At 31.3% G+C, this 57,671-nt stretch carries 60 protein-coding genes and 1 tRNA gene (1 of these 61 running past the window's edge); 20 read left to right on the top strand and 41 right to left on the bottom strand.

All coding sequences use genetic code 11. The annotated features are described in order from the left end of the window. From ASC41_RS09640 to hemB, 8 genes are all read right to left on the bottom strand, one after another. Positions 1-420, bottom strand: partial view of a hypothetical protein gene (locus ASC41_RS09640; protein ID WP_055436437.1) — the 5' portion only. The gene continues 231 nt to the left of window position 1, outside the view; 420 of the gene's 651 nt are visible here — the first part of the coding sequence; the start codon lies at positions 418-420; its stop codon lies beyond the left edge, outside the window. 55 nt (positions 421-475) lie between these two features. After that, positions 476-1,189, bottom strand: a complete 714-nt coding sequence (locus ASC41_RS09635; protein ID WP_055436436.1) for a 3'-5' exonuclease — start codon at positions 1,187-1,189, stop codon at positions 476-478. Positions 1,190-1,240: 51 nt separating this feature from the next. Further along, positions 1,241-3,466, bottom strand: coding sequence for a S41 family peptidase (locus ASC41_RS09630; RefSeq protein WP_055436435.1), 2,226 nt, complete (start codon positions 3,464-3,466; stop codon positions 1,241-1,243). 81 nt (positions 3,467-3,547) lie between these two features. After that, entirely contained in the window at positions 3,548-4,693 is a 1,146-nt protein-coding gene (locus ASC41_RS09625; RefSeq protein ID WP_055436434.1) for a serine hydrolase domain-containing protein, read from the bottom strand. A gap of 53 nt (positions 4,694-4,746) precedes the next feature. Beyond that, positions 4,747-5,265 (bottom strand): DUF4442 domain-containing protein, encoded by a 519-nt coding sequence (locus ASC41_RS09620; RefSeq protein WP_055436433.1) that lies wholly within the window; start codon positions 5,263-5,265, stop codon positions 4,747-4,749. Further along, complete coding sequence (locus ASC41_RS09615) at positions 5,265-5,738, bottom strand: methylated-DNA--[protein]-cysteine S-methyltransferase (protein ID WP_055436432.1); 474 nt, start codon at positions 5,736-5,738, stop codon at positions 5,265-5,267. The genes ASC41_RS09620 and ASC41_RS09615 overlap by 1 nt, the downstream gene beginning before the upstream one ends. 2 nt (positions 5,739-5,740) lie before the next feature. Next, entirely contained in the window at positions 5,741-6,814 is a 1,074-nt protein-coding gene (locus ASC41_RS09610; RefSeq protein ID WP_055436431.1) for a CNNM domain-containing protein, read from the bottom strand. A gap of 29 nt (positions 6,815-6,843) precedes the next feature. After that, a complete protein-coding gene (hemB, locus tag ASC41_RS09605) occupies positions 6,844-7,833 on the bottom strand; it encodes a porphobilinogen synthase (RefSeq protein WP_055436430.1) in 990 nt (329 codons plus the stop codon). Between the two features lie 116 nt (positions 7,834-7,949). Between hemB and ASC41_RS09600 the strand changes: the two genes are divergently transcribed. Continuing rightward, on the top strand, positions 7,950-10,586 hold the full coding sequence (locus ASC41_RS09600; protein WP_241489648.1) for a DEAD/DEAH box helicase family protein: 2,637 nt from the start codon (positions 7,950-7,952) through the stop codon (positions 10,584-10,586). 4 nt (positions 10,587-10,590) lie between these two features. On the opposite strand, the gene ASC41_RS09595 is transcribed toward ASC41_RS09600, so the two are convergent. The 9 genes from ASC41_RS09595 to hemA form a co-directional block, all read right to left on the bottom strand. Beyond that, positions 10,591-10,980, bottom strand: coding sequence for a YchJ family protein (locus tag ASC41_RS09595; RefSeq protein ID WP_055436429.1), 390 nt, complete (start codon positions 10,978-10,980; stop codon positions 10,591-10,593). A gap of 70 nt (positions 10,981-11,050) precedes the next feature. Next, positions 11,051-11,953, bottom strand: coding sequence for an oxygen-dependent coproporphyrinogen oxidase (gene hemF / locus ASC41_RS09590; RefSeq protein WP_055436428.1), 903 nt, complete (start codon positions 11,951-11,953; stop codon positions 11,051-11,053). A gap of 2 nt (positions 11,954-11,955) precedes the next feature. Further along, complete coding sequence (locus tag ASC41_RS09585) at positions 11,956-12,303, bottom strand: 5-carboxymethyl-2-hydroxymuconate Delta-isomerase (RefSeq protein WP_055436427.1); 348 nt, start codon at positions 12,301-12,303, stop codon at positions 11,956-11,958. A 6-nt stretch (positions 12,304-12,309) separates the two neighbouring features. Beyond that, the gene (locus tag ASC41_RS09580) at positions 12,310-12,843 is read right to left on the bottom strand and encodes a GNAT family N-acetyltransferase (protein WP_055436426.1); all 534 of its coding nucleotides are present in this window, start codon (positions 12,841-12,843) and stop codon (positions 12,310-12,312) included. 22 nt (positions 12,844-12,865) lie between these two features. Beyond that, positions 12,866-13,639, bottom strand: a complete 774-nt coding sequence (locus ASC41_RS09575) for an EI24 domain-containing protein (protein WP_055436425.1) — start codon at positions 13,637-13,639, stop codon at positions 12,866-12,868. Between the two features lie 68 nt (positions 13,640-13,707). Further along, on the bottom strand, positions 13,708-14,736 hold the full coding sequence (gene hemE, locus ASC41_RS09570) for a uroporphyrinogen decarboxylase (RefSeq protein WP_055436424.1): 1,029 nt from the start codon (positions 14,734-14,736) through the stop codon (positions 13,708-13,710). 121 nt (positions 14,737-14,857) lie between these two features. Then, positions 14,858-14,944 (bottom strand) — tRNA-Ser (locus ASC41_RS16825). Positions 14,945-14,956: 12 nt separating this feature from the next. Continuing rightward, positions 14,957-16,540, bottom strand: a complete 1,584-nt coding sequence (gene hemC / locus ASC41_RS09565) for a hydroxymethylbilane synthase (RefSeq protein ID WP_055436423.1) — start codon at positions 16,538-16,540, stop codon at positions 14,957-14,959. Next, positions 16,533-17,792, bottom strand: a complete 1,260-nt coding sequence (gene hemA / locus ASC41_RS09560) for a glutamyl-tRNA reductase (RefSeq protein ID WP_055436422.1) — start codon at positions 17,790-17,792, stop codon at positions 16,533-16,535. Before hemA ends, hemC begins: the two co-directional genes overlap by 8 nt. 178 nt (positions 17,793-17,970) lie before the next feature. Between hemA and ASC41_RS09555 the strand changes: the two genes are divergently transcribed. Continuing rightward, entirely contained in the window at positions 17,971-18,873 is a 903-nt protein-coding gene (locus ASC41_RS09555; protein ID WP_055436421.1) for an AraC family transcriptional regulator, read from the top strand. 74 nt (positions 18,874-18,947) lie between these two features. On the opposite strand, the gene ASC41_RS17130 is transcribed toward ASC41_RS09555, so the two are convergent. Then, positions 18,948-19,379, bottom strand: coding sequence for a hypothetical protein (locus ASC41_RS17130; protein ID WP_241489647.1), 432 nt, complete (start codon positions 19,377-19,379; stop codon positions 18,948-18,950). After that, positions 19,349-22,420, bottom strand: a complete 3,072-nt coding sequence (locus ASC41_RS09550) for a TraB/GumN family protein (protein ID WP_241489646.1) — start codon at positions 22,418-22,420, stop codon at positions 19,349-19,351. Before ASC41_RS09550 ends, ASC41_RS17130 begins: the two co-directional genes overlap by 31 nt. A gap of 183 nt (positions 22,421-22,603) precedes the next feature. On the opposite strand from ASC41_RS09550, the gene hemH reads away from it, so the two are divergent. From hemH to ASC41_RS09525, 5 genes are all read left to right on the top strand, one after another. After that, positions 22,604-23,632, top strand: a complete 1,029-nt coding sequence (gene hemH, locus ASC41_RS09545; protein ID WP_055436420.1) for a ferrochelatase — start codon at positions 22,604-22,606, stop codon at positions 23,630-23,632. A 2-nt stretch (positions 23,633-23,634) separates the two neighbouring features. Beyond that, positions 23,635-24,183, top strand: a complete 549-nt coding sequence (locus ASC41_RS09540) for a CopD family protein (RefSeq protein ID WP_055436419.1) — start codon at positions 23,635-23,637, stop codon at positions 24,181-24,183. Between the two features lie 81 nt (positions 24,184-24,264). Continuing rightward, on the top strand, positions 24,265-24,627 hold the full coding sequence (locus ASC41_RS09535; protein WP_152971453.1) for a hypothetical protein: 363 nt from the start codon (positions 24,265-24,267) through the stop codon (positions 24,625-24,627). Next, positions 24,627-26,075: a sensor histidine kinase gene (locus ASC41_RS09530; protein ID WP_055436417.1), complete on the top strand. Its 1,449-nt coding sequence runs from the start codon at positions 24,627-24,629 to the stop codon at positions 26,073-26,075. The genes ASC41_RS09535 and ASC41_RS09530 overlap by 1 nt, the downstream gene beginning before the upstream one ends. A 45-nt stretch (positions 26,076-26,120) precedes the next feature. Further along, complete coding sequence (locus ASC41_RS09525; protein ID WP_055436416.1) at positions 26,121-26,903, top strand: enoyl-CoA hydratase/isomerase family protein; 783 nt, start codon at positions 26,121-26,123, stop codon at positions 26,901-26,903. Positions 26,904-26,987: 84 nt separating this feature from the next. Here ASC41_RS09525 and ASC41_RS09520 read toward each other — a convergent pair whose 3' ends face one another. Further along, positions 26,988-27,584 (bottom strand): hypothetical protein, encoded by a 597-nt coding sequence (locus tag ASC41_RS09520; RefSeq protein ID WP_055436415.1) that lies wholly within the window; start codon positions 27,582-27,584, stop codon positions 26,988-26,990. A 201-nt stretch (positions 27,585-27,785) separates the two neighbouring features. On the opposite strand from ASC41_RS09520, the gene ASC41_RS09515 reads away from it, so the two are divergent. After that, the gene (locus ASC41_RS09515; protein WP_055436414.1) at positions 27,786-28,658 is read left to right on the top strand and encodes an AraC family transcriptional regulator; all 873 of its coding nucleotides are present in this window, start codon (positions 27,786-27,788) and stop codon (positions 28,656-28,658) included. Between the two features lie 37 nt (positions 28,659-28,695). On the opposite strand, the gene ASC41_RS09510 is transcribed toward ASC41_RS09515, so the two are convergent. From ASC41_RS09510 to ASC41_RS09495, 4 genes are all read right to left on the bottom strand, one after another. After that, positions 28,696-29,352, bottom strand: a complete 657-nt coding sequence (locus tag ASC41_RS09510) for an HD domain-containing protein (protein ID WP_055436413.1) — start codon at positions 29,350-29,352, stop codon at positions 28,696-28,698. Position 29,353: 1 nt separating this feature from the next. Then, complete coding sequence (locus ASC41_RS09505; protein ID WP_055436412.1) at positions 29,354-30,340, bottom strand: acyl-ACP desaturase; 987 nt, start codon at positions 30,338-30,340, stop codon at positions 29,354-29,356. 4 nt (positions 30,341-30,344) lie between these two features. Beyond that, positions 30,345-31,082 carry a lysophospholipid acyltransferase family protein gene (locus ASC41_RS09500; RefSeq protein WP_055436411.1) on the bottom strand — a complete coding sequence of 246 codons (738 nt, stop codon included), beginning with the start codon at positions 31,080-31,082 and terminating at the stop codon, positions 30,345-30,347. Between the two features lie 115 nt (positions 31,083-31,197). After that, on the bottom strand, positions 31,198-31,608 hold the full coding sequence (locus ASC41_RS09495) for a BrxA/BrxB family bacilliredoxin (RefSeq protein ID WP_055436410.1): 411 nt from the start codon (positions 31,606-31,608) through the stop codon (positions 31,198-31,200). Positions 31,609-31,869: 261 nt separating this feature from the next. On the opposite strand from ASC41_RS09495, the gene ASC41_RS09490 reads away from it, so the two are divergent. The 3 genes from ASC41_RS09490 (at position 31,870) to ASC41_RS09480 (ending at position 34,868) form a co-directional block, all read left to right on the top strand. Continuing rightward, positions 31,870-32,664 carry a TerB family tellurite resistance protein gene (locus ASC41_RS09490; RefSeq protein ID WP_193786896.1) on the top strand — a complete coding sequence of 265 codons (795 nt, stop codon included), beginning with the start codon at positions 31,870-31,872 and terminating at the stop codon, positions 32,662-32,664. 236 nt (positions 32,665-32,900) lie between these two features. Continuing rightward, positions 32,901-33,443, top strand: a complete 543-nt coding sequence (locus tag ASC41_RS09485) for an RNA polymerase sigma factor (protein WP_055436408.1) — start codon at positions 32,901-32,903, stop codon at positions 33,441-33,443. 12 nt (positions 33,444-33,455) lie between these two features. Then, positions 33,456-34,868 (top strand): hypothetical protein, encoded by a 1,413-nt coding sequence (locus tag ASC41_RS09480; protein ID WP_055436407.1) that lies wholly within the window; start codon positions 33,456-33,458, stop codon positions 34,866-34,868. 81 nt (positions 34,869-34,949) lie between these two features. On the opposite strand, the gene ASC41_RS09475 is transcribed toward ASC41_RS09480, so the two are convergent. Further along, positions 34,950-35,690, bottom strand: a complete 741-nt coding sequence (locus tag ASC41_RS09475) for a lysophospholipid acyltransferase family protein (RefSeq protein WP_055436406.1) — start codon at positions 35,688-35,690, stop codon at positions 34,950-34,952. A 127-nt stretch (positions 35,691-35,817) separates the two neighbouring features. Here ASC41_RS09475 and trpS point away from each other — a divergent pair, with 127 nt between their 5' ends. Further along, positions 35,818-36,786, top strand: coding sequence for a tryptophan--tRNA ligase (gene trpS, locus ASC41_RS09470; RefSeq protein WP_055436405.1), 969 nt, complete (start codon positions 35,818-35,820; stop codon positions 36,784-36,786). 19 nt (positions 36,787-36,805) lie between these two features. On the opposite strand, the gene ASC41_RS09465 is transcribed toward trpS, so the two are convergent. Beyond that, complete coding sequence (locus tag ASC41_RS09465; RefSeq protein WP_055436404.1) at positions 36,806-37,756, bottom strand: NAD-dependent epimerase/dehydratase family protein; 951 nt, start codon at positions 37,754-37,756, stop codon at positions 36,806-36,808. A 156-nt stretch (positions 37,757-37,912) separates the two neighbouring features. On the opposite strand from ASC41_RS09465, the gene ASC41_RS09460 reads away from it, so the two are divergent. The 5 genes from ASC41_RS09460 (at position 37,913) to ASC41_RS09440 (ending at position 45,358) form a co-directional block, all read left to right on the top strand. Continuing rightward, a complete protein-coding gene (locus tag ASC41_RS09460) occupies positions 37,913-38,434 on the top strand; it encodes a hypothetical protein (RefSeq protein ID WP_055436403.1) in 522 nt (173 codons plus the stop codon). Beyond that, the gene (locus ASC41_RS09455) at positions 38,431-38,964 is read left to right on the top strand and encodes a nuclear transport factor 2 family protein (RefSeq protein WP_055436402.1); all 534 of its coding nucleotides are present in this window, start codon (positions 38,431-38,433) and stop codon (positions 38,962-38,964) included. Before ASC41_RS09460 ends, ASC41_RS09455 begins: the two co-directional genes overlap by 4 nt. A gap of 58 nt (positions 38,965-39,022) precedes the next feature. Then, positions 39,023-42,445: a T9SS type A sorting domain-containing protein gene (locus ASC41_RS09450; protein WP_055436401.1), complete on the top strand. Its 3,423-nt coding sequence runs from the start codon at positions 39,023-39,025 to the stop codon at positions 42,443-42,445. A gap of 128 nt (positions 42,446-42,573) precedes the next feature. Beyond that, positions 42,574-44,667, top strand: coding sequence for a M13 family metallopeptidase (locus ASC41_RS09445; protein WP_055436400.1), 2,094 nt, complete (start codon positions 42,574-42,576; stop codon positions 44,665-44,667). Positions 44,668-44,881: 214 nt separating this feature from the next. Further along, the gene (locus ASC41_RS09440) at positions 44,882-45,358 is read left to right on the top strand and encodes a CBS domain-containing protein (RefSeq protein WP_055436399.1); all 477 of its coding nucleotides are present in this window, start codon (positions 44,882-44,884) and stop codon (positions 45,356-45,358) included. Here ASC41_RS09440 and ASC41_RS09435 read toward each other — a convergent pair. The 4 genes from ASC41_RS09435 to ASC41_RS09420 form a co-directional block, all read right to left on the bottom strand. After that, positions 45,355-46,044, bottom strand: coding sequence for a hypothetical protein (locus ASC41_RS09435; protein ID WP_055436398.1), 690 nt, complete (start codon positions 46,042-46,044; stop codon positions 45,355-45,357). The two genes, ASC41_RS09440 and ASC41_RS09435, sit on opposite strands and share 4 nt — an antisense overlap. 67 nt (positions 46,045-46,111) lie before the next feature. Continuing rightward, positions 46,112-46,459 (bottom strand): hypothetical protein, encoded by a 348-nt coding sequence (locus ASC41_RS09430; protein ID WP_055436397.1) that lies wholly within the window; start codon positions 46,457-46,459, stop codon positions 46,112-46,114. Further along, positions 46,440-46,991, bottom strand: coding sequence for a GNAT family N-acetyltransferase (locus ASC41_RS09425; protein WP_055436396.1), 552 nt, complete (start codon positions 46,989-46,991; stop codon positions 46,440-46,442). The genes ASC41_RS09430 and ASC41_RS09425 overlap by 20 nt, the downstream gene beginning before the upstream one ends. Before the next feature lie 30 nt (positions 46,992-47,021). Continuing rightward, positions 47,022-47,690, bottom strand: coding sequence for a DUF6624 domain-containing protein (locus tag ASC41_RS09420; protein WP_055436395.1), 669 nt, complete (start codon positions 47,688-47,690; stop codon positions 47,022-47,024). Between the two features lie 182 nt (positions 47,691-47,872). Here ASC41_RS09420 and ASC41_RS09415 point away from each other — a divergent pair, with 182 nt between their 5' ends. Continuing rightward, positions 47,873-48,208, top strand: a complete 336-nt coding sequence (locus ASC41_RS09415) for a single-stranded DNA-binding protein (protein WP_055436394.1) — start codon at positions 47,873-47,875, stop codon at positions 48,206-48,208. A 124-nt stretch (positions 48,209-48,332) separates the two neighbouring features. Here the strand turns inward: ASC41_RS09415 and ASC41_RS09410 are convergent, their stop codons facing one another. The 9 genes from ASC41_RS09410 to ASC41_RS09380 all read right to left on the bottom strand — a co-directional run bounded on the left by ASC41_RS09410 (position 48,333) and on the right by ASC41_RS09380 (position 54,243). Further along, positions 48,333-49,433: a DUF748 domain-containing protein gene (locus ASC41_RS09410; RefSeq protein WP_055436393.1), complete on the bottom strand. Its 1,101-nt coding sequence runs from the start codon at positions 49,431-49,433 to the stop codon at positions 48,333-48,335. A 61-nt stretch (positions 49,434-49,494) separates the two neighbouring features. Next, positions 49,495-49,635, bottom strand: coding sequence for a hypothetical protein (locus ASC41_RS16980; RefSeq protein ID WP_169787558.1), 141 nt, complete (start codon positions 49,633-49,635; stop codon positions 49,495-49,497). 12 nt (positions 49,636-49,647) lie between these two features. Continuing rightward, complete coding sequence (locus ASC41_RS09405) at positions 49,648-49,860, bottom strand: hypothetical protein (protein ID WP_055436392.1); 213 nt, start codon at positions 49,858-49,860, stop codon at positions 49,648-49,650. A gap of 25 nt (positions 49,861-49,885) precedes the next feature. After that, positions 49,886-50,344 carry a ferritin-like domain-containing protein gene (locus ASC41_RS09400; protein ID WP_055436391.1) on the bottom strand — a complete coding sequence of 153 codons (459 nt, stop codon included), beginning with the start codon at positions 50,342-50,344 and terminating at the stop codon, positions 49,886-49,888. A 66-nt stretch (positions 50,345-50,410) separates the two neighbouring features. Beyond that, a complete protein-coding gene (locus ASC41_RS16820; RefSeq protein ID WP_116823882.1) occupies positions 50,411-50,563 on the bottom strand; it encodes a lmo0937 family membrane protein in 153 nt (50 codons plus the stop codon). Between the two features lie 38 nt (positions 50,564-50,601). Further along, positions 50,602-51,177, bottom strand: coding sequence for a hypothetical protein (locus ASC41_RS09395; protein WP_055436390.1), 576 nt, complete (start codon positions 51,175-51,177; stop codon positions 50,602-50,604). Between the two features lie 259 nt (positions 51,178-51,436). Continuing rightward, on the bottom strand, positions 51,437-53,221 hold the full coding sequence (locus ASC41_RS09390; RefSeq protein WP_055436389.1) for a CHASE3 domain-containing protein: 1,785 nt from the start codon (positions 53,219-53,221) through the stop codon (positions 51,437-51,439). 3 nt (positions 53,222-53,224) lie between these two features. Then, complete coding sequence (locus ASC41_RS09385) at positions 53,225-53,671, bottom strand: response regulator (RefSeq protein WP_055436388.1); 447 nt, start codon at positions 53,669-53,671, stop codon at positions 53,225-53,227. Positions 53,672-53,676: 5 nt separating this feature from the next. Next, positions 53,677-54,243 carry a helix-turn-helix domain-containing protein gene (locus tag ASC41_RS09380; protein ID WP_055436387.1) on the bottom strand — a complete coding sequence of 189 codons (567 nt, stop codon included), beginning with the start codon at positions 54,241-54,243 and terminating at the stop codon, positions 53,677-53,679. A 244-nt stretch (positions 54,244-54,487) separates the two neighbouring features. On the opposite strand from ASC41_RS09380, the gene ASC41_RS16620 reads away from it, so the two are divergent. Continuing rightward, positions 54,488-54,628, top strand: coding sequence for a DUF3095 family protein (locus ASC41_RS16620; protein ID WP_338034474.1), 141 nt, complete (start codon positions 54,488-54,490; stop codon positions 54,626-54,628). Here ASC41_RS16620 and ASC41_RS09375 read toward each other — a convergent pair. After that, positions 54,621-55,079 carry a DUF2383 domain-containing protein gene (locus ASC41_RS09375; RefSeq protein ID WP_055436386.1) on the bottom strand — a complete coding sequence of 153 codons (459 nt, stop codon included), beginning with the start codon at positions 55,077-55,079 and terminating at the stop codon, positions 54,621-54,623. The two genes, ASC41_RS16620 and ASC41_RS09375, sit on opposite strands and share 8 nt — an antisense overlap. A gap of 80 nt (positions 55,080-55,159) precedes the next feature. After that, the gene (locus ASC41_RS09370; protein WP_055436385.1) at positions 55,160-56,125 is read right to left on the bottom strand and encodes an endonuclease/exonuclease/phosphatase family protein; all 966 of its coding nucleotides are present in this window, start codon (positions 56,123-56,125) and stop codon (positions 55,160-55,162) included. Positions 56,126-56,335: 210 nt separating this feature from the next. Between ASC41_RS09370 and hflX the strand changes: the two genes are divergently transcribed. Continuing rightward, positions 56,336-57,565 (top strand): GTPase HflX, encoded by a 1,230-nt coding sequence (hflX, locus tag ASC41_RS09365; RefSeq protein ID WP_055436384.1) that lies wholly within the window; start codon positions 56,336-56,338, stop codon positions 57,563-57,565. The last annotated feature ends 106 nt before the right edge of the window (positions 57,566-57,671 follow it).

Here is a 57,671-nt window from a genome sequence, read left to right as displayed (position 1 = left end):
TTCTAATTCTTTTAAGCGTTCATTTTTTAGAGAATTAAGCAAGTCTTTATCTATAGACTTTCCTCTTTGTGTAAGAATTTTTTGAGCAAGAGTGTAATCAAAAACACTCCACTCGTCAGATTTTAGAAGAATTTCATAAAGCTCCTCATTTGTAAATTCAAATAAGTAATAGTCTTTGTTAACTTCGTTTATTAAGTTTTCAGCATCCTTTTCTAAAATATCTTCAGCCTTTTCAAAGTCAGATTGTTTTATTCTAATCTCAATTTGGTTATTTAAAGTACTTCCAGAAAAAGTAATATCTACAGGAGGTATATTATCATCAATAATAGATTCAATACTATTTTCTAAGAGTAAATCTCTTAATTCTATTGCTAATTCTAAAGTAGGAAACTTTCTAAATATCGAGTATTGTTCTTTCATTTGTATAACTATTTAAAAGTACTTCTATTTTTCTTAAAGCAAAATAGTATTCTTTTTACACATGTATAATCTCATCATTTTCTAGTATGCGTTCACCACGAAGTCTTAAGAAAATTTGAGCTACTGCAATGGTATCTTTTTCGCAGTAAACGACTATTCTGTAGATGTCGTTATCTTCATAATAAGTTTTATAAACTTCACTGCCATCAATATCGTCTTTTGGCGATGGGATGCCTAAAACGTTAGTTAGTAGTTTTAAAGAAGTATAGGTTTTGTAATCGCCAAACTTCCACAACTCTAAAGTATCGAGATGAGGTACTTCCCAAGGTTTTTTACCAAAGAGATTCAATTTATATGGTAATTCTATATTATGAATAATCATGCGCCTCGCTATGTATGGAAAATCGAATTCTTTACCATTATGTGCACACAATAAATGTTTAGCTTGGCTAAAATGAGAAATAATTAAGTTTTTAAAATCTCTTAAAAGTGTTGGTTCTTCGCCATGAAAAGAAGTTGTTCTAAACAAACGTGTTTCTCCTTGATTAGTAAAATACCCAACAGAAATACAAATTATCTTTCCAAATTCAGCCCAAATACCTGCACGATCGTAAAATTCCTCTGCTGAGAATTCTTCTTTTCTTTGGTAGCGCGATTTTGCTTCCCAAAGTTCTTGTTTGGTTTTATCGAGTTCATTAAAATGTTCCGTTTCAGGAACTGTTTCAATGTCAAGAAATAAGATGTTTTCTAGGTTGAGTTTAGATATCATAGGCTTGTAATCTTTAGACTGCGCTCGAGATAAACTCTTACAGAAATCTTATTAATTTTTAACTGATGGTTTTTTGCTTATGTTTAATGAGATAATTTCTATTGCTTTTTCCATCAACTCATCACGTTCTTGCTTTATACCTTCTATAGTTGGATTAATTTCTACATCTGGAACAATACCAACACGCTGCGTTTCTTTACCATCTGGATAATATACTCCAATTCCAGAAATTGAAGTTCTTAGTCCACCAGGAAGGTTTATTGATGATACGTTGCCATCCGCACCTGCTGTAGTACTGCCAACGATGGTAACATTATCGCCAACTTTGAAGCCCATAGTTGTATATTCTGCTTGACTTTGAGAAATCTCATTTACTAAAACTACAACTTTTCCTTTATATGTTTTGCCTTTTGAAGGAATAGATAATTGTTTTCCAAAAGAGAACTCACCAGGATAATTTACATTTCCGTTTGTAAATTTCACAAACGGAGTGGTTTTAGATGTGAAAAATTGGCCTAAAAGAAAAGGCATAAATGCCGAAGGATAATTTCTAATATCGACTATAATACCTTTAGTATCAATAAATTCTTTTCTTATAATTTTTACATCCTCTTCTTTTATGTTTTTAAGTGTAATGTAGCCAATGTTATTGTCTAGTTTTTTAAAACTCTTTTCATTGTCTTCATTTTTATACCATCTATAATATCCTTTAATATCGCTTTTATTGTAAAGGTTTAATGTCTTGTTGAGAGCATTTTTATTTCGTACTAGTTTTAAATCTACAGTATTATTAGTTGATTGTAGGATATCGAAACTTATATTACGTAATCGTGTTGGCTGATTTGATGCAGGATAAAAATCGTGTTTTTCTTTTACTAAGTCCTCAATAGATTTGTTGTTAATATGTGTAATAATATCTCCTAGTTCTAGACCACTAGGTGTATTTCCTTCTTCAAAAAAAGCATCAACTATCAATTTGTTTTCAACAAATTTTACATGAAAAGTAGGGAAGTAATCGCCTTTTTGTTCTATAATTTTATTATTTCCTCCCCAAAGATTTGCATGTGTATCTTTAATATCGCCTATCATTTGTAATGCAGCTAATTCATATTCTAATTCATCTTTAGCATTTATAAATTTAGGGATATATTCTTTTAAACAGGTATTCCAATCTTTGTCCATTAAGTGTTTGTATGGAAAGAAATAGTTTATCATATTCCAATACTTATACACAGAGAGCAGTCTAAAACCATCATCTGGATATTTCATATCTGAATATGATTTTTCATTCTTAAATCTAGGGTTTTTAACACCTTTCATCATACCAATGTAATAGTGTTTACCTTGATGTCTGTTTTTTTTAATGTATTCTAGTTTTTCTTTTAGACCTTGAGACAAATCATCTCTTTTTATCCAATCTAAATCTGGTTTTAAGAATGCATCTTCAGCAACTTCTTTACAAGATTTGCAACGTTTTACCTTTCCTAAGCTATCAATCCATGAGGCTAATATATTATCACGGTCTATATTGTTTTTAGCATTTTGAAATTTGGGAAGGATTCTAAATAATTCATAATCCCAGTTAAAATTTCCTTTGCCAACTTCAGGATGATAGTATTTTAGGAATCCCCAAACGCGACCTAAAAGATCTAAGTTTTTTATTTGATTATTATTTAAGGAGGAAATTGAGATATTAGAGCCATTATCAAATGTTTTGTCTTTTTGTGCAGTATCTAGTTTTTTTTCTGGTGCTTGAGCTAATGGTTTACCGTCGACTGTAATTTCCATGTTATCAACCCATATTTTTCCAGTCCCAACAATTATACCTCCAAAAACAATTTTTTCGGCGGCACTGTTATAATCTAGTTCAATTTCATATTTTGTCCACTCGTTTGTACCTTTTATTTGTTGTGATTGCATATTGTCGAATCCAATTTGAGGATCAACTCGTAACCACAAACCGGCAAAACCACCTTCTACATTTTCAGTTTTAAGATAACCAGAGAGTTTTATTTTTTTTCCATCAAAATCTGTAGGTATAGTATAAGCTAATGCTTTAAAGTCACTTTTCCCGTTTTGACTTTCTATAGAGCCAGAAATTTTTCCATTTTGTTTTATAGTCGTATCATAAGTTATTTTGTAATTGTCGCTTCCAAAAGACTTCCAGCCCTTCGCTGTTTCATTTTCTAGAATTTCAAAATCTAAGTTATGGTTGGTTTGTGCAAATACAGTGTTACATGCAAACACGATAGATAAAATTAAGATTAGTTTTTTCATGGTTGATTAGTTTTATTCAAAAGGATGAATAAAATTTAATGACTTCAATTAATAAGATGTTAAATAACAAAACATTAATATTTATTTATCCAACATCTTATAAGCCTCATCTATATAAAGTGAAATATCACTAGTGTAAGTACCAATGCCTGCATCTGGAGATTTCTGGTGACCTAAACGCACAATAATAACATTGTCTTCTGGTTGTACAATTACGTATTGACCAAGATGTCCACGCATCATTGCAAAGTCTTTACCGTTGTGTTTTTTAAGCCACCAACCGTAACCGTAAACAGGATCGAATTTTGGAGTTAAAGATTTGGCTACAAAAGCAGAGTCTAATATTTGCTTCCCATTCCATTTCCCGTTGTCTTTATATAGTTTTCCAAAACGAGCAAAATCTTTTGCATTACTAGCAATACAACAATAAGCCTTTACTAAATCGTGTTCCTCACTATCTACTTGCCAAAGCGTTTGGTTTTCGCTACCTAAAGGTTTCCAAAAGCTTTCTTCGAAATAATTGTATAATTTTTTACCTGTAGCTTTTTCAATAACCATAGCTAGCATTTGCGTGTCTCCACTTGCGTATTTAAAGGCTTTTCCTGGTTCGTCAACAACTTTTAACCCATTCATTACTTTGGCTAAATCATCATCAAAATAAGCACGTGTAGTAATAGATAAAGGCGAATAGTAAGCTTCATCCCAATTGGTTCCAGAGCTCATTGAAGATAAATCACCAACCGTCATTTTAGAGGCTAATCCATCGCAAAATTCTGGAAGAAAATCGCAAACTGGCTGATCTAAACTTTTAATATAACCATCCATAATGGCTTTTCCCATTAATCCAGAGACATAACTTTTAGCCATAGAAAACGAGTTGGATTTCGAGTTTTCGTTGTAACCATCGTAATAGTTCTCGAACCAAATACTATCATTTCTAATAATTACATAAGCTATTGTTCCCCAATCTTTATTTGCTGTTTGTAAAGTTGCAGTTTCTTTTGCTGCATTATAGTCTTTATGGTTTGGCCAAGGTTGAGGTGTTCCATTTTCTATAACTTGGTTGTCAAACTTTTTATAATCGTCTAAAAAAGCAGTGGTATAACCTTGCATGTAGATGGTGCGGACAGCCTTAATAAGGTAATCTGTATCTGTAATGTAAAGTGTTGCAATTAGTAAACCAAAAAGGACTACGATTACTTTTAGAAGCTTTTTTAGAAATTTCATTTATATAAATAGTTTAGAATTTTAAATATAATGAAATTATAACTGAAAGCTAATTATTTTGCGCGTCTTAGTGCTTGCTTTTTCTTGTAGTAGTTTTTTTCGGCCACATATAGTGTTTTTGAAAACGCTGCTACAACCTCTGCATCAGCATTTAGTAAATGCATTGTTTTTTCAAGATTAACTTCTTGTTCGGTTTTAAGCTTTTGCTTAAGTGTATCTATTTCTTCGGCAGAAAAAATAAATTCACCATGTATAGTGCCTTTTCCTGGGCGTTTATATTTTGCTGTAACCGCTTTGTCCCAAACCACATAATCGTTACCAAGAATTTGAATAAGTTGTATCATGTAAATTGGATCTGTAGCTGCTAGCATACTGCCACCAAACATAGAACCAGCGTAATTTCTATTTTTCCAATTTAGTTTTAGTCTGATTTTTACATAGTGTAAATCGTCACTCACATTAACAAGTTTTGCGGTAGTACGCCTGTACATTGGCGACCAATTAAAACCATATTTGTAAATGGTTGACGGTTTTACAAAACGTGTTAAAAAATCGGTTGCAATTTTATACATTAAAATAAAGATTGTTGTTTGTACGGACTCTCATGTTCAATGAGCCATTTTTTTCGATGTAAACCTCCTGCATATCCAGTTAAACTTCCGTCGCTACCAATTACTCTATGGCAAGGAATTACAATCCATAACGGATTTTTGCCATTAGCATTTGCTACAGCTCTAATTGCTTTTACGTCTCCTAATTGTTTTGAAAGCTGAAGGTAAGATGTAGTTTTGCCATGAGGAATAGTTTGTAGTGTGTTCCAAACACGGTTTTGAAAATCTGTACCTTTAGGATTAAGCTTTAAGCTGAATTGCTTACGCGATCCTTCAAAATATTGATTAAGCTGAAGTACGCAGTCTTCCAGAACTTCTGGAATAATGTCTGTAATTTTTTCTTCAGAATTTAAAACAGTTACCGATGCAATACCATCTAAATCGCCAGTTATCTTGGTGAAACCTAAAGGCGATTTGATAATGCATGTTTCCATTGTTACTCAGGACTATTTTCGTCTATAATACCAAGTTTTTTAGCACGTGCTTCCCAGCTTTTTCTTGCTAGACTTTGTAGATCGCTTACGTTATCGCTTTCGTCCATTATTTCCATACCTAAAAGTGTTTCTATAACATCTTCCATGGTTACAATACCGCTAACAGAACCATACTCGTCTACTACTAAAGCCATGTGGTTTCTAGTTTCTACAAGCTGCTCGAACAATGTTGGTATTGCTAAATTTCTGTCTACAATTATAATGTCTCTTTTTAGTTCTACTAATTTTTTAGAACCATTACCTAAAGCCATTTCTTTAAAGATTTCGTCTTTTAAAACTAGTCCTTTTATGTTGTCTTCGGTTTTAGAATATACTGGTATTCTAGAAAAACGAAGGTTCATATTTCTATTAAAAAAATCTTCTACGGTAGTATCTTCATTTTCAGATTTCATAACCGTTCTTGGTGTCATTACATTTTTAGCAAAAACTTCCTTAAAGGTTAAAAGGTTTTTAATAATTTTACTTTCGTTACCTTCAAAAACACCTTCTTCGTGTGCCATATCTGCCATAACTAGAAAACCTTCTCTACTTAATACACTGCCATGACCTTTACCACCAATTAATTTTGTAGTTAACTGCATTAACCATAATAAACCTGTCCATTTTAAAGGAAAAATTAAAATATTAAGGGCAGTAGTAGTAAAACCTGCTAAACTTTTCCAGTAAGTTGCACCAATAGTTTTTGGGATAATTTCTGAAGCTACTAATATTAAAATAGTCATTACTGCCGAAACGATAAATACACCATATCCATCTCCGCTTCCGTAAAGGCCTTCGGCTTCTTTACCTACCAAAATTGCACCAACGGTGTGGGCAATAGTGTTTAAAGTAAGGATAGCAATTAATGGTCTGTCTACGTCTTTTTTAAGTTCTTCTAAGTTTTCGGCAAAAGCTTTTCCTTCTTGTTTTTTTAAGTTAATAAATGTTGGAGTAACACTTAAAAGTACAGCTTCTAGAATAGAGCATAAAAAAGAAAAGAAAATAGATATAACGCCGTAAAATAATAATAATCCCATGAATTGATTTTGGTTTGTTTGTGGCTAATTTACGATATTAATTTTACTACATCTTTTGCGAAATAACTCGCAATTATATCTGCACCAGCACGTTTAATAGCAGTAATTTGTTCCATCATAACAGCATCGTGGTCTAACCAACCTTTTTCGGAAGCTGCTTTAAGCATAGAATATTCTCCAGAAACCTGATATACAGCAACAGGTACATCGACTTCATTTTTAATTTCGCGTACAATATCTAAATAACATAAACCTGGTTTTACCATAACAATATCTGCGCCTTCATCGATATCCATTTCGGTTTCGCGTAACGCTTCAAAACGATTTGCGTAATCCATTTGGTATGTTTTTTTATCTTTAGGAATATCTAAAGCATCTACAGGAGCAGAGTCTAAAGCATCGCGAAAAGGACCATAAAAAGCAGAAGCATATTTAGCTGAATAACTCATGATTCCTGTATCTGTATAACCTTCGTCTTCTAAAGCTTCACGAATAGATAAAATACGACCATCCATCATGTCGCTAGGTGCTAGAAAATCGGCTCCAGCTTCGGCATGAGAAAGACTCATTTCTGTTAATACATCAACACTCTCATCGTTAATTACTTTACCATCTTCTATAATACCATCGTGCCCGTAAACCGAGTATGGATCTAGTGCAACATCCGTCATCACTAGCATATCTGGACAAGCATTTTTAACCGTTTTAATAGCACGTTGCATTAATCCATCAGGATTTATAGCTTCGGTTCCTTTATTATCTTTTAAATTATCTGGTACTTTTACAAATAGTAATACAGATTTTAAACCTAGTTTCCAAAGCTCTTTAACTTCGGCTTGTAATAAATCTAAGCTGTAACGATAGTAATTTGGCATGGAAGCAATTTCTTCTTTTATACCTTTTCCTTCAACCACAAAAAGTGGGACTAAAAAATCGTTTGGAGATATTATAGTTTCTCTAACTAAACTTCTTATAGCTTCGTTAGTTCTTAATCTTCTATTTCTTTTTATTGGATACATAGTTTTATTACTTTTAACGAATACAAAGTTAATGATTATACCAATTAACAAGCGAAATGAAGCTTACATTATTTAAATTAATAGGCTTTATTTATTGGAATTAAACTATTTTATAATTGATTGAATCTTTAGATACATTAGAATTTATTTTTCCTTGGAGAAGTTATCAAGCAGAGTTATTGAAGCATTTTGATAGCCACATGGCAGATAATCATTTTCACGTTATTGCACCTCCAGGTTCAGGTAAGACAATTTTAGGAATTGAAATTCTTAGACGTTTAGGAAAAAAGACTTTAGTGCTTGCGCCAACGCTTACTATAAGAAACCAATGGAAAGATAGATTGCAGACGTTCTTTTCTGAAGGCGAAACATTTAGTAATTTCTCTTTTAATATTAAAGAACCAAGCGATGTTACTTTTTCTACCTATCAATCTCTTCATGCTTTTTATAAAACGTTCGAAGACAAGAACGATTACTTTACATTTTTTAAAAAACATGGAATTGAAACACTTGTGTTGGATGAAGCACACCATTTAAAAAATGCATGGTGGACGTGTTTAATGGACTTAAAAAACAATAGTTCGTTTTATATGGTTTCGCTAACAGCTACTCCTCCTTACGATAGTAGTAGAGCAGAAGTTTCTAAATATTTTACATTGTGTGGTGAAGTAGACGACGAAATTGCTGTTCCAGATTTAGTAAAGGAAGGCGATTTGTGTGCACATCAAGATTATGTGTATTTCTCGAAACCAGACGATTTAGAGATTAATTTTATAGTCGATTATAGACGTAAAATTGCAGATTTTAAGGATAATCTTTTACAGGATAGTGCCTTTATTAATTTTTTGCTTAATCATAGATTTTATAAAAACCCGAATTGGAATTTAGATGCCTTGTATGCCAATACTAAATACTTTTCGTCAATATTAATTGCTTTACATGCTTGTGGTTTTTCAATAGAAATAGAAAAATTAGAAATTCTTGGTTTTAATAAAGATGAAGCGATTAAGCTTCCTAAATTTGAGTTAGAATGGCTTCAGGTTTTACTTCAAAATATATTAGTTGACGATAGAGAAGAACTTTTTGAAGATGAAGCTTATTTAAAAACTTTAGAAAAACAATTACGGCTTTTAAATACTTTCGAGCGTAATAAAGTAGACTTTAGAGGTGATGATTTAATTTATAAATCGTTATCAAACAGTCCAAGTAAGCTTAAAAGTATTGTAAGTATTATTGATAGTGAAAGAACACATTTAAAAGAAAATTTAAGGTGTGTTATTCTTACAGATTATATAAGAAAAGAATTTTTAACCATAAAAGATAAAGACATTAGTGAGATAGATAAAATAGGTGTTATTTCTATCTTTCAATACGTTAGACATTATTGTGGTAATAAAGAAGAGCTTGCTGTACTTTCTGGGAGTATTATTATAATTCATAAATCTATTGTAAACGCATTGCTTACTATAGAAAGCGAAGACGACTTTTCTTTTAAACCATTAGAAATTGATGCTTCTTTTGTGCAAGTAACACCAAATACAATAGCTAAAAAAACCATTGTAAGTAGTATTACAAAACTGTTTGAAAACGGAACGATAAAAGTACTTGTTGGTACAAAATCTTTATTAGGTGAAGGTTGGGATGCGCCTTCTATTAATAGTTTAATTTTGGCTTCTTTTGTAGGTTCGTTTGTGTCCTCAAACCAAATGCGAGGCAGAGCCATTAGAACAGATGCAGATTCACCAAATAAAACAGGAAGCATTTGGCATTTGGCAAGTATAGATCCAACGCAAGATGATGGTGGAAGAGAGGTTGAAATATTAAAACGACGTTTTGAAGCTTTTGTTGGTGTAACCAATAATGAGATTCCGTTTATTTCTAATGGATTCGAACGTTTGTACTTTCCTAAAAATATTCAGCCAGATACTATTGAAGCCTTAAACACACATACTTTAGATCAAGCAAAGCAAAGAAGTAATGTTATTGCAAAATGGAAAAGTAGTATTGGTAGTGGAACAAAATTGACCAAACAAGTAAAACTTATTCATTATAAAAATGTGCCTTTTAAAAAGCAAAAACAGATTTACTATTTTGATATTTTACGCTTTTTTACTGTAGAACTACTTATTGGTTTTATGATATTCTATGTAGAATTTATAATTAAAAGTGCAGATATTGCTTTACATCAAGGTATTATCTATTTTTTATACTCGTTATTAATTGCGCTTTTAGGCGCATTTGGATACAAGTTTTACAAAGCGATTACGTTGTATTTGCGTTATGGTTTTTTATATAAAAAAATAAAAAAAATGGGATTAGCAATCCTAGATACTTTAGACGATTTAAAGTTGCTAACTACTAATAAAAATAATATTTCTGTAGATTCTTACGTCTTAAATAAAGGCGATGTGGTTTGTAATTTAGTTGGCGCAAATGCATTAGAAAACTCAATATTTTCTAAAGCGCTTACAGAACTTTTAGAGCCAATAGATTCGCCTCGCTATTTAATTATTAAAACAAATACGTTTAGAAAAAAGTTAGATGTGGAGAGTTTTTATCCTGTTCCAGATATTTTTGGAGATAAGAAAGAAAACGCTGTTTTGTTTCAGAAGCATTGGACCAACTATCTTGGAAAAAACAAGCTAGTCTATACTAGGCAATTTGATGGTAGAAAACTGCTTTTAAAAGCTAGGTTGTTTCATGTTTATAATGCTTTTAGTAAGATGACTAAAGAGGTTGTGGTTTGGAAGTGATTATTTAATCTTCAAAAAGCCCTAAATATTTCCAATTCTCATCCTCTCTCACAAAAGCAGACTTTTCATGAATAATAGCAACACTTCCATTTTCATAAAATGAAGCATCAAATGTTACCGTACCTTCTTCGTCTTTCTCTAAACCATTAGTAGTTTCAAGGACTTTAAGTTTTATCCATTCTACAGATTTTGCCCACTTTACAATGGCTTTTTTTTCGGACGTTGGTCTTGTAGAGCTATGATGTGTATGCATTAAATAATCGCCATTAGCTAGAACAAAAGCGCTATATCTTGAACGCATTAATTGTTGTGCTGTTTCTGTTTTTCCATTATTTAAATGAAATACTTCGCAGCATGCTTTGTAGGTTTTATTGTTTCCGCAGTAGCAATTCATTGTTCAATTATAATTACTATTTTTCATACTTATCAGTTTTTTTGAAACCAGACAGATCTTAATTTCTTATTTAAACCCAATCTACAGGATTCTGTAATACATCAATCAATCGTTCTTCTTCGCTTCCAGCTTCGGGATTGTGATCGTAAACCCATTGTACATGAGGTGGTAAACTCATTAAAATACTTTCTATTCTTCCGTTTGTTTTTAGTCCGAAAAGCGTGCCTTTATCATGCACTAAATTAAACTCTACATAACGACCACGACGAATTTCTTGCCAATCGCGTTGTGTTTTTGTGTATTCTAAATCTTTTCTTTTTTCGGCAATAGGAACATAGGCTTCAAGAAAACTATCTCCAACTTCGGTAACAAAGTCGTACCAATTTGGCATGCTCATGTCTTCTGAAGCTTTACAATAATCGAAAAATAAACCGCCAATACCACGTCCTTCGTTACGGTGTGCATTGTAAAAATACTCGTCGCAACGCGCTTTGTATTTAGGGTAAAATTCTGGATTGTGTTTGTCGCAAGCAGTTTTGCAGGTTTGGTGAAAATGTGTAGCATCTTCATCAAACAAATAATAAGGTGTTAAGTCTTGACCGCCGCCAAACCATTGGTCTACAATATTTCCTTCTTTATCATACATTTCGAAATAACGCCAATTTGCATGTACCGTTGGAACCATTGGGTTTTTAGGATGTAAAACAAGGCTTAATCCGCAGGCAAAAAAATCTGCATCTTCGACACCAAAATACTTTTGCATAGAGTCTGGTAGTTTTCCATGTACACCAGAAATATTAACGCCTCCTTTTTCAAAAACGTTTCCGTTTTCTATAACTCTTGTTCGTCCGCCACCACCTTCTGGTCGTTTCCAGATGTCTTCTCGAAAAGTCGCTTTTCCGTCAACTTTTTCTAGACCTGCTGTAATAGTGTCTTGTAATTGATGTATGTATTTGAAAAATTTGTCTTTCATTTTTATACCATTGATTTGTTACAATATGTTACCTTTTCAAAATCTCTTATATTAATTGCAATAAAAGGAATCTCAGGAAACATTAATTTTAATTCGGTTACTATACTCTTAGAAAGCTTCGCTTTTTGTTCGGTTGTTCTGCCTTCCATAATGTTTGCAAAAACATGAATAAAAGGTTCCTTTTTTCCGCCAACTAAATAGTTTTCTTTAAAAGGATTTAAGCGCACTTTAATATCTGCTTCATCAAATAATAAACTGTTATTTGCTGTGTTGTGTACTTTGGTTAAAACAGATTTTGCTTCAACATTATTTAATATATCTTCAGAGCAATCTATTACAAAATGTGGCATAATTGTTTATTTGTATAATTCATATAACTCCATGTCAAGAGGTTCTTCACCTATTGGAGTAAATTCTTTTAGCAACGTTTTTTGCCAAACAAAACCATTATTTAAAGCCACGTTTACACTTGGTAAATTGTCTTTGTGTGCAATTATTTGAAGTGTCTCTAAATTTAATGTGCTAAAACTATAATTAGACAATGCTTTTATAGCTTTAGATACAAGGCCTTGACCTTTAAAATTGTAATCTATACAGTATGCAAGTTCACCTTGTTTTTTAGACCAGTCTAATGCTTTTATGTAAATAATTGCTGCAAGTTTGTTATTTTGAGCTTGTTTTAAAGTGAATAGAAACTCTTCTTTTTTATTGAATTGCTTCACTTTAGTCTCAACAAATAACTGCGATAATGTTGGGTTCGAGTTTTCGTTTAAAGTGCCAGGGAAATAGCGTTTAAAACGATCGGAATTTGTTACCATAAAGTCACAAAGCTTCCAGGCATCTGTTTCTTTAATTGGGCTAATTTCGAAGTCGTCAAACTGTAGAATCATTATTTAATTTTACGCTAAGTATTTAAACTGCAGGTATTTTTTGTGCTGTTAGTAATTTGTTTTCGGCTTTAATAGCTTCTACTGTTTTAGTGGTTGCTGCTGTTACGGAAAGTGGTAATACTATAATAATTCCGATAAAAGGAATTAATAAAAATAGCATAAAAACAATACCGTTTCCTATTGCTAAACCTCTATTTTTTCTAACGAAATTAACACTTTCTTCATATTTAAAATGATGCTCTAAAGTGTAGTCCATATTACCAAACCCAGCATAAAAAGCTTGAACTAAGAATATAAGAATAGTACCTATAATACCAATAAGAGGAATAAAACTTAGTATAATTAAGGGAATGGTAAAAAGTATTTCTTTAAGAAGATTTCTAACGTTAATTCTAATACCTCTCCAAAGTTGCTCTTTAAAAGAGGTCGCTCTATGATTGTGTTTTGTAGCTCCAGTAAGATATAATTCAATTTTTTCTGACACTGGGCTCATAAAAGGAGCCGACAAAGCCATTACAATATGCTTATAAAGTATAAAACCTAAAAGAATAATAATTGCTCCACCTAAATAACTTGAAATAGAAGTAAAGGTTTCTATTCCTGTTTCCCAAGGCCATATTTTAGCTATAAATCTACCAATGTTATCTGATAAAGCATAAGCAGTAAAGCCAACAATTGTAGCCGTTATAATGCTAATAATGATTGGCACTAAAAAGTATTTCCAGAGTTTTAATTTCGAAATTAATGCAAATGTTCCTGTATAGGCTTTTATACCTTTTAAAATGTTTTTAATCATTAAATAGGTGTTTAATTAAACATGCTTAAAAGACGCAAAAACCAAGATTAAGTTACAAGTTGTATTAACTAATTAGCTTTATACTCTTTTACAGCATCTATAAATGCTTTAGCATTTTCTAACGGAATGTTAGGTAAAATACCATGACCTAAATTTACAATATATTTATCTTTACCAAACTCATTAATCATTTGGTGCACCATTTTTTTGATTTCTGCAGGAGGAGAAAATAAACGTGTAGGATCAAAATTACCTTGCAAAGTAATGTTACCGCCTGTTAAGTAACGTGCGTTTCTTGCAGAACATGTCCAGTCAACACCTAAAGCTGCAGCTCCAGATTTAGACATTTCATCTAAAGCAAACCAACATCCTTTTCCAAAAGCAATTACCGGTGTAATGTCTTTTAAAGCATCAATTATTTGTTGAATATATTTCCAAGAAAACTCTTGATAATCTACAGGAGAAAGCATTCCTCCCCAAGAATCGAATACTTGAACAGCATTAACACCTGCTTTTACTTTTTCTTTTAAGTAAGCAATTGTTGTATCTGTAATTTTTTGTAATAATTGGTGTGCAGCAACAGGATTTGTAAAACAAAATTCTTTTGCTTTGTCGAAGTTTTTAGAACCTTGACCTTGCACGCAATAACATAAAATAGTCCATGGAGAACCAGCAAAACCAATTAATGGAATATCATCGTTTAGTTTTTCTTTAGTCATTTTAATGGCTTCGTAAACGTAGCTTAAGCTTTCTTTTACGTCTGGCACAATAACATTATCGACATCTTTTTGAGTACGAACAGGATTAGGTAAATATGGACCAAAGTTTGGCTTCATTTGCACCTCGATATTCATTGCCTGAGGAATCACTAAAATATCACAGAATAAAATTGCAGCATCCATTCCGTATCTACGAATAGGTTGTACTGTAATTTCACTTGCTAATTCTGGAGTTTGACAACGTGTAAAGAAATCGTATTTAGCCTTTATTTCCATAAACTCTGGTAAATACCTTCCTGCTTGACGCATCATCCAAACTGGTGGACGATCTACAGTTTCTCCTTTTAATGCTCTTAAAAATAAATCGTTTTTTATCATTGCTAATTTTTAACTTTTCAGCTATTAACTTTTAGAGATTAGTCTATTTTACAAGTTTTAGCTGTGTCTTTTGTTATTAAATCATAACCAGATTAATAGTTGCGATTTATGTTGTTTCTTGCAGAGAGTAAGGGATTCGAACCCTTGGTGCCTTTGCAGGCACACTACCTTTCCAAGGTAGCACGATCGGCCACTCTGTCAACTCTCTTTTTAATTGTTATTATATATAATGTTCGTTAACCAGCTCAATTACGCTTTCTACGGTTGGAACTTTTGCAATTCTTATATCTTTAAAATGCTTGCTAGCTTCTTTTGCTGTAGATTCTCCAATGCAAAATGCAATTGTTTTATCTCCAACATTGTTTTCTTGTTTATAACTTTTAACTGTCGACGGACTGTAAAACATAATACCTTCTACAGAATCATCAACCTTAACGCTGTCTAATTTTGTTTGATAAGCTTCAACTTCTTTAACGTCTATATTGTTTTCTTTAAGAATAGTTGGCAAATCGTCTAATCTTAGATCGCTACAGAAATAAATAACTTCATTACCTTCCATAAACTCAACTAAATATTCTGCTAATTTTTTAGCATTATTTTCGCTATGTCTAACTTCTCCAATTCTTTTTTCTACCATGCGTTTTGTTCTACGGCCAACACAGTAAATGTTTTTAAATTGTAATTCTATAGCCGAAAAGTTAGTAAGTAGAGCTTCAACAGCATTTTTACTTGTGATAACTACGTTTTCAATTTCGTTTTTCAAGAATCTTGGTGCAATTCTATTCAAGTTTATTTTTACGAAATCACTACTTTTAGGAGTCACCTTTTCATGAAACAATAAGCGTTGATCTTCTGTAAAAGATTTAGTAGAATAGATGTTAGTTGGTTTGCTAGTTTCTTTCATAGCATCCATTAAACTCTTGCCACCTTTACCTATTACATAGTCTGCACACCACTGAGCAATATCTCTATGTTCTCCAAGTGTTTTTACGCGTTCTACGGTAATTTTTTTAGTTCCGTTAGGACTTAATAATATACCTTCAAAGAAAATTTCTTCGTCTTTTATATAACATAAAGCACCAATAGGAGCAGTACATCCACCTTCTAATCTGTTTAAAAACTCACGTTCTATTTGTGTACAGATTTCAGTCTCTTCATCATTAATTTCAGCTAAAATTGCTAATAATTCTTCGTCGTCTTCTAGAGCTGTTGTCATAATTGCACCTTGCCCAGGAGCAGGAACCATCCATTCTAAATTATCGGCAGTTTCTGGTCGTACATCTAAACGTCCAAGTCCAGCTGCAGCAAAAATTGCAGCATCCCAATGTTCTGTATTGTCTAGTTTTTCTAAACGTGTCGCTACATTACCACGAATATCTTCGACAGTATGCGTTGGGTAACGATTAAGCCATTGTGCTTTTCTACGTAAACTACTAGTCGCAATTACTGCTTCACGTCCACCTAAAAATTCTTCGGTACCTTTAAAAACTATAGTATCACGTACATTACCACGTTTCATAACGGCAGCTTGTACAATACCTTTGGGTAAAACGGTAGGTACATCTTTTAAAGAGTGTACAGCAATATCAATGTCTCCATTTAACATTGCAATGTCTAAAGTTCTTGTAAATATTCCAGTAATACCAAGCTCGTATAAAGGCTTATCTAAAACAATATCGCCTGTAGATTTTAAAGGAACAAGTACTGATTTGTGACCTAATTTTTCTAATTGTTGTCTTACAGCTCTGGCTTGATAAAGCGCTAACTCACTATCGCGAGTTCCAATTCTTATTATTCTAGACATTTTTTATTGGTTCTAACTGAAACACTTTTTGAATAAGTTCCAGGCTATCGTTTGTAGAAATTGCTTCGTCTTTTAAATGGTGAGCGAAGTGATTAGTTATTTTCTGAATAAGTTTATTGCTTATTAATTCGGCTTGTTCCTCATTAAAATTAGCAATTTTTTTGCGTTGTGTATCTAATTCGGCCTTTTTAAAATCTTGTAGTTTTATTTTTAAAGCCTTAATTGTAGGTGCAAATTTTCTAGTTTCTAACCAACTATTAAATTCAGTATTTACTTCTTGAATAATAGTTTCGGCTAAAGGAATATGTTGTTTTCTATTCTCTAATGTTTCATCTGTAATTTGCGATAAATCATCTAAATGTATAAGTTTAACGTTGCTTAATTCTTGGACGTTTTTGTTTACATTCTTCGGAATTGATAAATCTAAAATCAATAAATCTTTTTTAGATTGTATTATATGTTTGTCGATTGTAGGATTTTGAGCTCCGGTTGCAACAATTAAAATATCAGAAGTATTAATCTCTTCTTGAAGATTAGCGTAATCTTTTACAATTAAATTAAATTTACCTGCAATAGCTTCTGCTTTGTCTTTAGTTCTATTTATTAAAGTTATTTGCTCGTTTTTGGTATGTTTAACCAAGTTTTCGCAAGTATTTCTTCCTATTTTTCCTGTTCCGAAAAGTAAAATGTTTTTATTTGTAACGTTTTCAACATGTTTCATTATGTATTGTACAGAGGCAAAAGAGACAGAGGTTGCTCCAGAAGAAATATCAGTTTCTGTTTTTATACGTTTACTTGCTTGAATAACAGCGTTTACTAATCTTTCTATAAAATGATTAAGTAAATTGTGTTTTTTAGAAATTCTTGCTGCAGTTTTTAACTGACTTATTATTTCGAAATCACCAAGAATCTGGCTATCTAAACCAGAACCAACGCGAAACATATGCGAAATAGCATCTTTATTCTTGTATACATAAGCCACTTCTTGAAACTCTTCAACAGTTCCTTTTGTGTTTTCACAAAGCAGTTGGATAAGTTGAAAAGGATGTTCTGCAAAACCAAAAATTTCGGTTCTATTACAAGTAGAGGTTACTATCAAGCTCTCGATACCATTGGTCTTGGCTTGGTTTAATAAATTTAATTTAGCGTCTTCACTTAAACTAAAGTGACCACGAATTTCAGCATCAGCTTTTTTGTAGCTTAAGCCAATCGCGTAAAACGTTGTTCCTTTTGAAATGTGATATTGTTTCATAATCTTAACGATAGCAAAAATAATATCTGATAATGCGATAAAACAACGCTAAAAGAACTAATAGTGTCGCTTGTGGTTTTTTCGCGTTGTTTTTTACTTTAAAATGGCAAAAGTACTATATTTGCTAAAGCTACAAGCGTTCGTTGCTTTGTAGTTTAGAACAAATCTAAATAGAGTTATGCTAAATCCTGAAAATAAAATAGAGAAAAGTATCGCTAAAGGTTTTTTTTTAGAAACTCGTGCAGACGATGGTGTTTTTATTTTAACACATCAAAATGATACACAAGAGGTTAAGGTTATTGAACGTGAAATAGATAGTAGTTTTATACAGTTTCATTTTTGCATAAAAGGAGAGAGTCAATTTTTGTTTAATAAAGGTAGTTATACTTTAAATGTAGCTGAAGAGACCTCGCTACTATTATACAATCCGGAACGCGATTTGCCAATTCATTTAGAAGTTAAGCCAAATTCTTGGTTAGTTTCTGTATTAATATCTATTAAACAATTTCATGGTTTGTTTTCTCAAGAAGCAGATTATATTACTTTTTTAAGTGAAGATAATCGTGATAAAAAATATTATAAGGATGGTAAAATTTCACCATCTATGGCAATTGCATTAAATCAACTCATTAATTATAATTTAAACCATAGTGTTAAAAATATTTATTTTAAGGCAAAGGCTTACGAGGTTATGAGTTTGTACTTTAATAGAAGTGAAGATGCAGATATTGATCAATGCCCTTTTTTGGTAGATGAATCTAATGTGCTGAAAATTAGAAAAGCTAAGGATATTGTAATTTCGAGAATGGCTGAGCCACCAGGTTTACAAGAGTTAGCCGATGAAATAGGATTGACGCTTAAAAAGCTTAAAGAAGGTTTTAAGCAAATATATGGGGATTCTGTTTTTAGTTTTTTATTAGATTATAAAATGGAATTTGCTAGAAAATTATTAGAATCGGGAGCTCATAATGTTAATGAGGTTGGGTTAAAAGTAGGTTACAGTACTTCTAGCCATTTTATTGCTGCTTTTAAGAAAAAGTATGGAACAACACCTAAAAAATATGTGCAGTCTGTAGGTTAAGTTTTTTTTTGCTAAAAAGAAGATTAGAAAACAGTGATTGTTCTTTAGGTTGTGTTTTGAAGGCTTCCAAATCATTACCTTCCACTAATGCGTTTTCGTGTTTTGTATTTTACTAAGTCTAAAATTTCCTCAATAACTTCATCTTCTTTTTTGTTTTCTTCCATGTAATTGCCGCTATATCCAGATTGGAAGTAAACGTTGGTAACTAATTCCTTTTGTTTTTCGTGATTTAAAAATGCTGCATAGTAAAGCTTTTTAGAATCACCATATTCGTTTTTAGTATCCAGCTTAAAAAAATACATTACTCCTTTTTTATCATCATCTGTTTTAAACGTTTTTTCTGCTAAAAAAGAAATAGAATCTCTGCCAATTTCAATATTTGCGGTGCTAAACAAGTATGACTTTGCATATTTAAGTTGAGAGATTTCTTGAGTTAAATAAGGTTTTTTTAGATTTAAAGCATAGAGTTTATTAACTAATAACGCTTGGTTCTTATAGTCGTCCAAGGTTTTGTTTTTAGTTTTTCAGGGATGTTTTCATTTGCTTTTTCTAACAAGGCATAATAAGTGGTAAGTGCTTCGGCATTTTCGCTATCTATTAATTTCTCGAAAAAACTTTCGGCTATAGATTCTTTTCTAAATGGGAAAATTAACTTCACATAACTGTATAGGGAGCTGTTTCTAGAATGGTATCCAGAATTTTTGCTTAAGCCTCGTTTAATTTCAATTTTACCATCATTAATAATAGTCTTTTTGTGTTTTTTGTAATCTTTAGATTTTATAATACTACTGTCTTTTAACCTTGCTAATAAATTATATACAGGTTTTTTGTATTCTTGAACGTTTGTGTATTCTAAAAGCTCAGGAAACAGGTCTTTTTTAAGCTCTAAAGAGTCTTTGTAAGTATAGAAAAGTGACTGAACATCATACTGTTCTAGCGGTAAATCTTTTTGCATTAAAGTCAAGACGTCTTCATGCGTTTTTTTGTCTTTTTTGTTTAAAAGAGCCTTTAAAATAGTGGTTTGAATTCTAGGATTAGAATAAGAGTCTACATACAAATTCTTTAAAAAAGGAATTACCTTGTTGTCTTCTAGTTCTATAAGTTCGTTAATTAAGTTAGTTTTTATGTTTTCTTTATTTTCTGGGAATTCAAAATTTTTAACCAAATCCATAATGGTATTGGTATGCGATTTATTAAATTTTAATAGATTGTAGGTGTTCATTACAATGCTGTCGTCTTTTTTAAGAGCTTCAAAAAAACGTTGAGTTTTATCTTTAAAAACAGTTTCTCCCATAATGGTATCTATGGGTTTAAATGTTTCGTAGAAATTTTTAATAAAAAGGGAAGGTTCATTTATAGAATCGTTTAAAGATTTGATAGTAAATAATACTCCTTTTTTAACAATATGCTTAACTCTTATTGCTTTAGCGCTAAGAGAATCTGTTAATGTGTAACTATAAGTATAGGTATTATTCTTGTATGTTCTTTTCTTATTATTAATTCTAAAAATTTTAGTACCGTCACTTTTGTATTTTGGTAGTCTAGAGTCGTCTAATTCCTGCCACAAACTATCAATGTTGGTATACATTTGAAAATCGTGAAATTTCGTTCTAATAACAGAAATTTGCTCGTTAGCTTTAGAATAGTAGTTTGTTTGTTTTGTTACTGCTTCGTAATCTTTTGGTTTTTGTCTGTTATTACGATTGTAGTTTAATATTACAGGTTTTGTATTTGTTGTTACAGAAAAATGAAGAGCGGTGTCTATTGTAGTTTCAAAACCATCATACTTGGTTTTGTTGAATTTAAAAGAATTAAAATAGGCAGAAGCTTTACTTTTTTTGAAACCAGAATAGCCTAATAAATAATAACTGCCATCTTTTACAATAGTTTTTAGGTAGATTTTTCTATTTGAAACCGAATCGAATTTTGCAACAGCTTCATAGCTTTTGTACGTTCCGTTGTTAAATTTACCAGAAATACTATCTTCAATTTTTAAGTCTTTAAAAAAACTATTAGTTATGTATTTTGCTTCAAACTCGTCTTCTTCAATATAGTAGGTGTCTTGATTTACAGATTCTTTTAAAAAATAATAATCATCGCCAATATTAGCTTGAATTAGTTTATTACCAGCATTTTTAAGATTGTCTTGCGTGTTAAATTCTGGTAAAAGCACTTCGTATTTACGATATGGAGATTTAAAAGTTTCCATGTTTTTAGATGGTGTTTTAAAACTAATAGAATTAAAGATTTCTTTTTCGTAATCTAAAACATAGTTTTTAGGGCCTCCAAATTTTATAATAACAAGTTCTAATGGTGTTTTGTAGATATGGTATTTTTGATAATCACCTTTTTTAGTCTTGTTTAAAACACTTAATCCTGGAAAAGGAGTCGTTATTTTTTCTTTAGAAATAATATCTCCTGGAATATCTTCGAACAAAAAGTTCTCCAAACGGTCTAAGGTAATTTCTTCTTCATTGGGTAAATAATCGAATAAATTAAAACGACTTACAGTTAAAAAAGCACCATTAGTCATATCTGGTGAGATTGAAAATTTTTGACCATTGTAGAAAAATTCTTTTAAATCGCTAAAGCTTTTCAGGGTTATAAAACCATCGGTAGTAGCAGCTTCTTTTAAAATAGGAGATGCAATAAAATTTTCTATAGACTGTTTTTTAGTTTGTCCGTTTTGTGTCTGTTCACTTAGTAATGCTTTTACGGTATAGCCTTTGTTTCTAAGTGTTTTAAGCATGCCGCGATCGCCAGGTAAGTGCGCTGCGCCAACACCAGCAAATACAGATTGTTTTTGGATAACACTATCTAGAACTTTTACCATATTATCGTTTCTAATGTATAGCATGTTCTCTCTAAAATAGGGCGTATTAGAAGCTTCTCCAATGGAATCTAAAAGGGCTAAATTACGTTCGCGATAAGTGTTTTCTTGTAGTAAATGTGGGCTTTCCTTTTCATAAATTTCGGTTAACCAAGGATCTAATTTTTTCTTATAAGCATTTGTGCTTGCCTTGCTTGTTAAGTATTCGGCTTCGTCTAAATTCTCAAGACTAATAATAGTTTTGTTTTTCTTTTTTCCCGCTTGATAAATAAACATATCTAGGTAGGTCTCTTCTTCAAAATTATCTGAACGGGAACTTTTTCTATATAAATAACCGTTTAACATACGGTTATCTTGGCGTATGGCACTTCTAATTAATAATTCGTTTGGATGTTTTAGGCTAAATGTTGAAGAGTAAAATCCACTTCTGTAATTACCATTTGAGTTTTGAGGAGATAAAATTGCATTTTCATAACTATGGTCTAACCAAGTCGAAGGATCACTTTCAAGTGCAATAGCTTCACTATTAGAAAGTGCATCAAAAAATACGTCATCTAATCTAAAAGCGACTTTTTTACTAACGTGCATTGTGCCGTAGATGTAAGACGGTTTTTGTAAGCCATTACCAGAAATTTCCCAAAGTAAGCTTTGCTCGTGCTCTTGAGAAAAGCCTAAAAAACAAAAAAAAGTAGCATAAATAAAAAGACGCTTGTGCATAGACGAGAATAAAATGAACTATAAATATATTTATTTAACTTAAAATATAAGTAAAATATAGAATTTTAACGTGTTTATAACATAAGGAGCTTTTTAATCTTTCGTTTGGTATCTTATAGTATTGTATTTTTGTAAAAAAGAAAAAGCAGATTTCCGTCTACGCGGAAATAAAAAAAAGAAAGAATGAAAGGAGCATTACTTGTAAATTTAGGGTCACCAGAAAGCCCAGAGCCTAAAGATGTAAAAAAATATTTAGGAGAATTTTTAATGGACGAGCGTGTAATAGACGTTCCTCTTTGGGCAAGGACTTTACTTGTAAAAGGAATTATTTTAAATACACGACCAAAAGCATCTGCCGCAGCTTATAAAAAAATATGGTGGGAAGATGGTTCTCCGTTAATTGTACTTTCTGAACAATTACAAGAAAAAGTACAAGAACAGGTCGATTTTCCGGTAGCTTTAGCAATGCGTTATGGTAGTATGACCATTAAAAAAGGGCTACAAGAATTAGTAGATAAAGGTTGTGATGAGGTGTTTTTAATACCATTGTATCCTCAATTTGCTATGGCAACAACAGAAACTATTTTGGTTCTAGCCGAAGAAGTAAGACAAGAATTTTTTCCGAATTTAAAAATAGACTCACTTCCTGCTTTTTATAACAATCCAGAATATATTACTGTTTTGGCTAATAGTATAATAGATGACTTAAAAGGTAAGGAATATGAGCATTTATTATTTTCATATCACGGTGTTCCAGAGCGTCACATTCGTAAAAGCGACATTACAAAATCACATTGTAAAATAGACGGTTCTTGTTGTGCAACGCCAAGTAAAGCGCACGAATTTTGTTATAGACATCAATGTTTAGAAGTTACACGTTTGGTAGCTGAGAAGTTAAATTTAAACGAAGACGCATATTCTACATCATTTCAATCTCGATTAGGTTTCGATCCATGGTTGCAGCCATATACTGATAGAACGATTGAACGCTTAGGTAAAAAAGGAATAAAAACAATGGCAATAGCAACTCCAGCTTTTGTTAGCGATTGTTTGGAGACCTTAGAAGAAATAGCAATGGAAGGTGAAGAAATTTTTCACGAAGTGGGTGGAAAAGAATTTTCAACAATCTCATGTTTAAATACTAATAAAGAGTGGGTTTCATTACTAGCAAAATGGATTAACGAATGGTCTAAAACGCCAGTCGAAGCTTAATTATGGAGTACTATAATTACATAAAAGCATTGCATCTTATTTTTGTGATTACATGGTTTGCTGGTTTATTTTACATTCCAAGACTATTTGTGTATCAGATCGAGGCGTCCCATAAACCGTCTCCAGACAAAGAAATTTTAGGAGACCAATTAAAGTTAATGGCAAAACGCTTGTGGACAATAATTACTTGGCCTTCTGGAATTTTGGCAGTGTTTTTTGGTTTGACTTTATTCTATTTAAACCCATATCTTATTCAAAACGATTGGATGCAAGTAAAACTAGGTTTCGTTGTTTTGCTTATTGCTTATCATTTGCAAACCCATGTTTATTTTAAGCAATTACAAAATAATGTTGTAAAAAAGACTTCTAGTTTTATGCGATTATGGAACGAAGGAGCTACTTTTATTCTATTTGCAGTTATTTTTTTAGTATTGTTAAAAAGTGCTTTTAATTGGATTTTTGGTGTCATTGGTATTTTCGTTTTGGCATTACTACTTATGTTAGGCTTTAAATTATACAAGAATATTAGAAATAAGAATCCAAGAGCATAAAAGGTATTAACTGTTTTAATATTCATTTTTTATGTTTAGACCTTTGGTTTGATTATTGTTATATTTATTGAAATTTATTGCATGAGGTCCCTTTTTATTATAATAGTTGCACTTTCTACATTTAGTAATATGCAAGCTCAAAGCCTAAAGCAAGGTAAATGTTATGAGCGTTGTTTTACTTATAACAAGCCTTTAGAGTGGAAAGAGATTGATTGTGAGAGTTCTAGTGGAGTTAAATCTAATGGTGTAAATGTTTTTACTGTTAAAAAAACAGGTGAAGAAAAAACTAAATTTATAGCCTATCAGCAGCTTTTAGTTGATTTAGATTACGATTTAGAAGTTAGTGGTTTTTTAGATGAAAGAACTATAAATGCACACCATAAGTATTTAAAGCATAAAAAGAAGGCTGAACGTAAAGCTAAACGTAGAAACAGAAAAATATGATGAAATTAAAAAAACTGTCTTTACGTATCAGGATATTTATAGCCATGATCTTGCTAGTAGTGTTGTCTTCAATATTAATTGCAGCAGTTGCAATTTATCAATACAATGAAGAAACTCAAGATTATCATAAACAACGTTTAGAAAGAAAAGAAACAGCAATAATAAGAAGTTTAGACTTTGTTATTCGTGAAACTTCGTTTCCGGTTACTACAGAAAATGTTCCTCTTATTTTTAAAATGAAAATATATGAGGTTGCAGAAGTGCATAATATTCAAATTAATCTATACGATTTAGAAGGTTCGTTGTTAATTTCATCTAAATCAGGACTGCAACCATCTACCGAAAAATGCTTAGAACCAAAGGTTTTAAATACACTTTCTAATACTGCCGAGCATCGTTACGAAGACAGGAGAGCTGAAGGTTCAGAGATTTTTAGATCTTCATATCTGTATATTACAGATACAAAATATAAAGATTTAGCTATTATTAATTTACCATATTTAGAGAGGGACGATTTCCTTGCTAAAGAATTAAATGAATTTTTAGAGCGTTTATCTTATACCTCATTAGTTGTTTTGCTAATGGCAGTTGCATTGGCTTTTTTCTTATCGCGCTACATTACAAAACCAATTAAAGCCATTAGTGAAAAAATGAACGCTACGCGTTTAGAAAAACGTAACGAAAAAATTAATATTCAAGATACTAGTGAAGAAATTTCGACGCTAGTAGATTCGTATAATCGAATGATAGATGAGCTCGAGGAGAGTGCTGTACAATTAGCAACAAGCGAGCGAGAGCAAGCTTGGCGTGAAATGGCAAAACAGGTGGCTCATGAAATAAAAAATCCATTAACTCCAATGCGATTAACGGTGCAAAGTTTTCAGCGAAAGTTTAATCCTGAAGACGAGAATATTTATCAGAAATTAGACGAATACACTAAAACTTTAATACAGCAAATAGATACAATGAGTTCTATTGCCGGTGCTTTTTCAAATTTCGCAAAAATGCCAGCGCAAAAAAATGAAATGCTTAATGTTGTTGAGGTGGTAGATTTAACGCTCGATATTTTTAACGAGAATTATATAACCTTTCAATCGGATAGAAAAGAAATTATTGCTAATTTTGATAGAACACAGCTTATTCGAGTGGTTACCAACTTAATAAAAAATGGAATTCAGGCCATTCCAGAAGGAAGATTACCACAGATTATTGTTAATGTAGTTGAAGAAAATGAAGCTATAAAAATTACGGTTTCAGATAATGGAATTGGTATTTCTGAAGAAAATAAAGCTAAAATTTTTGAACCTAAATTTACTACAAAATCTAGCGGAATGGGTTTAGGTCTTGCTATGGTTAGAAATATTGTGGAAACTTATCGTGGAACTATTACCTTTGTATCTAAGAAGGATGAGGGCACAACTTTTATTGTTGCTTTCCCAAAAAAATAAATAACAAAACTTTTACTAATATAGAAGTTATAAATATAATTTTCAATGCAATACGAAAACATACTATCAGTAAGCGAAAACGGGATATCAACTATTACAGTCAATAGACCTTCAAAATTAAACGCTTTAAATAAAGCAACTATAGGTGAGCTTCACGAGGCTTTTAAAGCTGCAAATAATGATGAAGCAATAAAGGTAATAATTATTACAGGAAGTGGTGAAAAAGCTTTTGTTGCAGGAGCAGATATTAGTGAATTCGCAAACTTTAGTGTAGAAAACGGAGGTAAATTAGCAGCTAAAGGACAAGAATTATTATTTGATTTTGTTGAGAATTTAAGTACGCCAGTAATTGCAGCCGTAAACGGTTTTGCACTTGGTGGTGGGCTAGAGTTGGCTATGGCAGCACACTTTAGAGTGGCAAGCGATAATGCAAAAATGGGATTACCAGAAGTTTCTTTAGGTGTAATACCTGGTTATGGTGGTACACAGCGTTTACCACAATTAGTTGGTAAAGGTCGTGCCATGGAAATGGTAATGACTGCTGGGATGATAGATGCAAATACAGCAAAAGATTACGGTTTAGTAAACCATGTGGTAACACAGGAAGAATTAATGCCTTTAGCATTAAAAATTGCAAGTAAAATTATGCGTAACTCTTCTGTTGCAATAAGCAAAGCTATAAATGCTGTGAATGCTAATTTTAAAGATGGTGTTAACGGTTTTGAAACAGAAATTGAGGAATTTGGAAATTGCTTTGGTACTGAAGATTTTAAAGAAGGAACAACGGCTTTTTTAGAAAAAAGAAAAGCAGATTTTCCAGGGAAATAGTATAAAAAATTTATTTTTAATACTATATAATCATAAAAAAAAGGGAGCCATTAATGGTTCCTTTTTTATATAATTTACTTATTTTTAAAGACTAGAAAAGCTTGTAAATGTTCTGTCGTTTACAGTAATTTCAATTTTATAATCTCCTGTTCTATCTTTTAATAAAGTATATTTCTTAGCGATAATACTAGTGTCATTTACAGTTTCAGAATATATTTTCTCGTAAGAGTCATTTTCTGTATCGTAATAAATGTTTATTGAGTAATTAGATTTTGTAGGGTTGTAAGTGTTAACTGTTATCATTTGATCTTCAGTTTTTATTCTTGGCTTGTAAATAACCTTTAAGCTTTCTTTATCAAATGTTACCGTTTTAGAATTTACTGTAAAAGGATATACTCTAATGTCGGCTTTTTTATCTAATTCAAAGATGTAGCTACCGTTAGGTAATGTTGTAAGGTCAAAAGACTTATTATATTTTCCATTTTCTAAAATAGCTTCTCTGTAAAGAATAATACCATAAGCATCTTTTACAAGTAACATATCTCCCTGACTTACATTTTCTAAAACTAAAGTAGTTTTTCCGTCTTCTTCATTATTTAATGAAGTTAATTCTGTTGCATTGCTGATTAGTGTAGCAAATATCATTGCTAATACTAAAGTGTTTTTCATTAATGTTTTCATAATCTTATTTTTTAAGTGATTATGTGGACAAAGGTACAGGCAAAGAGTTGTTATGAAAACAAGTGATTTGGCTATTATCTATGCTAAATTAACCTCAGTACTATTTACGAAAACGATATATGTTAATATAGTATATATTAATGCTAAATTAGCATAGGTTGAGAACCCTTTATTTTGTAATTTTGTTTAAAGCTTTTACTTATTTTGAATACTAAACCTACATTTAAAAAAATCACCCCAAATTTTGGTAGTTCTATCACAACTATTGAGAAAACTAAAAAGCGTAAACGTAGCGAAGCGTTTTGGCATTTCCATCCTGAAATTGAAATGGTGTATGTGAATAAAGGAAAAGGTAGAAGGCATATAGGTAACCATTTATCTTACTTTAATAATAGTCAGTTAATTTTAATTGGATCTAACTTGCCGCATAATGGTTTTACAGATCGTTTAACATCTAAAGGCAAAGAAACAATGGTACAGTTTCATCCAGATTTTTTAGGAGAAACTTTAAAAACGCTTCCAGAATTAAAGAATATATTCCAATTACTAGAACGTGCTAAAAAGGGTATTCTATTTAAGCCAGAAATTAAAAAAATTGTTGGACCTAAAATTGAGAAGTTAACAAAATACACAGGTATTAAAAAAATAACAAAACTTCTTGAAATATTAGAACTGTTGGCATTAACAGACGATTATGTGGTGTTAAATGAGAATGGATATGTATTTGAAACACAACCACAGGATAGTAATAAAATAGATCGAATTTTTAAATACGTTAGTAAAAACTATCAAAACCACATTACTTTAGATGAAATAGCAAACTATGTAAGTATGACGGTTCCTGCTTTTTGTCGTTACTTTAAAAAAGTTACAGGAAAAACATTTACGCAGTTTGTTAATGAGTTTAGGGTGTTTCATGCTACAAAACTCTTAACAGAGAGTCAGAGTAGTATTACCGATATTTGTTTTGAGTGTGGTTTTAATAACTTTTCGCACTTTAATAAGGTATTTAGTGAAGTAATAGGTAAAAGTGCCTCTAAATATAGGGGAGAGTTAAAAGCAATGGTACAGTAAAGGAATCACGGCTTTAAAACTTGACATAATAAACTAATTATTTCTCTCCATTCCACTCTGCAAAAAATTGTTTTAAATACAATAGCATAAAATCATGCCTTTGGCTGGCAATTTTTTTTCCTGTTTTGGTATTCATTTTGTCTTTTAAAAGTAGTAGTTTTTCATAAAAATGATTTATTGTAGGTGCTGTAGAGGCTTTGTATTCTGCTTTTGTCATATTAAGATTGGGCTTAATATCTGGATTGTAAATCGTTCTATTTTTAAAGCCACCATAATTTATGGTTCTAGCAATACCAATTGCTCCTAAAGCATCTAATCTATCTGCGTCTTGAACTACGTCTAACTCTATAGATTTAAAAACATCTCTATTGCCAATGTTAGAGCTATAAGAGATGTTTTCTATAATTTTAACTACATGATTTATAATACTAGAATCTACATTTTGTTTAATTAAAAACGCTGCTGCTACTCTAGGTCCAATAGTGCTATCTCCATTATGAAATTTACTATCGGCAATATCATGTAACAAGGCACCAAGAGAAACGGTTAGTTGGTCTACTTTTTCATTTTTAGCTATAAGTATCGCGTTTTTATAAACACGTTCTATGTGAAACCAATCATGTCCGCCTTCTGCACCTGCTAATTCCTTTTTTACAAAAGTTTTAGTCGCTTCTATTAAAGCAAGATCAACCATATTATAACTTTGCTGGCTCTACCCATTTAAATTGGTAAGAGTTTTCCGGAACCTTTATTCTATCTGCCAAACGTATCATTCTCGAAGGTAATTTCATTAAGTAATCACGAGCTTTTTCAGCTTCATCTGTAAGACCAGTAACTTTATCAATTTCCCAACGCTTAGTTAGTTTTTCTAATATCTCAATATAATCCATAGAAGTATACACACCAATACGTTGTGCTGTATTAGAAAACTCTTCGAAAACAGAACCTATTTTACCGCCAGATTCTCTTAAAAAATGAGCAGGCATTGTAATTTTTTGCTTCATCATGTATTGAAACGCTAACATCATTTGGCTTGGGTCTACAGCGAAAATACGCTCTACAAACTCACTGTATGCATGGTGATGTCTCATTTCGTCACCAGCAATAATCTTACACATTTTAGCCAATTGTTTGTTGCCTTTTTGCTTCGCTAATTTAGCAACGCGGTTATGAGAAACGTAAGTTGCTAACTCTTGAAAACTAGTGTAAACAAAGTTTTTATATGGATCTTGAGCAGTACCAATATCAAAACCATCAGAAATAAGATGTTGTGTGGTTTGTTCGATTTCTTTCATATTAACACGCCCAGAAAGGTATAAGTACTTATTAAGTACATCTCCATGACGGTTTTCTTCAGCAGTCCAATGTCTTACCCATTTAGCCCAGCCATTTCTACCACCTTGATCTACACCTTCAACATCCATTAACCAAGATTCGTATGTTGGTAATGCTTCTTCAGTAATCATATCGCCAACTAAAACCACCCAGAAATCGTAAGGTAATTCTTTAGATAATTCTCTAATTTCCTTTACTTCCTCAAGAAAGTTTGGACCTTCAGAATTAGGTAAAAAATCTGTTGGTTGCCAAATAGTTTCTGGCGGAATTAAATATTTTTCTATTAGTGTTTCTATGTCTTTTTCTAAAAACGACATCACTTCTAATCTTACATTTTTTAATGACATAATCTTAAATTTTAATACTACTTTTAATAGTGGTTTCTATGTGCGTAAGTAGTTCTTCAGTAGAACTAAAATCACTAGATTTAACGGGTTTATGAGCTTCAAAAGTCAAGCTATTTCCAATACCCATAGGGAATTTTCCATAACGTAAATTTTTCCACGAATTATTAATAGTCACTGGAATAATTACAGCGCTAGGTATATATTTTATTAATGTTTCTAGACCTTTAGTCTGAAATTTTTTAGGCTTACCATCACGACTTCTAGTGCCTTCAGGAAAAATTACAGCTGCTCTTTTTGTAGACTCTATATAATCTGCAAATTTTCTAATAGCCACAATAGCTTGTCTTGGGTTCTTTCTATCTATTAAAGCAGATCCTCCATGTCTTAGGTTGTAAGACACACTAGGTAAACCTTTGCCTAATTCTTTTTTACTCACAAATTTCACATGGTGTTTTCTAAAATACCACATCATTGGCGGAATATCTGCCATACTCTGGTGATTAGAAACAATTATTACAGGTTGAGAGTTGTCTAATTTATAAGGATTAATAAACTTGTGTGTAGACCCTAAAAGATTAATACAGCGCATTAAGCAAAACTGTAAATAATCTACACTTTTTTTATGCGCTTTGTATCCAAACACATTAAAACAAAGCCATTGTATTGGATGGAAAACAAGTAGAGTTAACCCAAAAAATAGGAAATAAAGACAAGTTAATGGATATGCTAAAATTTTTCTCATTTGTACTATAAAATCTATATATCAAAAATAGAAAAACCACGCTTAAAAAGCGTGGTTTTTCTATAATACTTAGTTTAATAGTTGCTAGATGCTCACTATTAAAGTCTAATACTTTCTAGCAATGCTCGTTATAAGCATCAACAAGGTTCTCTGCAATTAATTCTGCAGGACGACCTTCAATATGATGACGCTCTAACATGTGTACTAATTCTCCGTTTTTAAACAAAGCCATACTTGGCGAGCTTGGAGGAAAAGGTACCATATGTGCTCTTGCTTGGTTAACCGCTTCTTTATCTACACCTGCAAAAACAGTTACGATATTAGTAGGTTTTTTATCATTATTTAAACTCATTTTTGCACCTGGACGCGCATTTGCTGCTGCACAACCACAAACCGAATTTACAACCACTAACGTAGTTCCTTCTCTTTTTATAGCCTCGTCAACAGACGCTGCTGTATGTAGTGCTTCAAAACCTGCGTTTGTTAAATCTTCGCTCATAGGTTTTACCATTTCTGCTGGATACATATCTTTCTAATTTTTATATTAATATTCTATTTGTACAAAGTTAATCAAAAACCATGCAATTATAATTATGGCGTTACCTTATATCACTATCGTGCCATAAGGTCAGGCTATCACTACTCGCTTTTTTTGAGAAAAACAAAAAAGAGCTCAAACATACCGTTCCATCCTTAACGCGCTTACTTGCTAATAGTCGTAACAAAACAAGAGAATTGACAACTAACAAAGTATTATATTTACAATCTTAAAAATAATAGCAGGATAATGAGTGGATTAAAATGGATTGGTGCCACAATAGGTTGGTCTTTTGGTGGACCAATAGGAGCAATAATAGGATTAGCACTTGGTGGTTTAGGAGATGCTTTGGCATCAGGAAAAGGAGGTTTTACAATAGGTGATGGAACATTTAATGAAGAGCGTTCGCAACAAGGTAGAAGACCAAACTATAGAACACAACAACAAAGAAGAGCACAAACAACTTCTGGAGATTTTGAAGTTAGCTTACTAATTTTAGCAACTGTAGTTATTAAGGCCGATGGTGTGCAAGACCAACGCGAATTAGATTTCGTTCGTAAGCAATTTGTTGCCATGTACGGTAAAGACAGAGCAAATAAAGCATTCGAATTATTTAAAAAAGTGAGTCAACAAACTGTGCCGTTACGTCAAGTGTGTATGCAAATACAGCAGATGATGGATCACTCGTCTCGTTTACAGCTTATGCACTTTTTATTTGGTATCGCAAAAGCCGATGGTATGGTAACCGAAGATGAAGTAAACCAAATTTTCACCATAGCCGGTTATTTAGGTATTAGTTCTCGCGATTATAATAGTATAAAAGCGATGTTTTATAACAGTAGCGATAATGCTTATAAAATTTTAGAAATCACAAAATCTGCTACTACAAGCGAAATTAAAAAAGCCTATAGAAATATGGCTAAAAAATACCATCCAGACAAAGTTGAGCACTTAGGAGAAGAGCATAAAAAAGGAGCCGAAGATAAATTTAAACAAGTGCAAAAAGCTTACGAGCAATTGCAACAAGAGCGTGGCTTTAAGTAAGCAGTTTTAGTAGGCAATTTTGTAATCTATTAAAATAGTAGTAATTTTATAAAGAGATTACTAATAAAAGCACCTCTCTTTAATTAAAGAGAGGTGCTTTCGGTTTTAACTAAAACGGGTGAGTTTGAGAGAAAATATATAGCTGTTTTAAGCCTGTTTTTTATTAAATATAAAATAAGTTAAATTATTTAGGAGACCTTTTAGCAAAACAACCATTAATAAGTAAACAACTATTTATGAGCGATCAAAAAATATTGGAACTTTTTAAAAATGATAAGCGAAGTAAGGCATTTAAGGAGTTGTATAAGCTTTATCCAAGAATAGAAAAACTTATTCTATCTAAAGGAGGAAAAAAATCTGATGCACAAGATGTGTTTCAAGAAGCATTAATTATTTTAAATCGTAATCTGCAAAAATCAGATTTTAAATTAACAGCTTCATTTTCTACCTATTTGTATTCTGTTTCTAGGTTTGTATGGAAAGACATGCAAAACAAATTTTCTACACAAGAACTTCACGATTTAAAAGATAATGAAGTTTCAATATTTCATCACGTATTAGAAGAAAAAAAGTATCGCTTTGCCGAGAGCGCATTTCGCGAATTAGGAGAACGATGTCAAGAATTATTACAACGGTTTTACTTCAAAAAAATGTCTTTTAAAGCCATTGCTGAGGTTATGCAATTTAAAAGCGAAAAAATTGCTAAAAACCAGAAGTACAAATGTTTGAAAAAAGCAAAAGACATCTACAGAACAACAATTAAAACCGTTCAATCTTAATTCGAAACAATCATGGAAAAATATATAGACTTAATAAATGGGTATTTAAATAATACACTTTCAGGAAATGAAAGAAAAAACTTTGAAAACAGATTAGAAACCGATTCAGAATTTAAAGAGATTTATAACGAACAAGTTGCCATTTTAGAAGGTGTAAAACGTATTGGATTGAAAGCAGAAATTAATGCTGTAAAACAAAATTACATTCGTGGGAAGTGGAAGAAATATCTTGGAGTTTCGATTGGTGCTATTATAGTTTCAGTTTTAGTTTTTAATTTCTTTTCAGGAAAAGAAGATAAATTGAAAGATTTATTGAATTTTGAAACAGAATACGTCCAACAATATAAGGTTGCTTCAGATTCTGTAATAAGTATTGTTGGAAAAAAAGGAACTGTTATCACTTTTAAAACTAAAGACTTGGTAAACAAATCGAATAGAGGTATTAATAGTGATAGTTTAACGATAAACTTAATGGAACTAACTAATAAACAAGACTTGATTTTTGCAAATGCACAAACAATTTCTGATAATAAATGGTTGATTTCTGGTGGAGCTTATAAAATTGAAATCGAAGCGAACGGAAAAGAATTGTTTATAAAAAAAGGAAAAACTATAAGTGTAAAATTTCCAAAATTTACAGAAGAAGAGAACGATGAAATGGAAATATTTTATGGGAATAGGAATAGTAGTAAATACATGAATTGGTCTAAGGTTAATTTAAAATTGAAGGTTAATAAAAATTATGTAATAGTTTATAAGGATACCACAATTGTTGATGAAGAAAAAACAAAAGCTTATGGAGGTATTAAATACACGAAAGGCAAATTAAAAATAGATAGCCTCGGTTTTTTATTAAATAAAGAAATCAAGGCTCAATTTTCTATGATTAATAAATTTTATGCTGAAAATGATACACTAAGAATTTATAATAGAGACAATAAACTTTATGATGATTTAGTTGGTTTGGAATCAGGTAATGAAAGAGGTTTTTCTGTGATTTTAAAAAAAGACTTAAACAGTATTTTAAAAGGTAGTAATAAAGGTTACAAGACTACTAATTATATTTCTTATAGTAATATAACTGATGATTTTTACAAAACTATTGAGATTTCGAGGTTAGGATGGATAAATGTAGATAAATACACGAATACTGAAGAGTTGGTTACTGTTAGTCTAAATTCAAATAAAAAGATGTATAATAAAGAGGTTTTTATTATTGATAAAAAAAACAATACGATATTAAATGTCTATAATTCTAAAATAGATTTACCAATAAATAGATCTTTTTATATTATATCTATTGGAATTAGAAACAATGAAATCTATGGTTTTAAAAAATCTATGCGTTTTAATAAAGATAGTAACTATCAAATTGAGTTTAAAAAAATAAATGAATCACAGATTAAATCAATTTTAACTTTATAGCTTAAGATTGTTATTTAGAAGAATTATGAGCTAAATTTTTTAAGAAAATGAGAAAAACACTCGTTTTCTATCTAAAGACGATTACTTACTCCCAAACGCCAACAACTGATTATAAATAACAGACTTAGACTGCGCATTAATAGCTTTAGCATCATCCTTTGTTAAACCTTCAGTCTGAATAAATTTGTGAATTTTTGCTCTCATTTGTCCAGGACTTCCGCTAAAAAAAGTATAAGAAAAACGTTTTTTGTTATCACCAAAAGTAATTGGCACAATAGGTATTTGATGATTTATAGCTAAACGGAAAGCACCATCCTTAAAATCGGTTAAAAGAATATGTTCTTCGGGCACTAGGCCTTCAGGAAAAATACAAATACTTAAACCTTGCTTTAAACGTCTTTGCGCTCTTAAAAACACAGCCTGTCTACTTTTTGGGTTGTTTCTATCTACTAAAATAGCAGTACGCTTATAGAAAAAGCCGAATAGTGGAATCTTTGCAAGTTCAGCTTTACCAACAAAAACAAATGGGTTTTTAACAGTAACTAACATTAACATAATATCCACCATAGAGGTATGGTTAGCAATAAACATATAACTCTTGCTTTTTTCGGGTACTTGCTCTCTTATTATTTTAGTATTAAATCCCATGCCTATTAAAATACAACGTGCCCAAATGCGTGCGAGTTTAAAGAAGTAAGGATACCAAGACTCTTTTAAAATCGAGACTATTAGAAAAGGAAACATAATAATTATAGGTAATGCAACCATTACGTAAAACCAAATACGGTAGAATAACCAGAAAATGTATTTAAATACAACCATAGTCGCCAAAAATACATAATTGTTTTGAGCTATTTTAATTGAAAAAAAATACCTTTGTTTTTTAATTAACTCAAAAAGAACTTCTACTAATGTTTAGGTAGAGAAGAGTTAAAATACAGGTAATATTATGGCAAGAGTACTTACAGGAATACAAAGCACAGGAACACCACATTTAGGAAATATATTAGGTGCATTAAAGCCAGCAATGGCATTAGCTAACGATGCAGCAAATGAGTCGTTTTTGTTTATTGCAGATATGCACTCGCTTACCCAAATTAAAGACGGAGAGACTTTACGTGGAAATACATATTCTACAGCTGCAACATGGTTGGCTTTAGGTTTAGATATAGAAAAAACAGTGTTTTACAGACAAAGTGATATACCACAAACAACAGAGTTGTCTTGGTATTTAAATTGTTTTTTTCCATACCAACGTTTAACATTAGCACATGGTTTTAAAGATAAAGCAGATAGATTAGAAGATGTAAACGCTGGTTTATTTACTTACCCAATGCTTATGGCAGCAGATATTTTATTGTATGATGCAGAAATTATTCCTGTTGGAAAAGACCAATTACAACACATAGAAATGACGCGAGATGTAGCCTCTCGTTTTCATGCTAAAATGGGTGAAACATTTGTAATGCCTAAAGGTCAAATACAGGAAAATAACATGCTTATTCCAGGAACCGATGGTGCTAAAATGAGTAAGAGTAAAGGTAATATTATCAATATATTTTTGCCAGAAAAAAAGTTGCGTAAGCAAGTAATGACTATTAAAACAGACAGTACAGCGTTAGAAGATGCTAAAGACTGGTCTACTTGTAACTGTTTTGCTATTTATAGTTTAATGGCTTCAGAAGAAGAAATAATAACAATGAAAGCCAATTACGAAAACGGTAATTATGGTTACGGTCACGCAAAACAAGCCTTATTCGAATTAATTTTAAAAACGTTTGAAACAGAAAGAGAACGTTACAATTTTTATATGGATAATCTTGATAAAATAGACGAAGCACTTGCTAAAGGAGCAGAAAAAGCTAAAGTTGTTGCAGATGCTGTTCTAAAACGTGTAAGAGCTAAAGTTGGATATTAAAGTTTTGCGCAACTAAAAGCTATTTTTTAGTAGCTTTTAGTTGTGTCAACATTTCTTTGGTAATCGCTTCAAGATCAAAACTGTGTTTCCAGTTCCATTGGTCTCTAGCTTCGGTATCATCAATACTTTGTGGCCAAGAGTCAGCAATGTCCTGTCTAAAATCAGGCTTGTAAGTCATTTTAAATTCAGGAATCACTTTTTGTATAGACGCTGCAATTTCTTTTGGCGTAAAGCTAATTCCAGATAAATTATAGGCCGATCTTATTTTTATAGTTTCTGGTTTAGCAGCCATAATATCTACAGTTGCTTTAATAGCATCGTCCATAAATAACATTGGTAATGCTGTGTTTTCAGATAAGAAACATTCGTATTTACTTTCTTTTAAAGCTTCATGGTAAATTTCAACAGCATAATCTGTAGTACCACCACCAGGTAATGTTTTCCAACTAATAATACCAGGATAACGAATACTTCTAACATCTACTCCATATTTATTATGGTAATATTCACACCAGCGTTCACCAACTTGTTTAGTAATACCATAAACAGTTGTAGGCTCCATTGTTGTGTACTGTGGTGTGTTTTCTTTAGGTGTTGTTGTTCCAAATACAGCAATACTAGAAGGCCAAAATACATGATCAATAACTTTTCCTTTGGCAAGATTTAAAACATGAAACAAAGAGTTCATGTTTAAATCCCAAGCTTCCATTGGGTATTTTTCACCAGTAGCACTTAATAGCGCAGCCATTAAATACACAGTTTTTACATTATTATTAATACAACAATCTTTAATAGCATTAAAATTCTTAGCATCAAGAATAGCAAAAGGACCTGCGTTTACAAGATCTAGTTTTCGGGTGTTAATATCGCTAGCAATAACGTTATTTACGCCGTGGATTTCTCTAAGTTTGTAAGTAAGCTCAGAGCCTATTTGGCCGCAAGCGCCAATAATTAAAATTTTTGATGACATAATTTGTTGTATAAAAAGTGAGTCAAAAATAATAAGATTTTATTCAGTATTTAGATAAAAACTAAAATTTAATAGTACGAATCTATTTTTATGAAATTACTAAGAACTTAAAAGATTGAATACAATATATTTGTAATAATCAAGATACCATACTTAATGAAAAATATATTAATAATAGCGCTTCTAGTTATGCTTTCGTCTTGCAAAAAAGAAGTGACTGTAATAACTGAAACTACTTTAGTTGCTAAAGATTTAACAAAAATTACTAAAGAAGACATTTCTAAAATTAACTATATAGAATATGGTATAGATAGTAAAGCTAAAATAACTTTAGATTCTTGGCAAGCCTACAATACTATTTCAAGTGCTATAGATAAAATTAAACAAGCAGATTTTACTTTCTTTAAAACTGATGATGCTATTTTTAATACCACATTAACAGATATAGAAACAACAACGCCAGAGGCAATAGATAGTGAGCCAATAAAAGCAAGAATTTTAATTTTAAGAACAAAATTATTAAAACTTAGAGAGTCGATTAATTTAAATACAGCTAGTAAAAGTGAAAAGCTAATTGCTATAAGAGAATTGTTTCAATCCTTTTCTTATGTCACTCTTCAAATAAATAAGAAGTTCGAAAAAGAAGCTCAGAACATTATTAAACTAGATTCGTTATGAGAATAATTACATTACTCTTAATAAGCTTGTTTTTTATGTCTTGCAAAACGGAAATTTTAGAGACTAAAAAAACTCAAGTTATTTCTACAGAAGAAATGGAAAAAAACATCAATATTTCTTTAGATCTTTGGCATAAAGCTGCAGCTGAAGCAAATTTTGATAACTACTTTAATTTAATGACAAAGGACGGTGCGTTTATTGGTACAGATGCATCTGAAAATTGGCAAAACGAAGCTTTTAGAACGTTTTCAAAACCTTATTTCGATAAAGGGAAAGCTTGGAGTTTTACTGCAGTAGAAAGAAACATCTATGTGTATGAGAATCAAAAATTAGCATGGTTCGATGAGTTATTAAATACTCAAATGAAATTATGTAGAGGCTCTGGAATACTAAAATTAGAAGACAATCAATGGAAAGTAGCTCATTATGTTTTGTCTATAACTATTCCAAACGATAATGTTTCCGAAGTTGTAAAATTGAAGTCAGATTTTGATAACTTATATTCAGAAAAGCTGAAAACTAAAGATTAAAGGTTGGTTTTTTACGATTAAATACAATTTAATCTTTTACTTTTTAAAAAAATGTAAAATGAAAGATTTATTTATCCTATTTTGTTTTTTATCATTTTATTTTTCTCAAGCGCAATACAACCAGAATGCACCTTGGATGGAAAATATTAATGTAGAAAACAGAGCAAAAACTAACAATCCAATAAAGTTTAAAGAAGTTGTAAATGCTTTTAATTCCTACTGGGAAACAAGAGATCCTAATGTAAAAGGAAGTGGTTACAAACCTTTTAAGCGTTGGGAAAACCACTGGAAGAACTTTGTAAAAGAAGATGGTACTTTGCCTAACTCTCAAGAACTTTGGGATACTTATTTAAGTACAAAAAGTAGTGCCGTATCTAGAAGCTCTATGGTAGATGGTAGTAATTGGTTACCAGTAGGTCCATTTACGCACACAAATACAGGGTCATGGTCTTCTGGTCAAGGTCGTGTAAATGTTATTGTTAAAGATGAGTCTGTTGCCGGAACTTATTATGCAGGAGCACCAGCAGGAGGATTTTGGAAGTCTACAGATAATGGCGCTTCTTGGGATACGTACACAGATAATTTACCACAAATAGGAGTTTCTGGTATTGCCATAGATTATAACAATCCTGGTACTATTTATATTGCAACAGGAGATGATGATGCAGGGGATTCTGCAACTGTTGGAGTAATGAAATCTACAGATGGTGGTCTAAGTTGGAATACTACAGGCTTAAATGCAGGAAATACTCCTGGAAGCATGAATGACATTTACGTAAGTTCTACAAATGCTAATATTGTTTGGGTTGCAACCAATAATGGTGTGTACAAATCTACAGATGCAGGAACAACTTGGAGCAATACAAATAATACTCAAGGGCAAAATATTAGAGATATTAAAATTAATCCTCAAGACGATGCTATAGTTTATGCAGTGTCTTCAAGCCGTTTTTTTAAGTCAACAAATGGAGGTGATAGTTTTACTGCTTATAACTCTTCAAGTTATGGTTTACCACTATCTAATCTTTCAAGACTAGCAATTGATGTCACTCCTGCAAATCCTAATTTGGTTTATGTTTTAGCATCAGATAATAGTAGTGGATTTAGAGGTATTTATAGATCTACAGACTCAGGAGACACATTTTCTACAATTGCAACACCAGCAACAGTTGGTGATATTTTTGAATCCACACAAAGTTGGTTTGATATGGCTTTTGGAGTGTCGGCAACAAATGAAAATGAAATTTATACAGGTGTTTTAAATGTTTGGAAAGGTGTTGTAGGAACTAATGGTCAGGCAACATTTACAAAAATTAACAACTGGAATTCACCTTTTAGCTCAACATACACGCATGCAGATATTCATTTTATAAGATCTTACGGAGGTGAGCTTTTAGTTGGTTCAGATGGAGGTTTCTATAAATCGGAGAATGCAGGTGTGAGTTTTACAGACCTAACAGGAGGAATGCAAATAGGTCAATTTTATCGTATTGCGGTTTCTAAGCAATCATCAAATAAAATGGTTGGTGGTTTACAAGATAATGGTGGTCATGCCTATAATAATAACACATGGCAAAACTATTATGGAGCAGATGGAATGGATACAGCTATAGATCCTGCAAATTCTAATATCTATTATGGTTTTATTCAAAACGGAAGCAGTTTATATATATCAAATACTTCAGGAGGAGCAATTAGTGGTAGCGTTGGTAGCCCAGAAGACGGAAATTGGATTACACCATTAAAAATGAATAGTAATAGCGAACTATTTGCTGGATATAATTCAGTTTATAAATTAGAAAATGGTGCTTGGGTTCAAGTATCTCAAAATTTTGGATCGAGAGTAGATGTTCTTGAAATAGACGATATTAATCCAGACAACATGTATGTTGGAGTTAATAGTACACTTAGAAAAAGTACAGATCGTGGTGTATCGTTTTCATTAGCTCAAAATTTCTCTAGTAATATAACATCTATAGAAGTAAATACTGCCGATAGTAATATTGTATATGTAACAACTTCTGGAACAAATGGTCAGGTTTATAAATCAACAGATGGCGGTTCAAATTTCACTAATATTTCTATAGGTTTACCTAATGTGACTAAAAATAGCATTAAACATCAAAATTTAAATTCTGATAATCCTTTGTTTTTAGGAACAAGTTTAGGTGTTTATCGTTATGATGATGTTACTTTAACATGGGACCTTTTTAATATAGGCTTACCTAATGTTGATGTAACAGATGTTGAAATTAATGTTTTCGATAATAAAATTACAGCTTCAACTTATGGAAGAGGAGTTTGGCAGTCTACAATTCCAACAAAGTTAGCTCCAACAGATGTTAAGCTTTTAGGGGTAACAGGAATAGGTTCTGCAATAGAATGTAATGCTAGTATTACACCTCAGGTTGAAATAAGTAATAGTGGAGTAAGTACTATAACTGCAGCAGATATAACATATACGGTAGATGGAACAGATACTATTTATAATTGGACAGGTAGTTTAGCATCAGAAGCAACAACAACGGTTGTATTACCACAAATAAACCTATCTAAAGGAATACACACATTCTCAGCTTCGGTTAACACATTTAACGATGCTTACAGTATAAATAATAGTTCTGAAGAAAAACTAATCCTTGCTAATGCTTCAGCAGCTGTACAAGTAGTAAATACTTTCGAAACAGTAAGTGAAGAGTTATTAGTTTCAGATGAAGGAGCTGTAACTCAATATTGGGAAAGAGGAATACCAAATGGAGCGCTGTTAAATGACTTTGCAAACCCAAGTAATCAGGTTTATGCTACCAATTTAGGAGGGCAATACCAAGACAATACTAAAAGTTATTTAATAAGTGAATGTTACAATTTATCTACACTCAATGGTCCTGTATTAGAGTTTGATATGGCTTTTCAGTTAGAATTAGATTGGGATATTTTATATATGGAATACTCAACAGATCAAGGGTTAAATTGGTCGGTTTTGGGTACTGCTTCAGATCCTAATTGGTATAACAGTAGTACTTTACCTGGTAATAATTGTAATAACTGTCCCGGAGCACAATGGACAGGTAGTAGTACTAGTTTGTCTAATTATAGCTACGATTTATCAGCATTTACTACTGAAACAACAATGATGTTTAGATTTGTTTTTCATTCAGACCAAGCAGTTGCAGAAGAAGGAGCAATAATAGATAATTTAGTCGTTACTCAAAATGCATTAAGCGTAGATGAGTTTAGTGTTAATGGTTTTTTAGTATATCCAAACCCATCAAGTGGAATTTTTAATATCACAGCAAAAACACCTGAAGCTTTTAATTATGATATATTCGATATCACTGGAAAATTAATACTTCAGCAAAAAAATGTAAAAGCAAATAACAGCCAGCATCAAATAGATATTAGTAGTTATGCTTCTGGAATTTATTTATTAGAAATTTATAATCAACAGAGTAAAATTGTTAAAAAATTAATGCTTAAATAAAATTTAAACAATCTATTTTAAAAGCGCATCCTAATTAGGGTGCGCTTTTTTTTATGTTAAATGAAAAGGTTACATAAAAATATCTGTGTAAATTAGATGCTTATAATCAACTTAAGAATTTTAATAAAATGAAAACTAACTTTAAAACAGTATCATTGCTTGGTGTGCTTGCTTTATCAAGTATTGTAGCATGTAAAGAAGAACCTAAAGAAGATGTGGTTCAACTAGTGGAAACACCTGGGATTAATTTGGATTTAATGGACACCAATGTAAAGCCTAGCGAAGATTTCTTTAAATACGTAAATGGAAAATGGTTAGAAACTAACGAGATTCCAGACGATAGGTCTACTTGGGGAAGTTTTTCAGAACTTAGAAAAAACACAGATGAAGATGCTTTAGCTATTTTAAAAGCAGCTATGAATACAGACAAAGACCTTGAAACTATAGAAGTGCTTCCTGGTTCGGATCAAGAAAAAGCGGTGCATTATTTTCAAACAATAATGGATACTTTAGGTAGAAACAAACAAGGACTAAAACCTTTAAAGCCTTACTTAGCTAAAATTGAGGCTATTAAAACTAACGAAGATTTACAGTCTTACATGATAGAGATGGAGCCTATAGGTGGTGGAGGTTTATACGGTTTTGGTGTAGGTAGTGATCCTAAAGATAGTAATAGAAATGTTGCTTATGTTGGAGGAGGAAGTACTGGTTTACCAGATAGAGATTATTATGTAAAAGATGATGCAGATTCTAAAGAGAAAAGAGCAAAATATGTAGAGCACGTTGCTAGAATGCTACAATATTTAGGTGATACTGAAGCTGAGGCAAAAGCACAAGCAGAAAGAATTTTAGCTTTCGAAACACGTATTGCTGAAGCGAAAATGGATAAGGTAGAGAGACGTGATGCACGTAAACGTTACAATCCAAGATCTATTGCAGACTTACAAAAAATGGTGCCAGCCGTAAATTGGAAAAACTATTTTGATGGTATTGGAGCAACAGAATTAGATACTGTAATTGTTGGAGACTTAGGTTACTTTAATCGCTTACAAGAAATTTTAGCTGAAGGTAATGTAGAAGATTGGAAAACGTATTTAAGATGGTCTACCTTTAATAGCGCAGCAGGTAGTTTATCTACAGAATTAGATAAAGCAAACTGGGAATTCTATGGTAAAACTTTAAATGGAGCTAAAAAACAACGTGCTTTAGATGAGCGTGCTTTGGGAAGTTTAAATGGAACATTAGGAGAAGCTTTAGGTAAATTATATGTAGATAGAAAATTCCCACCAGAAGCAAAAGCTAAGGCCGAAAAAATGATTAAGAATGTAATTTTAGCATTCGAAAACAGAATCAATAATTTGGAGTGGATGAGCCCAGAAACAAAAGTAAAGGCCATCGAAAAACTTAAAGCAACACAAATTAAAATTGCTTACCCAGATAAGTGGAAAGACTATTCTTCTTTAGATATCGCAAGTACAGAAAATGGAGGTTCATACCTTCAAAACTCTTTAAATGCACAAGCATGGAACTTTAAAAAGGATATCGATAAATTAGGTAAGCCTGTAGATAAAAGCGAATGGTACATGGCACCACAAGTTGTAAACGCTTACTTTAATCCTTCGTATAACGAAATTGTTTTTCCAGCAGCTATTTTACAACCTCCTTTTTATAATTATACAGCAGACGACGCTGTTAATTATGGTGGGATAGGAGCCGTTATTGGTCATGAAATTTCTCATAGTTTTGATGATTCTGGATCACGTTACGATAAAGATGGAAACTTAAATGATTGGTGGACAAAAGAAGATTTAACAAAGTTTGAAGGTTTAGGTGCAGACCTTGCCGCGCAATACAGTGCTATCGAAGTTTTACCAGAGGTTAACATTAATGGTAAATTTACTTTAGGTGAAAACATTGGAGATTTAGGTGGTGTATTAGCAGCTTACGATGCTTTACAATTAAGTTATGGTGAAGGTGAAAGACCAGAGGATATAGATGGTTTTACTGCTGAACAGCGTTTCTTTATGAGTTGGGCAACTGTTTGGAGAACTAAAATGCGTGATGATGCTTTAAAAACTAAAATTAAAACAGATCCACATTCTCCAGGAATGAACAGAGCTGTACAACCACTTTTAAATGTTGATTCGTTTTACGAAGCATTCGGTATAAAAGAAGGTGATAAAATGTACATTGCTCCAGAAGATCGTGTAAGAATCTGGTAGTAGTATTTATTAGATAAGATTTAAAAGCCTCGTGTATTACGAGGCTTTTTTACGTTTAATTTTATTTTAAAATGCAATTGCTTTTTAACATTTTTAGAATGCTTAATCAACTGATATTAAAGCATTAATTTAGTGTGTATGTTAATGATTTAGGATAAGTGTCTTAAAATGAGTAACTTTAAGTCAGTTGATTAATAATAAAAAAAATAAAAACATGGGAATAAAAAGTTTTCAAGGCGCAAGAAAAGAAACACAACAAAAGAACAGTATAAATCAAGCCGATTTTAAAGTTAGCGATTTTATGACCAAAGATTTAATAACATTTAAAGCAGAACAATCAATTGAAGATGTTGTGAATATATTGATAAAACATAAAATTTCTGGAGGACCAGTTGTTAACGATAAAAATGAATTAATTGGTATTATTTCTGAAGGTGATTGTATCAAACAAATAAGCGATAGCCAATATTATAATATGCCAATGGAAAATAATTCTATAGAAAAACATATGGCTACTAATGTTGAAACTATAGATGGTAACCTTAATGTTTTTGATGCTGCTAAACAGTTTTTAGAGTCTAAAAGACGTCGTTTTCCTATAGTAGAAGAAGGGAAACTGGTTGGGCAAATAAGTCAGAAAGACATTTTAAAAGCTGCAATGCAATTAAAGCAGCAAAATTGGAAACCTTAACGTTGTCTTTTTGGTTTTAAAGCCTTTGGACTGTCTGTAATTAGTATTTTAGTTTTGTTTTTAGAAACTAAAGAAGCTACTCTAGAGTAATTGTAATCTGCAATTGGGTTTTCTAATGCTACCCATTTTACAAAGCCAGCTACAGTAATGTGTTCGCCTACTTCAATAATAGATTCGTAATAACGTAGTTGTTTGTTAAAGCCAAAGAAGCCTTCACTTTCTACATTGTATTTGCTTAAAAGTGCTTTAAATTCTGGCGTAGGATCATTAAAAGAACCAGAATTAGTTTTTTTATCTGTAACAATGAAGTCATAATAATTTTTTGGAACTTTAGTTGGAAAAATAACAATACGTTCTCCTGATTGTTCAATAAAAAAATCTTGAATCTCTTCTTGTTTAAGTAATATTTTCCAATGTGAGTTTTCGCTATCACCTTTTTCTTGCTCTATTATAATTTTATAGTAGACACACTTTCTTTTACTTAAAGGTGCTATTAAAGGCTCTTTTACGTTTAGTGCTTTTCCTTCAATTTTAGAGTATTTATGATTTTGTAAACTGCCTATTTTACTAAAAGGTAATTTTTTTAATCGTCTTAGAATAATTGTTTTTGGAAGAAAATAATAAATTAAAAACGCTATTAATGCGATTGCACAAATAACAAGAGTTATAATTAATGGAGTTGTCATTTTTAAAATGAAAGTTTAATTGGTTGCGCTTATAAGTAGCATATCTCAATAAAATGTTACGCTTTTATTATTGTCGTTTCACCAAAGCATAAAAATCGCCTTCTAACGGCAAATAACCTTGATCGTAGACAAAGTAATAGATTGTGCCTGCTTTGGTAGTGTAAGTGCTTGTAAAGTAGTTAAAATCGAAACCTTTGGCTTCCAATTTTGTTTTAGAAGTCTTTGTTTTTTGTTCTGGATTTAAACTTTCTAAAATGCGCCAATTTTTACGTAATCGATTATTAATGTTGCGTATTAGGTTTTTACCATCTTTATTTACTTTATTGTTATGTGCATTTCTACAACCATCACTACAGAATTTTTTATCAATTCTACCAACAATTTTATCGCCACATTCAGGACATTGTTTTTGCATACTCTTCTTTTTTTAATTCGTACCAATTAATCATTTCATTCTCAAAAGGAAATTGCTCTTTATAGTGTAAGCCTATTTTTTTTAGAATTTTGTTAGAGGCTATATTTCCGGTTTCGGCTGCGCCAACAATTACGTCTAACTTTAATTCTTGAAAGCCAAAATTTAAAGATGCTATTGCCGATTCTCTTGCGTAACCTTTATTCCAAAAGTGCTCTATAAGTCTGTAACCAACATCGTAAAAATCTCTTTTATCGCCTAAAGATTCTTTTTCTCCCGTATTAAATTTTAAACCAGACCAACCAATAAATTGATTTGATGCTTTTTCGATAACAGCAAATCTACCAATACCAAGTGTTTTGTATTGTTGTAAAATTTTATGGATGTTCTTTTCAGCTTCAGCAATCGTTTTAATTGGTTTGTTACCTAAATATTTATGTACATTTGGGTTAGAGTCTAAGGCAAACATGCCATCTAAATCTTCAAGTCTTATGTCTCGAAGTAGGAGGCGTTCGGTTTCTATATTAAATGTCATTCTTGTTTCTTCTTGAATTGTAATTGTTTTTTATTTATATAATTTAGGTTCTGTTATTCCTCTTTCCATCATGTTTTGTTTATTCATTTCGAAATGATTTGTAGTCATCCTATTATAATATTCTCGAAAAGTTGGTAGATTATACTCTTTTCTTAATTGTTCAATATTGAGAGTATCAATTAATCCATTTTTTGGTATTGCTTGTCCAAATTTATTATAAGTTAGTTGAGTCCCAAATCTTTGTTTTTTATTTAAGTTCACATTTACTCTATCTTCAAGCATAGCATATTCAACTTTGCTCGCATTGTTTTTAGAAATTTGATTTCTCAATTCAATAAGTATTTGTTGTTGAAACTCAATATCATTATCAGCATGTTGAATGGATATCCAAAAATCTTGTGATCCTTTTTTTCCAACTTCGTTGTAACCTAAATAACCGTATTTTTTATACAGATTTTTAATCTTTTTTTGATTTATGATTCCAATACTATCTCGTTGTTTTTTAAATATATCCCAAGCTTTTTCATGACCATATTTATCTTTTAATTCTTGTGGAGGAATTCCTGCGTATTTTTGATCAGCTGTATTGATTGCATTTAATTCCGTGATAATTTCTTTTTTTTCATACGCTGTTATTAATTCTTTTTTACAACTTAATAGCATGGTTAAAAAGATTAATATTAATAAAGTTTTATTCATGGTTCTTTTTAATTATACTCGTTTTTTATTAAGATGAAGATACAACTTATTCATTTACAAACGACAACAAACGTTTACAACCGACATTAAATGCGTAAATACCGTTTAACGTTTGGCAGCTGTAGCATCTTTGCAGTGTTGAATTGAACTAATGAAATTTAGCATAATAAAAAACTTATCTTATGAATACGTTAAGAAACAAAGTACAATTAATTGGAAACTTAGGTCAAGATCCAGAAATTATTAATTTAGAATCAGGAAAAAAATTAGCAAGGTTTACACTGGCTACAAACGAGAGTTATAAAAACGCACAAGGCGAAAAAATTACAGATACACAATGGCACCAAGTTGTTGCTTGGGGAAAAACAGCTGATGTTATCGAGAAGTATGTTGTAAAAGGAAAGGAAATTGCTATAGATGGAAAATTAACAACACGTTCTTGGGAAGATAAAGATGGATTAAAACGCTATACAACCGAGGTTGTATGTAGCGAGTTATTAATGTTAGGAGGCAAGTAGTATAATCTTTAATTATAAGTAAAAGAAAAAGGAGGCTAAATAGCCTCCTTTTTTAATTTGCATCATCATTATTCTAATCTGCTTGTTTCTCTTTTTCTTCCTCTTGTTTTCTAAGTTTTCTTTTTTATTTACGCGATAAATCTTCATCAATAAACGCATCTTTATATTCTATTTCATCATCAATTTCTCCTTTAAATGCGCTAATCCAAGCATTTTTAAAAATACCACCAATGGTAGGTAAAATGCCTGATTTAATATTATTTAAATCACCTTCCATAGGTATTTTAGTTGCGATAGTATCTGTGCTTTGGTTTTTTAAAACGAATTTAAAAAACCCAACAAACCCTTCCCAAATAACACCTAATACACCATCGTCTTTACCTATTAATTTAGAGTTTTTTAATAGTGGTTTCATGTAACCTTTAAAATAACCATCGGCTATAGCAATTTCGCTATACAAGCCAAATTGTCCTTCTTCAAAATCAATACCACTATAATGCCTAGTAAATGGGTTTAATGCTTTTATATCTGCATTTTCTAATGAAAATGACACATCCATATCTGGTATTTCTTTAATAATATTTAAGTTTCCATTTAATTTTACTTCACCTCCTCCTATAGAAATTGCAGTTGCCGTTATTGGAGAAGGTAATACACGTTCATTCTCCTTTACATTTCTTAGATTATCTGCTTTAAGATAAAGCGTGTTGAACTGTAAATCTATATTAGGATCTGTATTTAATTCCACATAGGCAAGTTTACCATTGTTTATGGTAAGGTGGTTAATGTCTATTGGAACCAAATCTGTTAAGGCCTTAGTCCAGTCGTTTACATCTGGTTCTTTAGCAGCTATGGATTGATCTTCTTTAACATAAATTATTTCTGGGTTATACATTATTATTTCACTAACAATATTACCGCTAAGGAGTGATTTCCATTCTATAGAAATATCTGTTTTCGGGAATTTTAAAAAAGGGATTTGCGTTTTTGCATTTACTTTATTTAAATACATACCATTTATTACATAGGCTCCTCGTATTAAGGAAATATGTATGTCTTCTATTTGGCCGTAATAGCCAGGAATTTCAGCCAACACTTTATTTACATTGTCTTTTACTATAATAGGTAAATATAGTCTTAGCGCTATTAAAATAAGTATTAAGGTTACTGGTATAATGTACCTTTTCTTTTTAAGTCCTCTTTTAGGTTTGTTTTGTGATTTCATAATATTTATAGTATTAAAAAGGCTCACAAATGTGAGCCTTTTTATAAAAGTTGCGTAGTATTTAGTCTACTGCATCTTCAATATCGTCTGCAACATCTTCTACTGCATCCTCTACTTTATCTCCTGTTGATTCTTCTCTGCATCCTGTAAGCGTAATTGCAAAACAAAATACAACTAAAAATGTATATGCTAATTTTTTCATGGTATTATGGTTTTAAGATTTTTCTTTGGTTTTTATTTCGTCATCAGTAATTTTAACCTTTTTGTCTTCGGTTTCCATTTTGATTTTATCGTCTTTAATTTTCACTTCTGCACCTTCGTCTTTCATCTCCTGTATTACTTCTTCTTTTTCTGTTTGTTCTCTACAAGACATAAAAGAAGTTGTTAATAAGGTAAGTGTAAGCACTGTAAATATTATCTTTTTCATAGCTGTTTTTTTTAATATTTTATTATTAATCTATAATGTCTTCTAGTTTCTTAACGGTATTTAAAGCAGATTTTACAGTTGTTAATTGAGACTGAATAATTGTTTTAATCTCTGTGTTTGGATTAAAGTTTCCTAACTGCTCTTCGTATTCTTTAACGCTTTCTTTTTCTCCTCTAATACACTCTTCCATTAAAGCTTCATCTGTATTAGTTGTTAATGTAGATTTTACGTTAATCCACCCTCTATGTAAGTCACCTTTTAAAGTTCCAGAAGCTTTAGGTTCTGCATTATGTTTTCTAATTTGAAAATCTAATTCTGTAGCAAAAGTGTTACGCTGTAAGGCTTTTTGTTGTAACCAGTTTTTTAATGGTTCGCTTTGTGCTTTTTGCATCACTTGTTTATATCCAGCTTCTGCGTCATAATTTTTTTGAAGTAAATCTTGTAATGAGTTTACTAAGTTTTGATTATTTTCTGTCGTTTTCATGTTGCTTGATTTTAAATGTTAATATGTGATTTTATTGTAAGTGTAAAATTTATTTAACTGTTAACATTAAACGCCTTTTCCACCTATTAATCTTAGTAAAATTGCAATTACTGCAATTACTAATAGTATATGTATTAATCCACTTGCACTGTAGACAAAAAATCCTAATGCCCAACCTATTACAAGTATTACTGCTATAATATAAAGTAGTCCTCTCATGGTGTTTGTTTTTTAGTTGTTAGTAATTGTTTTAATATTTAGCTATTGGATTTTAAATTGCTAATTATATTTTTTGTTTTGTTAAGGCTTTCATTAATTTTAGTGTCTGCCTTTACAATTAGCTGTTTAAACTCTTTGCTATTTGTTGTCTCATCTAACTTATTTAATAAGTATAGCTGATTTTTAATTTTAGATTTTAAATCGTTTAAAGCATTTAATTTTGCTTCTCGATTAATGTCTGTTATTTCTTCTATTATTAATTCGGAATGATTAGGTATCGTTATTAACTTGTTTGTTGCTACAGTATTAAATTCTTTAGCAATTTCTAAATGCGCTTTTTCTATTTTTTTAGCTAGTTTAAAAACAGTGTCTTTTTCGACTATTTTTTGTAATGATTTACTTAATTGAATGACATCTTGATTGTCTTTAGATAGCATTACTAATAATTTAGCTTCATTTTGATTGGTTTTAACCTCTTGCTTTGTTGCTTCTGTTTTCTTGTTTTCTAAACTTTTATTTTTTATTAATTCTTGGCATGAATTAAAACTTAATCCAATCATTATTACTATAAAGAAGAATAAAACGGTTAATCGTCTGTTTGTAAAAAATTTCATTTTTCCTTTGTTATTTTGATATTACAAAGATGCAACCGTATTCAACTTTTTATGTTACATCATTTTTTGTATTGTTTACAGAATTATCAGTTTTGTTATTTTTTTCTGTATTAATTACACAGCAAAGGTCTTACATAACAGCACTTTTTATGTTACATAATTTTAAGTTAAGCTTATAAAATTCCAATATTAGCTTAGAATAGAGCATAAAAAAACCTTACTGTTAGTAAGGTTTTTATTATTTAAGAGTGTTGTAGTATTAGTCTATAGGAAGGTAAACTGTAAATACTGCGCCTTTTCCAGGTTGCCCAGATGCAGTTATGTATCCACTATGGTTTTCTACTATTTTTTTGCAAATAGATAATCCTATTCCTGTTCCAGAATATTCATCTTTATTGTGAAGTCTGCTAAAGAGAGTGAAAATTTGTTCGGCATATTGTTCTTCAAAACCAATACCATTGTCTGTAAATGTTATTTTATGGTAAAACGCCTTTTTAGGCTTAACAATATTTTCTTCATCTTCGGCATCAACAACTTTATGTTTTATTACTATTTTAGGTGTTTTGCCTTCCGCTTTATATTTTATAGCATTACCTAATAGGTTAATAAACAATTGCTGAATTTGAAAAGGTATAACCTTAATAGTTGGGAAGGTATCCGATGTTATTTCGGCATTCTCAGCTGAGATAACTTCGGCTAAATCTTGCTTTGCAGCCTCTAGTAAAAGGTTGATGTTAGACTCTTCAATTACTTTATCTGCTTTATTAGATCTAGAAAACTGAAGTAAATCGTCTATTAATAAACGCATTCTAGTAGCTGCATTTTGAATCCTATCTATGTATTTGGTGCCTTTGCTAGAAAGATTTTCGGCCTCTTCATCTTCAAGTCTTGATAAAAATGTTTGAATTTTTCTAAGTGGTTCTTGTAAATCGTGACTGGCAACATAGTTAAACGAGGATAACTCTTTATTGTTTCTTTCAAGCTCCATATTACGCTCTTCTAGCGCTCTAAAACTCATTATCTCATCGGTAATGTCTGCAGTCGTACCTAATAACACGGTATCATTTTCTTCGTTAATTAAAGATTTTCCATATGCTTTTAAGTGTTTAATGTTTCCATTCTTGTGGACCACTCTATAATAGATATAAGGTAACTCTACGTTTTCCTTCATTTGTTCTGTTTGCTTACTAAGCTGCTCTACATCTTCTGGATGAACATAGTTTAGAAAATTCTCTATTGTTGGTTTAAAAGATTGTGGTTGTTCTCCAACGAGTCTGTATAAATTGTCGGAAAAAGTAAATACATTGTCTTTAACATTCCAGGTCCAGCTACCATGTTTACTTACAATTTCGGACTGGTTTGTAGATTCTTTAAAAATTTCTAAAGCTTCGTTTGTCGCTTTTAGTTTTTTAATGTTTTTATAGATATTATTGTAGGCCACATACATTAAAACTAAAGAGCAAAGTAATAATGAAAAGAGTAACAATGGTGTAGCCATTAAATCATTTTCATATTCGTTTTTACGCGTTTCTAATATGTTGTTTTGTAGGGATACAATGCTTTTAATTTTTACACTAATACTATCCATTAAATATTTTCCATCTCTAAAGTTTGAGATAAAAGCAGGATCGTCTATATCGTCTTTGGGTAAAGAACTATAAGAGGTTTGAAATGCAATTAAACGCTTATTTATTAAACCATTTAATGCAATTAAATTTGTGTTTAACAGTGTGTCATTTCTAGTTAAAACTTTTAACTCGGCAAAGCTATTATTTATTTTGCTTCTTCCAGAAGTGTATGAATCTAAAAAAACGGAATCTCTAGTTATTATAAAACCACGTTGTCCAGTTTCTGCATCTTTAAGGTTAGATAGTATTTGCTCAAGCTCAACATTAACTTTGTAAGTATGTGTTACCATTTCCGAAGATTTAGTAACCTCTGTAATACTTCTATAGGTTAAAGCGCCAACAACAAGTATAACAAATGCACTTAGGTAGAGCATTGTTCTTAAAAAAGAGATGTTATTTGAGAGTGTTTTTATCATAAATTAAAAGCGTAACAAAAAGTTTTCTTTATTCATACTATTGGTGTGATATTGCCAATTAATAGTAACAACTTCTGATAGTACTTTCTTTAAAGTTTTAAAGTCGCTTGGCTTTTTTATATAAATGTTTGCGCCTTTTATAAATGTTTTCTCAATATCTTCTTCCGATGCAGATGTTGAATAAATGGCAATAGCAATATCATTAAATTTTTCGTTTTGTTTAATTTCTCTTAAACATTCTAATCCAGATTTTCTAGGCATGTTTAAATCTAGAAACAAAACATTTGGTAATTGTATACCATCAGTATTTAAATAGTCCATTAAGTAAACACCGTCGTTAAATGTTTTTACTCTAGTGGTAATTTTTATTTCTTCGAATGCATCTGTAAAGAATAATCTATCATCCTCATCATCATCTGCTAAAATTATATTTATGTAATCTTCTTGCATGAACTCTAATTGTTGTTTTCTTGGTTAAATGCTCTTCTTTTAGAAATAATTCGTTGAAAAGCAGAAGGTGTAATGCCTGTTGTGTTTTTAAATTGTGTACTTAAATGCGCTACGCTAGAGTAATTTAGCCTAAATGCAATTTCGGTTAAACTTAAATCTTGTTTTATAATTAATTGTTTTGCAAATTCTATCTTTTGAAGAATTATAAAGTTTTCTATAGAGGTATAAGTTACTTCAGAAAACAAATTGGATAAGTAGCCGTAACTGTGTTCTAGAGTTTCCGATAAATAAACTGAGCTTTTAACATTAACAGTTGTCTCTTCATTAAAAACCATGTCGTTAATAGTGTCTTTAATTTTTTGGACTAAAATGCTTTTTTGGTTTTCAACAACTTCAATATGATATTTATTTAAAGCCTTTTCAAGATTATCTTGTTGGTCTTTATTTATCTTATCTAAAAGTTCTATTTCTCCAAAACCAACAGTCTTAAATTTAATATCATTATCATTAAGTGTTTGCTCTAAAACTATTTGGCAAATGGCATTAAAATCGAATTTAAAAAACAATGTCATAGAATATATTTAGTTACAAAATTAAAGATAATGCACGGTAGAAAATTAAATATAGTAAAATTAGTTTTCAATTACAATATTGGTAATTTTTGCTGTGTTAGAAACAGTATATTTATTTGTGTTTGTATGGAAGAGGACTTAAATTTTCACAAGGATATTTCCAAAAACAATCTGCCTTTAGCATAAACTGTTTAAAGCAGGAAAGTCTTATACTTTTAAGGTAAGTCAATTGTCCTGCACAATTATGTTAGATGCCTCTATAATGTCTTGTTATTTTGAAGATAGAGAAGAAAAGCACATCCATTTTGTAGATGGCACAGAGGGAGGTTACACTAGTGCTGCTATTATGTTAAAGGAAAAGGCTAGGGATTTAAAGTTTAGCTAATGCTTAAGTTCGAAAAGTAGAACGCTTGCTTTGTGTTTAAAAGATTTATTTTTAAACTATTAATCAGTTTGTAACACGGTTTAGATAATATTCCAGATTTAATTTCTTTATTAACTTCATTTAAAAAATAAGCATCAAGCTTTATGCATTCGTCAATAATAGCTTGTTCTTCATTTTTATAGAATAATCGTTTTATATTAAACCAATAAAACCTAAGATTTAGTAATAAGTTAGACTGCTTTTTGTGCTTTATTTTTAAAGAATTTAAAATGTTTAAAGCACTTGTTTTAAAAACTGTAGTGTAATTTAATTTGTCTTCAATCCAAGATTTAACAGCCTTGTTTTTCGTTTTAGATTTTAAGTAGGTATAAGATAATTCTACATCATTAATAACTTCAATTAAATGCTCCATAGCATTACTACCAACCTCGTATTTTATAACATTTCTCATAGTACACCATTAGTTTTTAGCAAAGTTATGCTAACAGTGTAATAATTGTTTTACAACATTTTTATCTATTGTTACATAATTTACTTCTTGCTAATAACCATATACACCGGAAAATGATCGCTATAACCACCTTTATAATGTTTTCCAACATAAGTTCTGTATGGTGTTCCTTTGTATTTTCCTTCAGCTTCTTTTAAAAAATCGGCATCAAAAATATTAGCTTCAACAAAACGAAGCGCATTTTTTTTACGTTCAAAAAAATTATGAGTAATTAAAAACTGATCAAACAAATTCCAACTGTGGTTAAAACTAGTTGTACCGCGATCATTAGATAATAATGTACGCATCGGGTTAAATAAACCATGGCTAGCCTCTAAAGCTTTAAGACTGTTGCTTTCTGGGTCATCATTAAAATCTCCCATAACCACAATTTTTGCTTCAGGATTTTTTTCTTTTAGCATACTAATAACCTCTGTAACTTTTTTAGAAGCTTTCATGCGTTTGTGCTCCGTAGCTACATCTCCAGTTCGTCTAGATGGCCAATGGTTAACTATAATGTGTAGTTCTAAACCTTCAAAAAGTCCGCTTACTAATAAAAGATCTCTTGTATGGTCTACCTCTCCATCATCATCCAATAAATCTACCGTGAAAGTTTTAGAATAAGCAATTTTAAAAACAGTTTCGTCATATAAAAAAGCGACATCAATTCCGCGTTCGTCTGGAGAATTGTAATGCAAAAATTTATAATTTAAATCGTTTAAATATTTAGAGGATACTAAATCTTTTAAAACAGCTTCATTTTCAACTTCGGCTAAACCAACAATTGCAGGATGCCTATTTACATCTTCTTCACCAATATTAGAGATGGCATAACCTATTTTGCGTAATTTGTTTTTATAGCGTTTAATACTCCAGCGTTTTTCGGCTGTAGGATGCATATCGTTATCGCGTGTTATTTCATCATCATAAACATCAAAAAGGTTTTCAATATTGTAAAAAGCGATAGTGTGTCTTGTTTCTTTGGACTTAAAGAAGTTTAGTTTCAAATCTTATATTTTAATTGCGCTAAAAATAGCAAATTTTATCTGCTTTCAATTTTTAATACCCATAATAAAACACCTTTTTGTTATTTTTACTTCAACATAAAAAGAAACTATAACCATTGCTAACCTTTATTTTTATACTTTGTAAAAAGAAAGAAATCATCATTTTATTTTATGATGTTTTAAAAGTAGAAATGCTATAACTTTGTACTTATGCTAGAAAAAAAAGATATTGACTTAGAAAGTGCTGTGCTAATTGGTGTAGTTACAAAACAACAAAACGAAGTTAAATCCAAAGAATACTTAGACGAATTAGAATTTTTAACCTTCACAGCAGGTGGAGAAGTTAAAAAACGATTCACCCAAAAAATGGAGCAGCCTAATCCTAAAACCTATATAGGTACAGGGAAAATGGACGAAGTGCGCCAATACATTCACGATAATAAAATTGGTACTGCTATTTTTGACGATGAGCTTTCGGCCTCTCAAGAACGTAACATTAGTAAAATTCTAGAATGTAAAGTATTAGACAGAACAAACCTTATTCTCGATATTTTTGCACAACGAGCGCAAACAAGTTATGCAAGAACACAAGTAGAATTGGCACAATGTGAATACTTACTACCGAGATTAAAAGGAATGTGGACACACCTTGAACGCCAAAAAGGTGGAATTGGAATGCGTGGACCTGGAGAAACCGAAATTGAAACAGATAGACGTATTGTAAGAGACAGAATCTCGTTATTAAAAGATAAAATTAAGGTTATAGACAAGCAAATGTCTGTGCAACGTGGTAATCGTGGTAAAATGGTACGTGTCGCTTTAGTGGGTTATACAAACGTTGGGAAATCTACTTTAATGAACACCGTTAGTAAAAGTCAAGTATTTGCAGAGAACAAGTTATTTGCAACCTTAGACACAACGGTTAGAAAAGTAGTAATCCAAAACCTACCATTTTTATTAAGTGATACCGTTGGGTTTATACGTAAACTACCAACGCAGTTAGTAGACAGTTTTAAAAGTACACTAGACGAGGTTCGTGAGGCAGATTTATTACTTCACGTAGTAGATATTTCGCACCCTAATTTCGAAGACCATATTGCCTCTGTAGAGAAGGTTTTAGGCGAAATTAAAAGTGGAGACAAGCCAGTAATTATGGTGTTTAACAAAATTGATGCCTACGAAGCAAAACCGTTTGATGAAACCGATTTAATTGCAGAGCGTACCGAAGAACACTACAGTCTTGCCGAATGGAAAAAAACGTGGATGAGTAGAGTAGGAGAAAACAACGCACTATTTATATCTGCATTAAATAAAAAGAATTTAGAAGACTTTAAAAAACGTGTTTACGATGAGGTTAGAGATATCCACGTCACTCGTTTTCCATATAATCATTTTCTGTATCCAGATTACGATTACGAAAATATGGGAGAAGAAGAATAGAATAATTTGGGCGTTACCTAAAGGTCAGGCTATACGCTATATCTTTTTTTGCCATATATGGCAGCAAAAAAAGGATGCCGCTGCTATCCTTAACGCAATAAAAAAA

The sequence above is a fragment of the Lacinutrix algicola genome, from assembly GCF_001418085.1.
GTDB classification, from domain to species: domain Bacteria; phylum Bacteroidota; class Bacteroidia; order Flavobacteriales; family Flavobacteriaceae; genus Lacinutrix; species Lacinutrix algicola.
Note: the sequence above shows the minus strand (reverse complement) of the source record. Positions and strands in the feature narration are given on the sequence as shown.

What these genes read in the sequence shown, in the direction of transcription:
- hemH (WP_055436420.1), top strand. Translation starts at nt 22,604, where the DNA reads ATGAAAGGAGCATTACTTGTAAATTTAGGGTCACCAGAAAGCCCAGAG.
- ASC41_RS09385 (WP_055436388.1), bottom strand. Translation starts at nt 53,671, where the DNA reads ATGCAAGAAGATTACATAAATATAATTTTAGCAGATGATGATGAGGAT.
- hemC (WP_055436423.1), bottom strand. Translation starts at nt 16,540, where the DNA reads ATGTCTAGAATAATAAGAATTGGAACTCGCGATAGTGAGTTAGCGCTT.
- ASC41_RS09450 (WP_055436401.1), top strand. Translation starts at nt 39,023, where the DNA reads ATGAAAGATTTATTTATCCTATTTTGTTTTTTATCATTTTATTTTTCT.
- ASC41_RS09435 (WP_055436398.1), bottom strand. Translation starts at nt 46,044, where the DNA reads ATGACAACTCCATTAATTATAACTCTTGTTATTTGTGCAATCGCATTA.
- ASC41_RS09425 (WP_055436396.1), bottom strand. Translation starts at nt 46,991, where the DNA reads ATGACATTTAATATAGAAACCGAACGCCTCCTACTTCGAGACATAAGA.
- ASC41_RS09510 (WP_055436413.1), bottom strand. Translation starts at nt 29,352, where the DNA reads ATGGTTGATCTTGCTTTAATAGAAGCGACTAAAACTTTTGTAAAAAAG.
- ASC41_RS09465 (WP_055436404.1), bottom strand. Translation starts at nt 37,756, where the DNA reads ATGTCATCAAAAATTTTAATTATTGGCGCTTGCGGCCAAATAGGCTCT.
- ASC41_RS09405 (WP_055436392.1), bottom strand. Translation starts at nt 49,860, where the DNA reads ATGAAAAAGATAATATTTACAGTGCTTACACTTACCTTATTAACAACT.
- ASC41_RS09400 (WP_055436391.1), bottom strand. Translation starts at nt 50,344, where the DNA reads ATGAAAACGACAGAAAATAATCAAAACTTAGTAAACTCATTACAAGAT.
- ASC41_RS09380 (WP_055436387.1), bottom strand. Translation starts at nt 54,243, where the DNA reads ATGACATTGTTTTTTAAATTCGATTTTAATGCCATTTGCCAAATAGTT.
- ASC41_RS09550 (WP_241489646.1), bottom strand. Translation starts at nt 22,420, where the DNA reads ATGCACAAGCGTCTTTTTATTTATGCTACTTTTTTTTGTTTTTTAGGC.
- ASC41_RS09530 (WP_055436417.1), top strand. Translation starts at nt 24,627, where the DNA reads ATGAAATTAAAAAAACTGTCTTTACGTATCAGGATATTTATAGCCATG.
- ASC41_RS16980 (WP_169787558.1), bottom strand. Translation starts at nt 49,635, where the DNA reads ATGAAAAAATTAGCATATACATTTTTAGTTGTATTTTGTTTTGCAATT.
- ASC41_RS09455 (WP_055436402.1), top strand. Translation starts at nt 38,431, where the DNA reads ATGAGAATAATTACATTACTCTTAATAAGCTTGTTTTTTATGTCTTGC.
- ASC41_RS09430 (WP_055436397.1), bottom strand. Translation starts at nt 46,459, where the DNA reads ATGCAAAAACAATGTCCTGAATGTGGCGATAAAATTGTTGGTAGAATT.
- ASC41_RS09410 (WP_055436393.1), bottom strand. Translation starts at nt 49,433, where the DNA reads ATGAAATCACAAAACAAACCTAAAAGAGGACTTAAAAAGAAAAGGTAC.
- ASC41_RS09610 (WP_055436431.1), bottom strand. Translation starts at nt 6,814, where the DNA reads ATGGGATTATTATTATTTTACGGCGTTATATCTATTTTCTTTTCTTTT.
- hemA (WP_055436422.1), bottom strand. Translation starts at nt 17,792, where the DNA reads ATGAAACAATATCACATTTCAAAAGGAACAACGTTTTACGCGATTGGC.
- ASC41_RS09575 (WP_055436425.1), bottom strand. Translation starts at nt 13,639, where the DNA reads ATGATTAAAAACATTTTAAAAGGTATAAAAGCCTATACAGGAACATTT.
- ASC41_RS09415 (WP_055436394.1), top strand. Translation starts at nt 47,873, where the DNA reads ATGAATACGTTAAGAAACAAAGTACAATTAATTGGAAACTTAGGTCAA.
- hflX (WP_055436384.1), top strand. Translation starts at nt 56,336, where the DNA reads ATGCTAGAAAAAAAAGATATTGACTTAGAAAGTGCTGTGCTAATTGGT.
- ASC41_RS09555 (WP_055436421.1), top strand. Translation starts at nt 17,971, where the DNA reads ATGCTAAATCCTGAAAATAAAATAGAGAAAAGTATCGCTAAAGGTTTT.
- ASC41_RS09505 (WP_055436412.1), bottom strand. Translation starts at nt 30,340, where the DNA reads ATGTCATTAAAAAATGTAAGATTAGAAGTGATGTCGTTTTTAGAAAAA.
- ASC41_RS09595 (WP_055436429.1), bottom strand. Translation starts at nt 10,980, where the DNA reads ATGAATTGCTACTGCGGAAACAATAAAACCTACAAAGCATGCTGCGAA.
- ASC41_RS09500 (WP_055436411.1), bottom strand. Translation starts at nt 31,082, where the DNA reads ATGAGAAAAATTTTAGCATATCCATTAACTTGTCTTTATTTCCTATTT.
- ASC41_RS09495 (WP_055436410.1), bottom strand. Translation starts at nt 31,608, where the DNA reads ATGTATCCAGCAGAAATGGTAAAACCTATGAGCGAAGATTTAACAAAC.
- ASC41_RS09395 (WP_055436390.1), bottom strand. Translation starts at nt 51,177, where the DNA reads ATGAAATTTTTTACAAACAGACGATTAACCGTTTTATTCTTCTTTATA.
- ASC41_RS09635 (WP_055436436.1), bottom strand. Translation starts at nt 1,189, where the DNA reads ATGATATCTAAACTCAACCTAGAAAACATCTTATTTCTTGACATTGAA.
- ASC41_RS09390 (WP_055436389.1), bottom strand. Translation starts at nt 53,221, where the DNA reads ATGATAAAAACACTCTCAAATAACATCTCTTTTTTAAGAACAATGCTC.
- ASC41_RS09625 (WP_055436434.1), bottom strand. Translation starts at nt 4,693, where the DNA reads ATGAAATTTCTAAAAAAGCTTCTAAAAGTAATCGTAGTCCTTTTTGGT.
- ASC41_RS09375 (WP_055436386.1), bottom strand. Translation starts at nt 55,079, where the DNA reads ATGAGAAATGTTATAAAATACGAGGTTGGTAGTAATGCTATGGAGCAT.
- ASC41_RS09485 (WP_055436408.1), top strand. Translation starts at nt 32,901, where the DNA reads ATGAGCGATCAAAAAATATTGGAACTTTTTAAAAATGATAAGCGAAGT.
- hemF (WP_055436428.1), bottom strand. Translation starts at nt 11,953, where the DNA reads ATGAAAGACAAATTTTTCAAATACATACATCAATTACAAGACACTATT.
- ASC41_RS09620 (WP_055436433.1), bottom strand. Translation starts at nt 5,265, where the DNA reads ATGTATAAAATTGCAACCGATTTTTTAACACGTTTTGTAAAACCGTCA.
- ASC41_RS16620 (WP_338034474.1), top strand. Translation starts at nt 54,488, where the DNA reads ATGTTAGATGCCTCTATAATGTCTTGTTATTTTGAAGATAGAGAAGAA.
- ASC41_RS09520 (WP_055436415.1), bottom strand. Translation starts at nt 27,584, where the DNA reads ATGAAAACATTAATGAAAAACACTTTAGTATTAGCAATGATATTTGCT.
- ASC41_RS09580 (WP_055436426.1), bottom strand. Translation starts at nt 12,843, where the DNA reads ATGATTCTACAGTTTGACGACTTCGAAATTAGCCCAATTAAAGAAACA.
- hemE (WP_055436424.1), bottom strand. Translation starts at nt 14,736, where the DNA reads ATGATAAAAAACGATTTATTTTTAAGAGCATTAAAAGGAGAAACTGTA.
- ASC41_RS09440 (WP_055436399.1), top strand. Translation starts at nt 44,882, where the DNA reads ATGGGAATAAAAAGTTTTCAAGGCGCAAGAAAAGAAACACAACAAAAG.
- ASC41_RS16820 (WP_116823882.1), bottom strand. Translation starts at nt 50,563, where the DNA reads ATGAGAGGACTACTTTATATTATAGCAGTAATACTTGTAATAGGTTGG.
- ASC41_RS09475 (WP_055436406.1), bottom strand. Translation starts at nt 35,690, where the DNA reads ATGGTTGTATTTAAATACATTTTCTGGTTATTCTACCGTATTTGGTTT.
- ASC41_RS09420 (WP_055436395.1), bottom strand. Translation starts at nt 47,690, where the DNA reads ATGAATAAAACTTTATTAATATTAATCTTTTTAACCATGCTATTAAGT.
- trpS (WP_055436405.1), top strand. Translation starts at nt 35,818, where the DNA reads ATGGCAAGAGTACTTACAGGAATACAAAGCACAGGAACACCACATTTA.
- ASC41_RS09525 (WP_055436416.1), top strand. Translation starts at nt 26,121, where the DNA reads ATGCAATACGAAAACATACTATCAGTAAGCGAAAACGGGATATCAACT.
- ASC41_RS09630 (WP_055436435.1), bottom strand. Translation starts at nt 3,466, where the DNA reads ATGAAAAAACTAATCTTAATTTTATCTATCGTGTTTGCATGTAACACT.
- ASC41_RS09460 (WP_055436403.1), top strand. Translation starts at nt 37,913, where the DNA reads ATGAAAAATATATTAATAATAGCGCTTCTAGTTATGCTTTCGTCTTGC.
- ASC41_RS09490 (WP_193786896.1), top strand. Translation starts at nt 31,870, where the DNA reads ATGAGTGGATTAAAATGGATTGGTGCCACAATAGGTTGGTCTTTTGGT.
- ASC41_RS09535 (WP_152971453.1), top strand. Translation starts at nt 24,265, where the DNA reads ATGAGGTCCCTTTTTATTATAATAGTTGCACTTTCTACATTTAGTAAT.
- hemB (WP_055436430.1), bottom strand. Translation starts at nt 7,833, where the DNA reads ATGTATCCAATAAAAAGAAATAGAAGATTAAGAACTAACGAAGCTATA.
- ASC41_RS09615 (WP_055436432.1), bottom strand. Translation starts at nt 5,738, where the DNA reads ATGGAAACATGCATTATCAAATCGCCTTTAGGTTTCACCAAGATAACT.
- ASC41_RS09585 (WP_055436427.1), bottom strand. Translation starts at nt 12,303, where the DNA reads ATGCCACATTTTGTAATAGATTGCTCTGAAGATATATTAAATAATGTT.
- ASC41_RS09480 (WP_055436407.1), top strand. Translation starts at nt 33,456, where the DNA reads ATGGAAAAATATATAGACTTAATAAATGGGTATTTAAATAATACACTT.
- ASC41_RS09540 (WP_055436419.1), top strand. Translation starts at nt 23,635, where the DNA reads ATGGAGTACTATAATTACATAAAAGCATTGCATCTTATTTTTGTGATT.
- ASC41_RS09445 (WP_055436400.1), top strand. Translation starts at nt 42,574, where the DNA reads ATGAAAACTAACTTTAAAACAGTATCATTGCTTGGTGTGCTTGCTTTA.